Here is a 57,057-nt window from a genome sequence, read left to right as displayed (position 1 = left end):
CGCCTGATGGCGAGCCCTCCGTAGGGGTCGGTCAGCTGCCACCAGCGCCGTCCGTCCAGATCCTCTAACGGCAGGGCCTTCTCCAGCCGCTGCCCGAGGGCGTCGGCGGCACGGACGGCGGTGATGCGCTCGGCGGCGGCGTTGAAGCAGACGACGTGCCCGTGCTCATCGGCGATGACGAGGCCGTCGGGAAGATCGTCGGGATCGAACCCGAGCTCGGCCCAGGACGTGGAGGGCCGCCGCACCTCCCGTGCCCCCGGCGCGCTGCTCGTGCCGACACTCATCCCCGTACCCCACCTCTCCCAACGGCTGAGGGGCCCCCGAGCTGGTCACCCTACTAGCTCTCGGTGACGCTGCGGCACCCTCCGGAGGCGCGCTGTGCACGGGCCGACGCATAGAGACATACGGCGGCGGCGGTGGCGAGGTTCAGGCTCTCGGCCTTCCCGTGGATCGGGACGCGCACGACGGCGTCGGCCAGCGCGCGGGTCTCCTCCGGGAGCCCCCACGCCTCGTTGCCGAACACCCAGGCGGTGGGCCCGCCCATGGTGCCCTTGTCGAGCTCGTCGTCGAGATCGTCGGTCCCGGCACCGTCGGCGGCGAGAATCCGCACCCCGGCGTCCTGGAGTCCGGCGACGGCCCGCTCGACGGTCACGCCGACGGCGACGGGAAGGTGGAACAGGGAGCCGACGGAGGCCCGTACGGCCTTGGGGTTGTAGAGGTCGACGGAGGCGTCGGTGAGGACGACTGCCTCGGCACCGGCGGCGTCGGCACACCGCAGCACGGTCCCGGCGTTCCCCGGGTCACGCACATGCGCGAGCACCGCGACCAGCTTGGGCCGGGCGGCGAGGATCTCCTCGAAGGGGGTGTCGATGAACCGGCAGATCCCGACGAGCCCCTGGGGCGTGACGGTGGTGGAGATGTCGGCGATGACCTCCTCGGAGGCGAGGTGTACTCGGGCGCCGGCGGAGCGGGCCTCACCGATGATGTCGGCGTACCGCTCCGCGGCGTCCAGCGTGGCGAACAGCTCCACCAGGGTGCCCGGGTGCCCGGCCGCCTCCCGCACCGCCTGCGGCCCCTCTGCCAGGAACAGCCGCTCCTTGCCCCGGAAGTTCCGCTTGGCGAGCCGCCGGGCGGCGGAGACGCGAGGGGAACGGGGGGAGATCAGCTCGGGGCTGACGGGGGGCATGGGCTTCACCTTGGAGTTCCGGGATTCACGAACAACAGGACCCGCAGACCTCCTCGGCCTGCGGGTCCCTTCAGTCACGTCGGCTCAGCGCCGTCGTTGCGTCACGCCGCCTTGGGGGCGTTGACGTCGCTCGGCAGCGCCTTCTGCGCGACCTCGACCAGCGCCGCGAAGGCGCCCGCGTCGTTGACGGCCAGCTCGGCGAGGATCTTGCGGTCGACCTCGACGTTGGCGGCCTTCAGGCCCTGGATGAAGCGGTTGTACGTGATGCCGTTGGCGCGGGCAGCGGCGTTGATGCGCTGGATCCACAGCTGACGGAAGTCACCCTTGCGCTTCTTGCGGTCGTTGTAGTTGTAGACCAGCGAATGGGTGACCTGCTCCTTGGCCTTGCGGTACAGGCGCGAACGCTGACCGCGGTAGCCGGAGGCCTGCTCGAGGATCGCCCGGCGCTTCTTGTGGGCGTTCACTGCCCGCTTGACGCGTGCCACTTTTTAACTCCTTGTAGCGGGGCCGTGGTTGGACTCACACGGCCCGGATTCGATTGGGTCCCGGTCCAGACGTTCGGCGCTCAGCCTGAGCGCCGCGTACGTCACTTGCCGAGAAGCTTCTTGATCTTCTTGGCGTCGCCCGGGGCCATCTCGGCGTTGCCGGTGAGGCGACGCGTCAGACGGGACGACTTGTGCTCGAGCAGGTGGCGCTTGCCGGCGCGCTCACGGAGCACCTTGCCGGAGCCGGTGACCTTGAAGCGCTTGCTGGCACCGCTGTGCGACTTGTTCTTCGGCATAGCGCCGTTCTCTCCTCGTAGGTGGCGCTCCGGTGCCCGGTCGTGAAACCGGGCACGGTGGAGCGTCGCTCGTATGTCGTTTACGTCCTGGGGACCGGTGGTCCCCCGGGATCACGCCTCGGCGGAAGCCTCGGCAGGTGCCTCGGTCTCCACGGCGTCCTCGGACTCCGGGGCGTCCTCGGCGGACTCCGCAGCATTCTGCGACTTGCCGGGGTTGGCCTTCGCATCGGCCTTGCGGGCTTCCTGCGCCTGGCGGGCCTCGGCCATCGCCTCGGTCTTCTTCTTGTGCGGACCGAGAACCATGATCATGTTTCGGCCGTCCTGCTTCGGGTTCGACTCCACGAACCCGAGGTCCTCGACGTCCGTCGCGAGACGCTGCAGCAGTCGGTAGCCCAGCTCGGGCCGGGACTGCTCGCGACCACGGAACATGATCGTGATCTTGACCTTGTCGCCCTGCTTGAGGAACCGAACGACGTGACCCTTCTTGGTGTCATAGTCGTGCGGGTCGATCTTCGGCCGGAGCTTCATCTCCTTGATGACCGTGTGCGCCTGGTTCTTGCGCGCCTCACGGGCCTTCATGGCCGACTCGTACTTGAACTTCCCGTAGTCCATGAGCTTGCACACGGGCGGACGGGCGTTCGCCGCGACCTCGACCAGGTCCAGGTCGTACTCCTGCGCAAGCTCCAGTGCCTTGGCCAGCGGGACAATGCCCACCTGCTCGCCACTGGGACCGACAAGTCGCACCTCGGGAACGCGAATCCGGTCGTTGATGCGGGGCTCGGCGCTGATGGATCCTCCTCGGTTAGCACCACACGGCGGTCTGGCGGACAGCCGCGTTATGTCTCTTTTCGATAGACCTAACCGCGCCGAAGCACAAAAAATGCCCCGGACGATCACAGGCGGGGCTCCAAGCACTACCGGAGCACCGCCGCGATGATCGCGGGGCGCGCTCTCGGGCGACTCCATCGTCCGTACGGAACGATGGTGGCCGCCTGACCGGGGTGACCCGCCGTCCCGGGGGACGGTCAGGTGGGAGATCGGAGCCTCCACTTGTGGGCTGAGCACATACATGTCCAGCCGGTCGTCACACAAGGTTAGCAGTAAGCCGGGGGTGGTGCGAACCGGCATGCACCGGGCCCTATCGTGAGGGACATGAGTGACACCCCTCCTGAGTCCCCCGGTTCCCCCCACTTCGACGAGATGACCCGCGACATCGCCGAGGTCCCCGCCGTCGAGGTGATCGTGACGGTCGCCGTCAACCTGATGAGCGCGGCCGCCGTGAAGCTCGGTCTGACCGAGGAGGGCGACAAGTACAAGGACCTGGACGAGGCCCGCAAGCTGGTGCACGCCCTCGCCGGTCTGCTGGACGCGAGCGCGACCGAGATCAGCTCCTTCCACGCGGCCCCGCTGCGCGACGGCCTGAAGTCGCTCCAGCTGGCCTTCCGCGAGGCGTCGGTCGTCCCGGACGAGCCGGGCCAGGGACCGGGCGAGAAGTACACCGGCCCGATCTACGGCTGATTCGTCACCCGCGTACGTACAGGGGCTCGCCCGGAGGCGTCGTCCCGGCCGGCAGCACTGCCAGGTCGAGACCGCGCACCAGGCGGGCCCTCAGCGTCTCATCGGCGGCGAGCCGCTCGGCGACGGCACGGGCGGCCTCGGCGGGTGCGGCGGAGGTGTCCAGTACGAGGGCGAGGGTGCCATCGGCCTGTCCGGGCCCGAGGTGGGCGCTGAGCACGGCCGGCTCAGCGGCCACCGCTGCACGCACCGCCTCCCGGACCGCCGGATCGGCCAGCGGATCGGTCGTCGTACGCCCCTCGGCCAGCGCCAGCAGCGCCCGCCCCGTCAGCTGGTACGGCACCGGACCGGCCATGTCCAGCAGGACGGTGTCCGCCTTCTCGTGCGCCGCGGCCTGCAGCGCCTGGTGCAGCGGTACGGCGACGGGGCGGGCCGCCGGGTCCCAGCGGGCGAGGGCGTCGGTGGAGGTGAAGGCGGGCAGCGCGGTGCGGTTGCCTGCCTTCAGGGTGGGGACGGCCATGTCGCTGGTCTTCTCGTGGCGCAGCCCGTTCTCGTCCTCCTCGACCTCGCCGAGCACGGCCACGACGGGGACCAGCAGCCGGGCGTCCTTGAGTGCCTGGAGGACCGGGCCCTCGGCGGAGCGGTCCTCGGCCCAGGCCGCGAGCGCCGCGGTCAGCCGGGGGTCGGCGGTGCCGTCGTCGTCGGAGAAGGGGGAGTCGGGAATGTTCTTGTTCGCCACGGTCACCGACCCTATCGGGGGGATGCTGCTGCGCCTGTGCGGCCCCGGAAACCCGGTCTTCACACGTTCAGCGCTTTCTCAGGAATCCCTGACACAGATCTAACCCGCGTCTAACGAACGGCACAGTCGGCGGCCCGAGCATCCGGACATGGAGTCTCCCAGAGCCACCCGCCGCACCTCCTTGTACGCCGCTCTCGCCGCCGCGGTCGTCGTGCTGGGCGGGACGGCGGCGGGATCCGTGTATGTGGAGGCGCGGGCGCACTCCGCTCCGGGGGCCGTATCGTCGGCCTCCGAGTCGCCGTCGGCTTCGGCGAGCGGGGAGGCATCGGTGGAAACGGTGGCGCAGCCGGTGGTGGACCACGACGAGCTGCTGGCCAAGGCCATGGCCGGAGTGACCGTCGAAGACGGCGCCGCGGTGTCGGTGGCGGTGCTGGACCTGGAGTCGGGTGAGAGTGCCACGTACGGGGACGGCGCGTTCGACACGGCGAGCATCGTGAAGGTCGACATCCTGGCCGCGCTGCTGCTGCGGGCGCAGGACGAGGGGCGGCAGCTCACGGCGACGGAGAAGTCGTACGCGACCGCGATGATCGAGAACAGCGACAACGCCTCCGCGTCGGCGCTGTGGCGGACGATCGGCGGGGCGGAGGGGCTGGACGCCGCGAACGAGCGGTTCGGGCTCACCGGGACCGAGGGCGGCAACGGGATGCTGTGGGGGCTGACGCAGACCACGGCCGCCGATCAACTCCGGCTGCTGCGGCAGGTGTTCGGGGCGGACTCGGAGCTGAGTGAGGCTTCGCGGGGGTATCTGCGCGGGCTGATGGGGCGGATCGCCGAGGGGCAGCGGTGGGGGGTGTCGGCGGCCGGGGACGGCGAGGGGTGGGCGCTGAAGAACGGCTGGTTGCCGCGTACGGCGACGGGATTGTGGGACATCAACAGCATCGGGCGGGTGACGGTCGACGGGAGGGACCTGCTGCTGGCCGTACTGTCGGACGGCAACTCCACCCAGGCCAAGGGGATTTCGCTGGTGGAGACCGCAGCCGTGGCGGCGGTGTCGGTGTTCGGCGAGGAGGACGCCACCGCTGACGCTTCGGTGTCCGTCACGGCGTCGTCGTAGCCGCGAGCCGCCCGCTAGAAGCCGAAGCGGCCTCGGCGGCCCCGCCACACCACGACCGCCGACACCAGCAGCAGGACGCCGGCGCCGCCCGCGAGCCAGGCGGTCCAGCCCGACGAGTCGCCCTGCGCCGCGGCGGCGTCGGGGCCCGAGCCGAAGTACTCCTCGCCGTATGCCGCCGCCTTCAGGTCCGTCGGCTTCATGCCGGAGGCCTTCTTGATGGCCGCGGCCGGGTCGATGAAGCCGTAGCCGCGGGAGTCGTCGCGGCCGTCGGCGGGGGCGTTGCGGGCCGTGTCCTCCAGGAGCTTCTTGATCTGGGCCGGGGTCAGGCCCGGGTGGGCGGCCTTGACCAGGGCCACCGCGCCGGAGACGAAGGCGGCGGCGGCGCTGGTGCCCCAGCCCTCGTAGTACTTGTGGTCGGGGTCGGCGATGACGACCTTGTCGCCGGGGGCGGCGACCGTGGCGTACCAGCGGCGGGTGGAGAAGGAGGCGCGGGTGCCGTAGCGGTCGACGGCGGTCGCGGCGATGACACCCGGGTAGGCGGCCGGGTAGGAGATGTGGTCGCCCTTCTCGCCGCCGTTGCCCGCCGAGGCGACGACGACGGATCCCTTCTTCAGGGCGTACTGCACGGCCTCGTCCTCGCCGGCCTCGGGGTGCGCGGACTTGGAGTCGTCGCCGAGGGAGAGGTTGATGACGTCGGCGCCGTGGTCGGCGGCCCAGCGGATGCCTTCGGCGAGGGCGTTGCCGCGGGTGCTGCGGGCCTTGGCGCGGGCGGGGTCGCCGTCCTCCAGGATGACGCGGACGGGGAGGATCTTCGCCTCGGGGGCGATGCCCATGACGCCGTCGCCGCGTCCCACGCCGTGTCCGTGACCGGCGATTATCCCGGCCATCGCGGTGCCGTGCCGGGCCCAGGCGCGGTCGCCGCGCTCGGCTCCGAAGCCGACCATGTCCTTGCCTTCGAGGACGTTGCCCGCGAGGTCGGGGTGGTCGGACTCGACGCCGGTGTCGAGGACGGCGACGGTGACGCCCTTGCCCTTGGTGGTCTGCCACGCCTCCTGGGTGTGCATGGCCTCCAGGGCCCACTGCTGGGCACGGATGGAGTCGGCGTGCGCGGTGGTGGGTGGCAGGAGGGCGAGACAGGCACCGAGGAGGACGGCGAGGGGGGCGGTGCGGCGGGGCAGAGAGGTCTTCATGACGACTGCTCCCTGGACGGGCCGACGTTCTTGCGCAGGGCGCGTTCGATGCGGTCGGCGAGGCCCTGTGCCTCATGGCCGAGGCCGGACTGGGCGACGGCCGTGGTGGCGCCGGGGTCCATGGCCTCCTCGGCGGGCTGGGGGTCGTCGACCGTACGGTGGTCGGCCCAGCCGGAGACGGCGAAGACGACGACCGGGGCGTCGGTGAGCACGGAGATGGTCCAGGAGGCGCGCTGCTCGTCGCCGAACGCGGCCGCCTGGGTGCCCTTGGCCGCGTACGGACGCGGCATGAGGTCCGTACGGCGGTCGAGGCCCTCCTTGCCGAACCGGGCGTCGAGCGAGCGCATAGCGGTGGCGTCGGCCTTGGTGAAGAGCAGGCCGACGGTGGTGACGTGGCTCTGGGTGGCGTCGATGTAGGTGGCGCGCAGGACTCGCTCGCAGCCGACGGGGGCGAGGGCCTTGCGCAGGAGCGGGTCGAAGGCGCCCGCGCAGCCGCTGTCGGGTGCGACGGCGATCCGTGTCCAGGTGCGGTCGGCCCCGCCGGGACCGGCGCCCCTCCCGCTCACGGTGGGCGGGAAAAGCTGGTCGACGGGAACGCTGTGCCACAGGGTGCCGGCTGCCGCGAAGGTGTCCTGCGCACTGTCGCCACCGGGCTCGCCGACCAGCCAACTCCCGGTCACGGCACCGCCGATCAGCCCGATCCCGAGCACGACACAGGCGGCGGCCACGGCGATCCGGGGCCGCAACCGCATCCCGAGGGGACGCGGCCGCGCCTGCTCGTCGTACCCCTCGGGCTCCCCGAACGACACGACGGGCCGCCCGGACCCCGGCGCCACCGGGGCGCTCCAGGAGAGGGACGGGTCCGGCGAGAACGCGGGGTCGGACGCTCCATGCCCGTTTCCGGCCGAGGGCGCCGGCATGGGACGCATCGGGGGGAGAGGCGCGGAGCGGACGTGGTGGGTGGGGTCGCCGGGGGCGGCGGTAGCGGGTTGGGCGGGCGCGGCGTCGCGGATCGGGCGGAGGCGGAACGTCGTCTCCGCGGCCGTCTCGGCGGGGGCGCCGGTGCGGCGGGGTGCCGAGGGGCGGTCGGCAGGACGCGCCGGTGTGGCGGCGGGTGCGGTCCGGCCGGTGGGCTCGGGGCGTGGCTGCCCCGTGGGCTCGGGGCGTCGCGTGCCGTTGGTTTCAGGGTCCGGTCGGCCTCCCGTGCCCTGCGGGCCCGGGGCGATGTCCGTACGGCCTGCCATGGGTGGTGTGTCCGGGAAGCGGGCCGAGGCTCGGGGTGGGGGTGGGGAGTCGGGGCCGCCGGTTGCGGGAGACGGGATGCGCACGCTCGGTTGGGGTTCGGTGTCGGAGGGGGGTGGGGGCGTCGTCGAGGGGCGGGCGGTCGGCGGGACGCCCGCCGTGGTGCCGTGTCCGTTCGACGACGGGTCGGTGGAGGCCGGGCGCATGCCGACACCGCCTGGCACCGAACCCTCCGTTCGCCCGCTCTCACCCGTCGTCTCGTCGCGTCCGTCGCCGGTGTGCGGCGGCTCCGCGGGTCTGGGTGGTGTCGTGGGGCGGGGCGGGACGGTGGGCGGAGGGGGCGTGGTGGGGCGTGGGGGGATGGGGGCGCGCCGCGCTTCCGTGCTCATGCACCCCCCGTTTCCTTGTCCCCGGGCCCGTCCTCGTACGCGGGCCGCCGTCCCGTCCTCCGTCTGCGCCCCGCCCGGCGCGGACTCCTCCGATCAGGCACGCATACCCGCACCGAGGGAGCGTCATCCCGGCGCGCGCGTGCGACCGGGGACGTCCTCCCATGCGTGCGCGTCACTCTACGGGTTGAACCTGCGGGAACGGGAACCAGTCCAGGACCTCGCACACATCTGCCCGGAACGTCCCCCTACCCTGCGGTAATCCCGTCTGGCAGGCTGCGTTCATGACTGCGCGCGCCGCTGACCGGGCCCGTTACGACCGGGCCACCGCCCATCTCGAAGCCCCTCTCGCGATCGTGGATCTGAACGCCTTCGACGCCAACGCGGACGATCTCGTCCGGCGGGCCGGAGGGAAGCCGATCCGGGTCGCCAGCAAGTCCGTACGCTGCCGGGCCCTGCTGGAGCGGGTCCTCGCGAGGGACGGCTTCGCGGGCATCATGTCCTTCACGCTCGCCGAGTCGCTGTGGCTGGCGCGCTCCGGGTTCGAAGATGTGCTGCTCGCCTATCCGTCGGCCGACCGCGCCGGGTTCGCGGAGCTGACCGGTGACCCCAAGCTCGCCTCCGCCGTCACCGTGATGATCGACGACCCGGCGCAGCTGCGGCTGATCGACGGGGCGCGGGGCGGTGGCCGGGAAGTGGTCCGGGTCTGCCTGGAGTTGGACACCTCGCTGAAGCTGCTCGGGGGACGGGTACGGGTCGGCGCCCGGCGTTCGCCACTGCACTCCCCCGCCCAGGTCGCCGACCTGGCACGGACCGTCGCCCGGCGGCCGGGGTTCCGGCTCGTCGGGATCATGGCGTACGAGGGGCATATCGCCGGGGTCGGTGACTCGGTGGCGGGACGCCCCCTGCGGTCGCGTGCCGTACGGCTGATGCAGGCCACCGCCCGCCGGGAGCTCGCCGAGCGGCGGGCCGAGGTGGTGCGGGCGGTGCGGGCCGTGGTGCCGGAGCTGGAGTTCGTCAACGGCGGCGGGACCGGCAGTGTGCAGTTCACGGCCGCCGAGGACGCGGTGACCGAGATCGGGGCCGGGTCGGGGCTGTATGTACCGCGACTGTTCGACAACTACACGTCCTTCAGCGGGCGTCCGGCGGCCCTGTTCGCCCAGCCGGTGGTGCGCCGCCCGGGCGTCGGGGCGGTGACCGTCCTCGGCGGCGGCTATCCGGCGTCGGGCGCGCCGGGGCCCGACCGGCTGCCGGTGCCGTATCTGCCGGAGGGGTTGCGGTACGACCCGCAGGAGGGGCCCGGCGAGGTGCAGACGCCGCTGTTGGGCTCCCCCGCCGACGATCTGCTGATCGGCGACAAGGTGTGGTTCCGGCACGCGAAGGCCGGTGAGCTGTGCGAGCGGTTCGAGGCGCTGCATCTCGTCGAGGGCGACGCGGTGACGGCGACGGTGCCGACGTATCGCGGCGAGGGCCATACGTTCCTGTAGCCGGAGCGGCTCAGCGGGTGGACCGGATGCCCTGGGTGAAGCGGTCCATGTCGGCCAGCGGCGGCCCGTCCTCGCCGGCGTCGAAGACATAGCGGACGACGACCGGCGACTCGGTGCCGCCGCCGGCCGGGAAGACGAGCGACTGGACGTAGCCGCCCGGTCCCTCGGCCGTCGTGACCTGCCAGCGCACGAAGTATCCGGCGCGGCCCGCCACCGAGACCGGGCCGGATCCGAGGACCTTGTGGGAGTCGATGCCACCGAAGGGGCGCCGGCCGACGAGGTCGCGGTCGTAGGCGTCGCCCGCCGCGTCCTGGATGTCCGACTTGGCGATGGCCTCGGGGGTCGTCCCGTCGTCCTCGGTGGCCGTGTGCGAGAGGACCTTGCCGTGCCGGCAGGAGCCGAAGTCGGCGGGGCATTCGTAGGTGCCGTCGGTGGTCATGAGGATGTCGGCCTCGGTGAAGGTCTGCGGCCTGACCCAGCCGTCGAGCAGCGGCAGGGTGATGCCGTTGAGCTGGTCGGTCACGACGGCGTCGTCGTCGACGGAGGGCTCGGGCGTCGTCTCCGAAGGGGTGGGGGTGTCGGAGGCCGACTCGCGGTCCACCGGCTCCGTGGCGGCGAGCGTGGGCGCGGTGTCCGGCTCCTCGCCCCCGTCGTCGTTGCCGAGGACGATCACGCCGGTGACGATCGCCGTGAGCAGGACGGCCCCCGCGGCGATCAGGGCGACAACCTTGGTCGCCCGCCCGGAACCACCGCCCGCGGACGGTGGCCCGGGCGTCAACTGCACGGTCGCCGGGGACCCGTGGGCCTGAGGACCGGGCGCGGGCGGAGCCGTGTCCTCGGGTGCACGCCGGTGCTCGGTCCAGGCCGTGCCGTCCCACCAGCGTTCCAGGTGCGGGCCGGACGGGTCGCGGTACCAGCCGGGCGAGGGCGTCATGCTCATTCCGGAAACTGTAGAGCGGCCTACAGCGGCGTGACGTACGCCCCCGAGATTCCGCCGTCGACCAGGAAGTCGGTGGCGTTCACGAAGGAGGAGTCGTCGCTGGCCAGGAACGCGACCGCACTGGCGATCTCCTCGGCCTCGGCGAAGCGACCGACCGGGATGTGCACGAGCCGGCGTGCGGCCCGCTCCGGGTCCTTGGCGAACAGCTCCTGGAGCAGCGGGGTGTTGACCGGTCCCGGGCACAGGGCGTTGACCCGGATGCCGTCGCGGGCGAACTGCACGCCCAGCTCGCGGGACATGGCGAGCACGCCGCCCTTGGAGGCCGTGTACGAGATCTGACTCGTGGCGGCGCCCATCCTCGCCACGAACGACGCCGTGTTGATGATGGAGCCCTTGCCCTGCTGCCGCATGTAGGGGATGGCGGCCTTGCAGCACAGGTAGACGGAGGTGAGGTTGACCTCCTGGACGCGCTTCCAGGCCTCCAGGCCGGTCTCCAGGATGGAGTCGTCGTCGGGCGGTGAGATGCCGGCGTTGTTGAAGGCGATGTCTACGCTGCCGTAGGTGTCGAACGCCGTCTTGAACAGCGCCTCGACCTGCTCGGCGTCGGTGACGTCGACCTTCACGAAGATCCCGCCCACCTCCTCGGCGGCCGCCTTGCCGCGCTGCTCGTCGACGTCGCCGCAGACGACGTGGGCGCCCTCCGAGGCGAGCCGGCGGGCGGTGGCGAGACCGATGCCGCTGCCGGCGCCGGTGATGACGGCCGTACGACCGACGAGTCGACGGCACATGTTCTCTGCGCTCACTGTGCGGGGCCCTCCGTGCTGATGAAGACGTTCTTGGTTTCGGTGAAGGCGGTCAGGGCGTCCGGGCCCAGCTCACGTCCGATGCCGGACTGCTTGAAGCCGCCGAACGGGGTCCAGTAGCGGACGCTGGAGTGGGAGTTGACGGACAGGTTGCCAGCCCGTACGGCCTGGGAGAGGCGCAGGGCGCGGCCGACGTCGCGGGTCCAGATGGAGCCGGAGAGGCCGTAGTCGGTGCCGTTGGCCAGCCGGATCGCGTCGGCCTCGTCCTCGAAGGGGAGGACCACGGCGACGGGGCCGAAGACCTCCTCGACGGCCACGCGCGCGTGCGGGTCGACGCCGGTGAGGACGGTGGGCGGGAACCAGAAGCCGGGGCCCTCGGGAGCCTTGCCGCGGATGCCCGCCAGGTCGTCGCCGACGTACGAACGGACGCGTTCCAGCTGGGACCTGGAGATCAGCGGGCCCATGTCGGTGGTCTCGTCGGCCGGGTCGCCGACCGTGACCGCCTCGATCGCGGGGGCCAGCAGTTCCAGGAACCGGTCGTAGGCGGAGCGCTGGACGAGGATGCGGGTGCGGGCGCAGCAGTCCTGGCCGGAGTTGTCGAGGAAGGACATGGGAGCCGCTGCGGCGGCGGCCTCGATATCCGCGTCGGCGAAGACGATGTTGGGGCTCTTGCCGCCGAGTTCGAGGGTGACGCGCTTGAGGAGCGCCGAGCCCTTCGCCAACACCTGTTTGCCCACGGCGGTTGACCCGGTGAAGACGACCTTCGCGACGCCCGGGTGCTCGACCAGCGCGTTGCCCGCGACGGGTCCGTGGCCGGGGAGCACCTGGAACAGGCCCTCCGGAAGGCCGGCCTCCAACGCCAGCTCCGCCAGTCGCAGAGCCGTCAGCGGGGTCGTCTCGGCGGGCTTGAGGAGAACCGCGTTGCCGGCCGCGAGCGCGGGGGCGGTGCCCCAAGCGGCGATCGGCATCGGGAAGTTCCAGGGGGCGATGACCCCGACCACGCCGAGCGGTTCGAGGATGGTGACGTTCAGGCCGCCGGGGACCGGGATCTGGTGCCCGGTCAGCCGCTCCACTCCCCCGGCCGCGTAGTCGAGCAGATCGCGGACGTTGCCCGCCTCCCAGCGGGCGTTGCCGACGGTGTGCCCGGCCTCGCGGACCTCCAACTGGGCGAGTTCTTCGAGGTGTTCGTCGACGGCGACGGCGAACCGGCGCAGCAGGCGTGCGCGTTCGCCGGGTGCGAGCGCGGCCCACGCCGACTGGGCCTTCGTGGCGCGTACGACGGCGGCGTCCACGTCGGCCGCCGACGCGGCGGGCACGGTGGCGACGACCTCTTCGGTGGCCGGATTCAGTACCTGGAGCTGGTCGGACACTCAGGGCCTCACATGCGTTCGAAGGAGCGGCGCAGCTCCCAGTCGGTCACCGCGGCGTCGAAGGCCTCGAGCTCGACGCGCGCCATGTTGCGGTAGTGGGCGACGACCTCGTCGCCGAAGGCGGCCTTGGCGATGGGGCTGGTCTCCCAGAGTTCGGCGGCCTCGCGCAGGGTCGTCGGGACGTGCTCGAAGTCGGCGGCGTAGGCGTTGCCGGGGCAGGGCTCGGGCAGCTCCAGCTTCTGCTCGATGCCGTAGAGGCCGGCGGCCACCAGACCGGCCACCGCGAGGTGCGGGTTGACGTCGCCGCCGGGGAGCCGGTTCTCGAAGCGCATCGAGCGGCCGTGGCCGACGACGCGCAGGGCGCAGGTGCGGTTGTCGTAACCCCAGGCGACGGCGGTCGGGGCGAAGGAGCCTGGCTGGAACCGCTTGTAGGAGTTGATGTTGGGGGCGTAGAGGAGCGAGAAGTCACGCAGGGCGGCCAGCTGCCCGGCGAGGAAGTGCCGCATGACGTCGGACATGCCGCCTTCCCCCTCCCCCGCCATCGCGTTGTTGCCGGCGGCGTCCGCGAGGGAGAGGTGGATGTGACAGGAGTTGCCCTCGCGCTCGTTGTACTTGGCCATGAAGGTGATCGAGACGCCCTCCTGGGCGGCGATCTCCTTGGTGCCGGTCTTGTAGATGGCGTGCTGGTCGCAGGTGACCAGGGCGTCGTCGTACTTGAAGGCGATCTCGTGCTGACCGGGGTTGCACTCGCCCTTGGCGGACTCGACGGTGAGGCCGGCGCCCGCCATGTCGTTGCGGATACGGCGGAGAAGGGGCTCGATCCGGCCCGTCCCGAGCACCGAGTAGTCGATGTTGTACTGGTTCGCCGGGGTCAGCCCTCGGTAGTTGGCGTCCCACGCCTGCTCGTAGGTGTCCTTGAAGACGATGAACTCCAGCTCGGTGCCGACGTTCGCGGTGTACCCGTGCTCGGCGAGGCGCTCCAGCTGGCGGCGCAGGATCTGGCGCGGGGCGGCGACCACCGGGGAGCCGTCGTTCCAGGCGAGGTCGGCGATCAGCATGGCGGTGCCGTCGTTCCACGGGACGCGGCGCAGGGTGGCCAGGTCGGGGTGCATGGCGAAGTCGCCGTAGCCGCGGTCCCAGGAGGACATGGCGTAGCCCTCGACGGTGTTCATCTCGGTGTCGACGGCGAGGAGGTAGTTGCAGCCCTCGGTGCCGTGATGGAGGACCTCGTCGAGGAAGAAGCGGGCGGCGAACCGCTTGCCCTGGAGCCGCCCTTGCATATCGGGGAACGCCAGGACGACAGTGTCGATCTCACCGCCGGCGACGAGGGCGTGCAGCTCCTCGACGCTCAGCGGGGGTGTGCGGTCTGCCACGGGAGAGCCTCCATTCGGCTACTTCGGTCAGCCGGGAGCCATAAGGTATTGCGCAGGACCATTGATTGGGAAGGGGGTCCGACCATATGTCGCAGACGGGCACGGAGCAGGGGGCGCCCGAGGAGCATGGGACAGCGGGGACGGCGGGGGCGCCGGGGACATCTGGAATGCCGGGGACGCCTGGGATGCCTGGGCCGCCCGGTGCCGATGACGACCGGCTCACCTCGGTGCTGCGGCCGGTGCGGGCCGGCAACGGCTTCGAGGAGGCCCTGGAGCAGATCCTCCAGGTCGTCCGGCTCGGCCTGGTGCCGGGCGGCGAGCGGCTGCCCGCCGAGCGGGAGCTGGCCGACCGGCTGGGGATCAGCCGGGTGACGCTGCGCGAGGTGCTGAAGGTGCTCCAGGACCAGGGCCTGGTGGAGTCGCGGCGCGGCCGCTACGGCGGAACGTTCGTCCTGCCGCGCCCCGTCACCCCCGGCGAGGAGGAGCTGCGCCGCCGCCTGAAGGACGTCGACGTCGAGGACACGCTGCGCTTCCGTGAGGTCCTCGAGGTGGGCGCGGCCGGGCTGTGCGCGGCGCACGGCCTTGACGAGGAGCAGGCGGACCGGCTGCGCGAGGCGCTGGCCCGCACACACGACGCCCCGCTCGCCGAGTACCGCCGCCTGGACACGCTGCTGCATCTGACCCTCGCCGAGCTGTCCGGCTCCCCCTCCCTGACCGCCCAGTACGCGGCCGTACGCGCGACCGTGAACGACCTGCTCGACTGCATCCCGCTCCTGGTCCGCAACCTGGAGCACTCGCAGCGCCAGCACAGCGCGCTGGTGGAGGCCGTGATCGAGGGGAACGCGGAGTGCGCGCGGGAGATCATGCGCGAGCACTGCGGCGGTACGGCGGCGCTGCTGCGGGGCTTCCTCGGCTGAGCGGCGCCCGGTCCCCGGTGCGGGTGGATTTACCGGCGATTAACGCAAGGGTATTGCGTTCCAGCGACCGACCCGGCAAAGGTATGCATCCATTCCATTGAACCGGAGCCCGGTCGACCCACCCCACCGTGCCCGGAACCGCCCGGTGTCCACCGCACGTGGGGAGTTGGCCTTGTCCCTGGAATCCACGAACACACCACCCGCCGCCCCGGAGGCGGACGACTATCTTCAGCGCAGAGCCCTGCGCCGCGGCAGCGCCGGCTGGGTGCTGCTGACCGGACTCGGCGTCGCGTACGTCGTCTCCGGCGACTACTCCGGCTGGAACTTCGGTCTGGCCGAGGGCGGCTTCGGCGGCCTGGCGATCGCCATGGTCCTCATGGGCACCATGTACGCCTGCATGGTCTTCGCCCTGGCCGAGCTGTCCTCGATCCTGCCGACGGCGGGCGGCGGCTACGGCTTCGCCCGCCGCGCCCTCGGCCCGTGGGGCGGCTTCCTCACCGGTACGGCGATCCTCATCGAGTACGTCCTCGCGCCCGCCGCGATCGTCATCTTCATCGGCGACTACGTCGAGTCGCTGGGGCTCTTCGGCCTGGAGTCGGGCTGGCCGGTGTACCTGGTCTGCTTCGTCATCTTCCTCGGCATCCACCTGTGGGGCGTGGGCGAGGCGCTGCGCTTCAGCTTCGTGGTCACCGGCATCGCGGTCGTGGCCCTGATCGTGTTCGCGCTGGCGGCGCTGCCGGAGTTCTCCTTCGGTTCGCTGGACGACATCCCGGTCGACACGTCGGCGGCGGGCTCGAACTCCTGGCTGCCCTTCGGTCTGCTCGGCATCTGGGCGGCGTTCCCCTTCGGCATGTGGTTCTTCCTCGGCGTCGAAGGCGTACCGCTGGCGGCCGAGGAGACCAGGGACCCGGCGCGCACCCTGCCCAAGGCGATCCGCTGGTCGATGGCCGTCCTGGTCGTCCTGGCCGTGGTGACCTTCTTCGCGGCGGCGGGAGCGCGCGGCTCGGCGGCGGTGCAGGAGGCGGGCAACCCGCTGGTGGAGGCGCTCCAGCCGGACGGGAAGGCCACGACCCTGAGCCGGATCGTGAACTACGCGGGCCTCGCGGGCCTGGTGGCGTCGTTCTTCTCCCTGATCTACGCCGGCTCGCGCCAGCTGTTCGCCCTGTCCCGAGCGGGTTACCTGCCCCGCTTCCTCTCCCTCACCAGCAGCCGCAAGGCGCCGTACCTGGGCCTGCTGGTGCCCGGCACGATCGGCTTCGTACTGGCGGCGGCCTCCGGCAACGGCGCGCGGATGCTGAACATCGCCGTCTTCGGCGCGACCATCTCCTACGCCCTGATGTCCCTGTCGCACATCGTGCTGCGCCGCCGGGAGCCGGACCTCGATCGGCCGTACCGCACGCCGGGCGGGGTGCTGACCTCGTCGGTGGCGCTGGTGCTGGCGTGCGCGGCGCTGGTGGCCACGTTCCTGGTGGATGTGACAGCGGCGGTGATCGCGCTGGTGGTGTACGTCGTGGCGATCGCCTACTTCGGCCTCTACAGCCGTAAGCATCTGGTGGCCAAGGCTCCCGAGGAGGAGTTCGCGGCGCTGGCGGCGGCCGAGGCAGAGTTGGCACGGGACTGAACGTTTCGAGAGTGAGGGAGTCGCTGTGGCCAGGCCGCTGATCGGGGTCAGCACCTATCTGGAGTCCGGTGCGCGCTGGGGCGTGTGGGAGCTGGACGCGGCGCTGCTGCCGGCCGGCTATCCGCGGCTGGTGCAGCGGGCGGGCGGCCTGGCCGCGATGCTGCCGCCGGACGACCCGGCCCATGCCGCGGCGGCCGTCGCCCGGCTGGACGGGCTGGTCATCGCCGGCGGCCCCGACGTCGAGCCGGTCCGGTACGGCGCGGAGCGGGAGCCTCGTACGGGGCCTGCGGCGCGGGAGCGGGACGCGTGGGAGCTGGCGCTCATCGACGCGGCACTCGACGCGGGGGTGCCGTTGCTGGGGATCTGCCGGGGGATGCAGCTGCTGAACGTCGCCCTCGGGGGGACGCTCGTTCAGCACATCGACGGGCACGCGGAGGTCGTCGGGGTGTTCGGCAGCCATACCGTGAAGCCGGTGCCGGGGAGTCTGTACGCCGGTCTCGTCCCGGAGGAGTCGTCCGTGCCGACCTATCACCATCAGGCCGTGGACCGGTTGGGTGAGGGGCTCGTCGCGTCGGCGTACGCGGTGGACGGGACCGTGGAGGCGGTGGAACTGCCTTCGGCGGGGTGGGTGTTGGGGGTGCAGTGGCATCCGGAGATGGGGGAGGATTTGCGGGTTGTGCGGGGGTTGGTGCGGGCGGCTGGTGGCTGAGGCCGGGTTTCTCAGCTCGCGACGGCGGGTGAGGCTTTTCAGCCCGTCCGGCGTTTGAGGACGAGGCCCGTTCAGGGCCGATGCGGGGGTCCGGGGGCGGCAGCCCCCGGGGGACGGGAATGGGTAGGGGCGGCGGGGGCGAGAAAAACCAGCCTCACCCCCGCGTCAACGCCAACAGATCCCGCGCAGGCCCCACCGGCCGATGCCCCGTAGGCCACACCGCCCGCAGATCCCGCGCCAGCGACACGTCGGCCAGCGGCACGCTCACCAGCCGCCGCATCGACAGCTCCTCCCCCACCGCCAGCTCACTCAGCACCGCCGGCCCGGCCCCACCCACCGCCGCGGCCTTGACCGCGGTCGTCGAGGACAGCTCGATCAGCGGCCGCGCCAGACCCCCCAGCGCCGAATCCAGCACCTGCCGAGTCCCGGACCCCTCCTCCCGCAGGATCAGCGGCGTGGCCGCCAGCTCCGCCCCCGACAGCGCCCGCCGCCGACGCGCCCACACATGCCCCGGCGCCGTCACCACGATCAGGTTGTCGTGGGCGATGACCACGGAGTCCAGCCCCGTAGGCACCGACACCCCCTCCACGAACCCGAGATCCGCCTCGTCGGCCAGCAACCGCTCCGCCACCGCCGCCGAGTTCCCGGCCAGCAACGACACCGCCGTATCCGGCCGCTGCGCCCGCAGGGCAAGCAGCCAACCCGGCAGCAGATACTCCGCGATCGTCATGCTCGCCGCCACCCGCAGCCGCGAGTCCCGCCGGTCCCGCAGCGCCTGCGCCCCCGCGTCGAACGCCTCCGCCGCCTCCACGATCCGCCGCGCCCAGTCCGTCACCAGCGCCCCGGCGTCCGTCAGCCGCGAACCCCGTGGTGAGCGATCGACCAGCGCCACCCCCAACTGCCGCTCCATCGACCGGATCCGGCTGCTCGCCGCGGGCTGGGTGATCCCCAGCTCACGCGCCGCCCCGCCGAGACTGCCGAGCCGCGCCACCGCGAGCAGCAGTTCCAGCGCGCCGAGCTCCGGGACGCGGTGTGACAAGGACCCCGCGCGAAACTGCCCCTCCGCCACCTCTGTCATAAGTTCAGTTTATGTCGCCATAGAGGCAAACTCCCTGGTGGGAGGGAATCCGCGAAGCGACGCTGGACACATGGTCACCGCAGCCCGTCACCTCGGGCCAACCCGCCGCCTGGGCGTCCGTCACCTCGGACCCAACTGGTACGCCGCCGTCATGGGCACAGCCGCCGTGGCCACCGCCGGCGCCGGACTGCCGCTCCACCTCCCCGGTCTGCGCACCGTCTGCGCCGCCGTGTGGGCCCTGTCCCTCGCCCTGCTCGTCACGCTGCTCGGCGCCCGCGCCGCGCACTGGTCGCACCACCGCGACCAGGCCCGCGCCCACCTCCTCGACCCGGCCATGGCGCCCTTCTACGGCTGTCTGTCCATGGCCCTGCTGGCCGTCGGCGGCGGTGCCCTCGTCGTCGGCAGGGACTGGATCGGGACCTCGGCGGCGGTCGCTCTGGACGCCGTGCTGTTCGCCGCGGGGACGGCCATCGGGCTGGCGGCCGCCGTCGCCGTCCCGTACCTCATGGCCGTACGCCATCGCGTCGAGCCGTCCGAGGCCACGCCCGTCTGGCTGCTGCCGCTGGTCGCGCCCATGGTGTCCGCGGCGCTAGGGCCGCTGCTCGTGCCGCATCTGCCGGCGGGGCAGGCCCGGGAGACGCTGCTGCTGGCCTGTGTCGCGATGTTCGGGCTGAGTCTGCTCGCGACGCTGCTGATGCTGCCCCTGGTGTTCGCCCGGCTGATCACGGGCGGGCCGCTGCCCCTCGTCCTCACCCCGTCGCTGTTTCTCGTGCTGGGGCCGCTCGGCCAGTCCACCACCGCGGTCGGCGTCTTCGCGGACGTCGCGCCGGGCGTGGTCCCGGCGCCGTACAGCGAGGGCTTCGGGATGCTGGCCGTGCTGTACGGCGTCCCCGTCATGGGTTTCGCGCTGCTGTGGTTCGGGCTCGCCACCGCCCATGTCCTGCGGGCCCGCCGGCACGGCATGGGGTTCGCGATGACCTGGTGGGCGTTCACCTTTCCCGTCGGCACCTGTGTCACCGGTGCCACGGCGCTGGCCCGGCACACCGGGCTCGTCGTCTACGAAGGGCTCGCCGTCGGGCTGTACGTCGTCCTCGTCGCGGCCTGGGGTGTCGCCGCCGTACACACCACCCGGGGGCTGTTCAGCGGTGCGCTGCTCGCAGGGCCGCCGTCAGTACCCGTGGTGCCTCGGCAAGTGACGGGCCGTACCACGTCAGGTGCCGCCCGCTGACCAGCGCGCAGGGCAGTCCGGGGAAGGCTTCCGGGCCGTCGTCGGCGGTGAAGCGGTACGGCTCGTCGGGGAGGACGACGAGGTCGGGGGCCGCCTCCCGCAGGTCGTCCAGGGGTATACGGGGGTAGCGGTCCTCGTGCGTGGTGTAGACGTGGTCCACGCCCAGGCGGGCCAGCACGTCGCCCGCGAAGGTGTCGCGGCCCAGCACCATCCACGGGCGGCGCCAGATCGGCACGACGGCTGTCGTACGGCGGTCCGGGGCCGGCGACGACCAGGCGTCCTCCGCCTCGTCCAGCCAGCGCGGGCGTGCGGTCACCCCGCAGGCCTCCAGGACACGCGCGAGTTCACCGAAGGCCTGCGGCACGTCCCGCACCTCCGTCACCAGGACGTCGACGCCGGCCGCGCGCAGGGCGGCGAGGTCGGGCTCGCGGTTCTCCTCCTCGTTGGCGATCACCAGGTCGGGGGCGAGGGCGAGGACGCGGTCCACCTTCGGGTTCTTGGTGCCGCCCACGCGCGTGACGTCCAGGTCGGCCGGGTGGCTGCACCAGTCCGTCGCGCCGACCAGCACACCGAGGTCCGCGACGGCCTCGGTCAACGACGGCACCAGGGAGACGACGCGCATCAGCGCCCAGGCCGGTTCCGGACCGCCTCGATGTGCTCCGCGACCGCGACGACGACCACGCGCGTGTCCGGCACGGTCGCCCGCCAGCGGTGCCGCACCCCGCCGGTGAGGTACAGGGAGTCCCCGCGGCCCAGGCGATAGGCGCGGCCCTCCGCCTCGATCTCCACGGCGCCGTCGGCGACGTACATCAACTGGTCGTTGCGGTACTGGAATTCACGGCCGGCGTCATGGTCGCCGGTGAACTCCGAGGCGTGCATCTGGTGATGACCGCGCACCAGCGAACGCACCCGCGGTTCGGGTCCCAACTCGTTCCCTTCGGCGCGCACCACGTCGACGCTGCATGCCGGGTCGGCGGCGGCGAGAAGCTCCACGGCGGTCGTGCGCAAGGCGTCGGCGACCTTCTCCAGGGAGCTTCGGCTGGGGCGCGCCCGGTCGTTCTCGACCTGGCTCAGGAAGGGCACCGACAGGCCGCTGCGCTCGGCCACGACGGCGAGGGTGAGGTCCAGCGCACGGCGTCGCCGCCGCACGGCCGCACCCACCCGAAGGGGCTGTTCTTTGTGGTCGCCCATCGCTCCGGCTCCCTCCTTCGCTCGTCGGTCCACTGTCCTCGCGCCCGTCGTCCGGCGCACACCTTCTGTTGAGTTCTCTGCACCCTACGCATGTTCGGCAAACCGTTTCATGCGCCCGTCACATCGACGACACCTTGGGGGAAGTGCGACCCACGGGTTCGCGCCAGCGGATCGGCACCCCGCACCCGCAGGGCGCCCCCATGGCGCCCCTGACTGCCGCTCAGTACGCGAGAGCCGCTGTTCTGTTCAATGCTCGGGCGCTCCCCGGTGTTCCCGGCTTCGCTCCTGCGGGCGGGCCTGGTCAGAGTGGTGGCGGGAGCGGGAAGTCGGTGCCGGTCGGGGGGAGTTCGCATGAGGCGGCTCGGGCGGTGGGATAGCGCTGCGTGGTTGGCCGGATCCTTTTCGTAGGCATGCCGGGTGACTATGCGGACATGCCGCGAGGGGCGGGCCATGCCGTACGGAGGGGAAAAACGTACGGCGTGACCCGCCCCTCGGGCGGCGGTCCGGGTCCGTCAGGTCACCCGGCCGCCTGGTTCTTGAGGTCCGACGCGTCGATCGGGGCCCACTTGTCCAGCAGACCGGGGTTCTGCTTCAGCCAGGTGCGGACGGCGTCCTGCTCCTTGCCCTTGCCGGCCTTGGTGATCTGCGACTCCAGGCCGGTGAGCTGCTTCTCGGTCATGGAGAAGTTCTTCAGCCACTGGCCGACCTCGGGGTTGTCGCCGGCGAAGCCCTTGCGGGCGAGGGTGTGCACGCCGTCGCCCTTGCCCCAGGCGCCCTTGGGGTCCTTGAGCTTCTTCAGGTCGTAGTCGCTGTACGCCCAGTGCGGCGACCAGAGCGTGACGACGATGGGCTCCTTCTTGGCGTACGCGCGCTTGAGCTCGGCGAGCATCGCGGGCGTCGAGCCGTCGACGACGTCGTAGGAGCCCTCCAGGCCGTACTCCTTGAGGACCTTGTCCTTGAGCATGCCCATCATCCCGGCGCTCGGCTCGATGCCGACGATCTTGCCCTTGAACTTGGAGGCGTTGCTCTTGAGGTCCTCCAGGGAGTCCACGCCCTTGACGTACGAGGGGACGGAGAGCTCCAGGGAGGTCGGGCCGTACCAGGAGCCGAGGTCCTCCAGCTGCTTGCCGTACTTCTCCCAGTACTCGGCGTGTGTGGTGGGCAGCCAGGAGTCCGTCTCGAAGTCGATCTGGCCGGTGGCGAGGCCCGTATAGAGGGGGCCCGCGGCGTACTGGCTGGTGGTGACCTTGAAGCCGCGCTGCTCCAGCAGTTCCTTCCAGAGGAAGGTGGAGGCGATGCCCTCGTCCCACGGGATGTAGCCGAGCTTGATCTCCTTGCCCTTGCCGACGTCCGTGGCGGAGGCCGCGGCGGTACCGGAGGTGGGGCCGAAGACGCCCATGCCGCCCGCCACGAGGGCCAGGGCGGCCACGCCGGCGACGGCGACGACCGGGCGGGGCCGGTGGCTCCAGACCTTGACGCCGCCGGCGGCACGGGCCTTGGCGGCGGCACGGCGGCCGAGCGGGGAGATCTGCGCGCCGAGCGCGCCGGTGATGCGGTCCAGGTAGATGGCGAGGACGACGATGCCGACGCCCGCCTCGAAGCCGAAGCCGATGTCGAGCTGGCCGATGGCCTCGTTGACCGCGCCGCCGAGGCCGCCGGTGCCGACCATGCCAGCGATGACGACCATGGACAGGCTCAGCATGATCACCTGGTTGATGCCGGCCATGATCGTGGGCAGCGCGAGCGGCAGCTGGACGCGCAGCAGGGTGTCGCGTGGTGTGGTGCCGAACGCCTCGGCGGCCTCGACCAGCTCCGCGTCGACCTGGCGGATGCCCAGCTCGGTCATACGGACACCCGGGGCGAGCGCGAAGATCAGGGTGGCGATGACGCCGGCGGCGGTGCCCAGGCCGAAGAAGAGGATGGCCGGGATGAGCAGCACCATCGACGGCATCGTCTGAAGCAGGTCCAGGACGGGCCGTACGGCCGCGCTGACCGTCTTGGAGCGGGCCGCCCAGATGCCCAGCGGGACCGAGATCACCAGGGCGATGACCGTGGCGACCAGGACGAGGGCCAGCGTCGACATGGCGCGGTCCCACAGGTCGAGGGAGTCGATCAGCGCGAAGCCGCCGAAGGCGAGAACGCCCGGGACCAGGCCGCGCAGCCACCAGGCGAGCACGGCGAGGATGCCGCCGAGGAGCAGGGGCTCGGGTGCCGTCAGGACGGCGTTGACGCCGTCGTACATGCCCTCGACGACCGCCTTGATCGCGTCGAAGAGCCAGCCCATGTGGGCGACGAGCCAGTCCACACCGGAGTCGACCCAGTCACCGAGACGCAGCCTAGGCACGGGCGGTCACCTTCCCCTCGGGGTTGTCGCAGGGCGAGGGATCGGCGCTCTCGTCGCCGAGGAAACCGACGAGCCGCTGCCTCGGCACGACTCCGATGACCTTGTTGTCGTCGTCCACGACGGTGACGCGGTGCGACAGTCGGGCGCTGATCGCGCACAGTTCCACGAAGGTCGTCTCGGTGGTCGCGGTCTCGCAGGTGCACAGGGGGGCGTCGGCGGTGACCGAGGTGTCCATGAGGGAGCCCGCGGTCAGTACGCGGGAGCGGTCGACGTCCTGGATGAAGGAGGCGACGTAGTCGTCGGCGGGGCGCAGGAGGATGTCCTCGGCGGTGCCGGTCTGGACGATACGGCCGTCGCGCATGACGGCGATGCGGTCGCCGAGCCGCATGGCCTCGTTGAGGTCATGGGTGATGAAGACGATGGTCTTCTTCAGGGTCTTCTGGAGCTGGAGCAGCTGGTCCTGCATGTCACGGCGGATCAGCGGGTCGAGCGCGCTGAAGGACTCGTCCATCAGGAGCAGGTCGGCGTCGGTGGCGAGGGCGCGGGCGAGGCCCACGCGCTGCTGCATGCCACCGGACAGCTCGTCGGGCCAGGACTTCTCCCAGCCGCCCAGACCGCACAGCTCGAGTGCCTCGGCGGCGCGCTTCTCGCGCTCGGCGCGGGGCACTCCCTGGACGGCGAGACCGTAGGCGGCGTTCTCCAGGACGCTGCGGTGCGGGAAGAGCGCGAAGTGCTGGAAGACCATGCTGATCTTCTTCGCGCGGACCTCGCGCAGCTCGCGGTCGCCGATCGCGGTCAGGTCCTGGCCGTCGAAGCGGACGTGACCGGCGGTCGGCTCCAGGAGCCCGTTGAGCATGCGCAGCAGGGTGGACTTGCCCGATCCGGACAGGCCCATGACGACGAAGATCTGGCCGGGTTCCACGGTGAAGGAGGCGTCGATCACGGCGGCGGTGGTGCCGTCGGCGCGCAGCTCCTCCCGGTCGGCTCCCTTGCGGAGCCGCTCGACGGCGTCGTTCGGTCGTCTGCCGAACACCTTGTACAGATGGTCGGCCTCAAGCCTGGATGACACGGGTACCTCTTGTCTCGACGGCAAACGAAGGGAGCGACTGGCGCAACAGTTGCGCAGGGGGCGTCGCTCCGGGTGCGCGCCTGCCCTGGTTCCCCGCACACAAACGCACAAGTGGTCCAGGCCACAGCGGTGGTCGTGGACGGCAACGCGCCGCTGACCGAGGGGCCACTGTCAGTGCCGTACGGCATGATGCGTGGCGTGACCGGACGACTGATGCTCCTCGACACCGCCTCGCTCTATTTCCGCGCCTATTTCGGCGTCCCGGACTCCGTGAAGGCCCCGGACGGCACCCCGGTGAACGCCGTGCGCGGGCTCCTCGACTTCATCGACCGCCTGGTCAAGGACCACCGCCCGGACGCGCTGGTGGCCTGCATGGACGCCGACTGGCGGCCCGAGTGGCGGGTCGAGCTGATCCCCTCCTACAAGGCGCACCGGGTCGCCGAGGAGCACGAGGTGGGACCGGACGAGGAGGAGGTGCCGGACACGCTGTCGCCGCAGGTACCGGTCATCGAGGCCGTCCTGGACGCGCTCGGCATCGCGCGCGTGGGCGTCGCGGGGTACGAGGCGGACGACGTGATCGGCACGTTCACGGCGCGCGCGAAGGGCCCGGTCGACATCGTCACCGGCGACCGCGACCTGTACCAGCTGGTGGACGACGAGCGCGGGGTGCGGGTGCTGTACCCCCTCAAGGGCGTCGGCACCCTCCAGCTCACCGACGAGGCGTGGCTGCGTGAGAAGTACGGCGTCGACGGCGGCGGGTACGCGGATCTGGCGCTGCTGCGCGGCGACCCGAGCGACGGCCTGCCGGGCGTGCCGGGGATCGGGGAGAAGACGGCGGCGAAGCTGCTGGCGGAGTTCGGCGACCTGGCCGGGATCATGGCGGCGGTCGACGACCCGAAGGCGAAGCTGACGCCCTCGCAGCGCAAGCGGCTGGACGAGTCCCGCCCGTATGTCGCCGTCGCGCCGAAGGTCGTCCGGGTCGCGCTGGACGTCCCGCTGTCCGACGTCGACACCACACTGCCGCGCGCTCCCCGGGACGCGGCGGGGCTGGACGAGCTGGCGGCGCGCTGGGGGTTGGGCGGGTCGCTTCAGCGGCTGCTGGTGACGCTGGGGGCGTGAGATCGCCGGGGGCGTGAGGGGCGTCACGATCGCGCGCATGGGGCTTGTGACGCGGGGAATTCGTTCCGTGTACGCACGACATGCCCCTTTCTCATGAACGTTCATAGCGGCATTCGCCGGACGGAGGTGCTAACTTAGGTAAACCTAAGCTTGGAACGAGGGAGGCCAGTGATGGCGCTACGCCCTGCCCGCAAGCCGCGGAAGCCCCACTCCGCGCAGGTCGTCCGTACCGAACGGCTGACCCCGCACATGCAGCGTGTGGTGCTGGGCGGTGACGGGCTCGCCGAGTTCGCGGCGGACACCTGCACGGACCATTACGTGAAGATGCTGTTCTCGCCCGCCGGGGTGAGCTACCCCGAGCCGTTCGACCTGGAGCGCATCCGCGAGGAACTGCCGCGTGAGCAGTGGCCGGTGACGCGGACTTACACCGTGCGGGCCTGGGATCCCGAACACCGTGAGCTGACACTGGACTTCGTGCTGCACGGCGACGAGGGCCTGGCCGGACCGTGGGCGATGCGCGCCCAGCCCGGCGAGACCGTGCGCTTCATGGGCCCCGGCGGCGCCTACGCCCCCGACCCGGACGCCGACTGGCATCTGCTGGTCGGCGACGAGAGCGCCCTGCCCGCCATCGCCCGCTCCCTGGAGTCACTGCCCGACGGCGCCACGGCCTACGCCTTCGTGGAGATCGCGGGCCCCGAGGAAGAGCAGAAGATCGACTCCGATGTGGAGGTGATCTGGCTGCACCGCGGTTCCCGCCGGGTCGGCGAGGCACTGCTCGAGGCGGTTCAGACTCTGGAGTTCCCCGAGGGCCGGGTGCACGCCTTCGTGCACGGCGAGGCGCACTTCGTGAAGGAACTACGTCATCTGCTGCGCGTCGAGCGCGGCGTGGCTCGAGAGGACCTGTCCATCTCCGGCTACTGGCGCCTCGGCCACGACGAGGACGGCTGGCAGGCCTCCAAGCGGGACTGGAACGCACGGATCGAGGCGGAGCAGGAGGGGGCGGCGCCGGCGGCGTAGTCCCTGTGGCTCGGGAAGGGGCGGCACCTCATGGGTGCCGCCTCTTTCTCATGCCTCGCCCCGGGTGAGGGCGTAACTCCAGTCATGCATCCGCGATGGACCATGGTCGGAGGAACCGGACCGACGCTCCCCTCTGTCAGTGGGACCGCCGGCCCGGCCTCGGATCACCGGGCGCGCTCAAGGCCCGTCGACATCACATGACATCAGCGGGACGAGACAACCTATTCGGACCACACTCACCAAGATCAGCCGCTAAGTTGACACACACCGGTGCAGGGGCCGACTCAGGAATGGGTGATGGTCGGCGTGAAGCTCCAGTCAGGCCGCAGTCCGCTGGTGGTGATGGCTTCCGGCATGTACTTGGCGACGTCGCTGTAGCGGGCGGCGCCTCGGTGGTAGTCGTAGTTCGCGCGGACAAGGTCCCGGTAACCGTCGATCACATCGCTGGCGTGGGCGAGCACGGTGGGGGTGTAGTCGGCGGCGGCGCGGATCTGGGCGGGGGCCGCATCGCAGGCGGCGAGGAATTGGCGGAGGAGGCTATTGGTAATGGCAGCGACGATGTCCACGGCCTCCTGGGTGGAACAGCCGCGGTGAGTGCGCGCGACAAGAACGGCGTTGTGGAGATAGCCGACCGACTCCTCCTTCTCCACGGAGTAGATGTCGTTGTAGAGACCGGTCCATTCACATGCAAGGTTGCGGGCCTGTTCCATCGCGGGCAGGTCGCGCACCCCCTTGGGCAGTTCGACGTCCCTGACGTACTCCTGCAGGTGGGCGAAAATGAACTCGCAGACTCCGTTGCGGCGGTGGGGCAGGTATTCGTCGATGGTCATGACGCGGCCCGCCCGGCTCGCGCGGGCTTCTGGCAGGAAGGTGTTCAGCCAGCGCACCACGGATTCCCCCAGAACGTTGCGCCAGGCCCTTGTGCGACCTTGGGAGAGGTCGTCGAGGATCTCTTTGAGAGCCCGTCCTTCGTTGGTGACGGGGGTGTTCAGGTTGCGGCAGACGGCGACGAGTTCGTCCAGCAAGTACGTGACGGACTCGATGTGTCCCTCACTGATGCTGTCGTCGAGGTTGTCGTCGAGGATGAAGGCCCAGATCATGAACCGGTTCGGTACCCGCAGATGGGCTTCGTCCGCGCCGGGCAAGTAGATCGCGGTGGCCCACTGCGGTCGAGTACGGGCCAGATGCCGACGCATTGCTTCACCGCGCACAAGCTGATGGGCGGCGGCCCATGCCCACATGTCGGGCTCGACCGCGTCCATCGCGGGTGAGAGACCACTGGACGCGATGGGCATGTCGAATTCGGGTATGCGGAATGGGGACATGACTTCCTCCTGAGGCACGGGGATGCTCGGATGCGGGAGCGTCGGTGCATGAGCGGCCTGGTACATGGCGGAACATCGCACCCTCCTTCTTGACCCCCCGCACGACCTACGTGTTGTGCACGATCTCGCGGCGTTGGTGGTCAGGGGACCCGCACGGTCAAGCGCCTACTCGCAGAAGCCTCGGGCCCGTTGGTGCTGCGAGCTGGACACACTTGCCGGGTGCGCTCATGACGTCCTCCGGGTAGTGGTGTTCGCGTTCGCCAGTCGGCATGGGCCGGACACGGTCTGCGCACCGCGACAGGACCGAGCAGCTTGCTCGGTTCCGCCTGCGAGGGGGAGCGCACGGACGGGCCGTAGACATGCCGCAGCAAGGTGAACCGTCGAAACCGGCCCACACGGCTCGGACCTTCGCCAGGAAACTCGCTGAATTCGGCCGCCAGTTGGCCATGCCTGTCGGCGGGAAGTGCCTGCAACGTCGCTGGAACGCGCAACGCCGACAACGACTGTCCCGCAGTTGTACTCGCCCACAGGTATCACCCCACGCACCCGGCCTACAGGAGGCTCATACCGCTCCTAGACCGCTTGTACGATCCGGACGAGTTCTATAACTGTGCCAGCCATAAGCCCACGGGGGAAGGCGCCCCCTTCCGCACACTGATGCGTACACGACCAGGACGTGCGCCCCTGAAGGAGATCGCAGCACTCCTGCGGCGGCTGATGCGGGGGCTGGCTCCTGGATCACCTCACGTACAACCGGGGACATCCGCGGAATCCCGACGCTGGGTGTACAAGGAGCGCGCAAGTCCCTTCCGGAGCGCCGCCTCGCCCTTTCGCTGTCAGCGCCCCGGCGTAGGCTTGATCGTGATGAGACGCCGTAGTCCGCCCCCGCCCTCTCCCCTGCCGCAGCGCGAAGGGGTGGATCCGGTACGAGTGCGGTTGCCGGCCGGGGAAGCATGGGCGACCGTGCGGGATCATCTCGTGGCGCGGCTCGCTGCCGGGGCCGAGGTGATCGACGCAATGCTCGACGCGGGGGAGATCGTGGACGTGGCCGGACGTCCGGTGCCGCGGGACATGGCGTACACCCCCGGGATGTACCTGTGGTTCCAGCGGAAGTTGCCTGATGAAGAGCGGGTACCGTTCACGGTCGACGTCGTCTACCAGGACGAACACGTGGTGGTGGCCGACAAGCCGCACTTTCTGGCCACCACCCCGCGCGGTAGTCATGTAGCCGAGACGGCCCTGGCACGGCTGCGGAGGCAGCTCGACGTCCCGACCCTGGGCGCCGCCCACCGTCTGGACCGGCTGACGGCGGGCCTGGTGCTGTTCACCGTGCGGCCGGAGGAACGCGGCGCCTACCAGTCACTCTTCCGCGACAAGCGGGTGACGAAGGAATACGAGGCCGTCGCCCTGTACGACCCCGCACTGGACCTGCCGCGCACCATGCGCAGCCGGATCGTCAAGGAGCGTGGGGTGATGGCAGCCCGCGAGGTCGAGGGCGAGCCCAACGCCGTCAGCCGGGTCGAGTTGCTGGAGCACCTAGAGGGGCGTGCCCGGTACCGGCTCGTACCGCATACCGGGCAGACGCACCAGCTTCGCGTCCATATGAGCGCGTTGGGGATGCCGATCCTCGGCGATCCCCTCTATCCGGTGGTGACCGACCCCGTGGCCTCCGGCGACTTCCGACATCCGCTCCAACTGCTGGCGCGGGTGCTGGAGTTCACCGATCCCATCACGGGGTGCGAGCACCGCTTCGTCAGTCGGCGTGTGCTGGGGGCCTGGGCGTCGTACGACGAGTGGGCCGGGTAGCACCCGTGCCGGCGCGGATCAGTCGCCGCGCCACCAGCGCAGCAGGCGCCGGAACAGGCCCGGTCGGGAAGCCGGTTCCGGCGTCCGGGTCGGGGCCGCGGCCGGAGTGGCCGGCTCCGGAGTCGCTGTCTGCGGTTGCGGCGAACCGACCTGGCCGTTGCTGGGACGCTGCGGCGGCCGTGGGTGCGCGGGTCCCGCCATGGCGTCCTGCTGAGGCTTGGGCGCAAACTTCACCGGCAGCTCCACCAGGTGCCGGTTGAAGATGGACGCCTGCCAGCGCAGTTCGTCCTCCTCGCAGGCGAGTTGGAGATCCGGGAGGCGGCTCAGCAAGGCGTCGACGCCCACATCGGCGATGGCGCGGCCGATGTCCTGGCCCGGACACTCGTGGGGACCGCCACTGAAGGCCAGGTGGGAACGGTTGCCCTTCATGTTGGCCTTGAGGTCGGGACGGACCCGCGGGTCGACGTTGCCCGGCGCGATGCCCAGGATGAGGCCGTCACCCTTACGGATGCGCTGGGCACCCAGCTCGGTGTCCTGCTTGGCGTAGTAGCACAGGACGCTGCTGAGCGGCGGCTCGTCCCACAGGGACTGCTCGACCGCCTGGGGCACCGTCATCTGACCGCCGCTGAGCTGGGCTCGGAACCGCGGGTCGGTGAGCACCACACGCAGAACGTTGGCGAGGAGGTTGGCGGTGGCCTCGTATGCGGCCATCAGGACGACGCGCAGGTGCTGGCCGACCTCGTCGTCAGTGAGCCCGGCCGGGTGGTCGACGAGGCGACTGGCGAAGTCGTCCTTGGATTCGGCCCGGCGGGCCGCGGTGAGCCGCATCAGGACGTCCATGACGTACGCGTTGCTGGCGATTGCGGTCTCGGTGCCCTTGGGCAAGTCGCGGGCGGCCTGCACGAGTCGGTCGTTGTACTCGTCGGGCATACCGAGGATCTCGCACATGACCACCATCGGCAGGTGCTCGGCGAACTGGCTGACCAGATCGGCTCTGCCTGTCTCGCAGAACTTGTTGACGAGGTGCTGGGTCGCGCGGTTGATGTAGCGGCGGACGCCCCGGTGGTCGATGGCTTCCATGGCATCGGTGACCGCCCCACGCAACCGCACATGCTCGTCGCCCTCGGCATGGCAGCAAATGGGTTGCCATGCGATGTGCGGCATGAGCGGGTTGTCGGGCTTCAGGGTGCCGTCCTGCACCGCGGTCCACAACCGACTGTCACGGCAGAACTGCGAGGGCGTGCGCAACATCTGCATGTTCTCGGTGTGGCCGAGCACCACCCAGACCGGCACGTCATCGTGCAACAGGGCGGGAGCCACGGGGCCGTGCTCGGCACGGAGTTCCTCGTACACGGCTCCCAGGTCCTCTGCCTCCTTGCCGTGCAGTCGGCGCAGCCCGTCGGGGCCAATGCCGTGTGCGGGGCAGCCAGGCGGTGGGGTGGCCGTGGGCTCGTCCGTACCGATCGGGGAGAGAGGTTCAGGCGTCACGGTGGTCGCTCCGAAGCTGAAGTGATTCCGGCTGTACAAGAGGTAACGGGATGCCCCGGTTCAGGCGATTCGATCGAAGCCGAGAACCGGGCAGAGGTCGTGCAGACGGGGCGGGCGCCGTCTGCGCACATGTTCAGGACACGTGCGGTGCGACCGGTCTGCAGATCATGCGGGCGCCTTCGCCATGGCCAGCGCGTGCAGGAACTGCAGCAACGTCATCAATACGTCCCGGCTGGAGGCCCGGCGACGTACGTCGCACTCGATGATGGGGATCTCCTCGGGCAGATCGAGTGCCGTCCGGAGTTCGTCGACGGGGTAACGGGGCGCGTCCGGGAAGGTGTTGACGGCCACCACGAACGGCACACCGCGCTCCTCCAGCCGCCCCATGACGTCGAAGCTGACCTCGAGGCGGCGCGTGTCGATCAGCACGACCGCGCCGAGCGCGCCGTCGAACAGGCCGTTCCACAGGAACCAGAAGCGCTCCTGTCCGGGCGTACCGAAGAGATACAGCACCAGTTGCTCGGTGATGCTGATGCGGCCGAAGTCCATCGCGACGGTGGTGGCCGTCTTGGTGTCCGAGCCGAAGTTGTCGTCGACGCCGATACCGGCCTGCGTCATGGTCTCTTCGGTGGTCAGCGGCCTGATCTCGCTGACCGAGCCAACCATGGTCGTCTTTCCGACGCCGAAGCCGCCCACGATCACGATCTTCACGGCGGCCTCGGCCGTGTGCGGCAGCTGGTCCTCGGTCCGCGGACCGGGAACGGTGTCAGAGCCTTTGAAGTCCATGCATCACCGCTTCGAGGATTGAACGGTCGGCGACGGTCTGGCGCACGATCGGGTTGCGTGCCGTCACCAGTCCGGCCGTCAGCATGTCGGTGAGCAGGACCGTCATCATGCTGAACGGCAGGTTGAGGTAGGCCGACAGCTCGGCCACGGACAGAGGGGCGGTACAGAGCCGGAGCAGCGCCGACTGCTCGGGCGTCGGTGACGGCGGGGGGTCGGCGCGCGCCACGATTAAGGTCACGAGGTCGAGGTCGCCGTCGCGCTCGCCGCCGTCCGGTCCGGCCACCACGAAGAGCCGCTCCGGGTTCTTCTGCTTCCCCGTCTGGGGCGGCGGTGGTGCCGGTTTCTCCTTGGGACGTCGCCGCTGGCGTTTCGGAGGAGTCATACGGTCTGCCCATTGCGCCGGGGCGGACTGGTGAGATGGGCACCGATCCGGGCGACGAGGTCGGACATCCGGTTGCTCATCCGACCCGGCTCGGCGAACGTGTCGGAGAGCACGGCGAGATAGGCGTTGGCGCCGGCGGCCATCAGATAGAAGTAGCCGCCATTGATCTCGATGAGGACCATCTTCATCTTGCCGTCGCTGTTGGGGATCTCCGTGGCGACAGCGCTCGCCAGGCTCTGCAGACCGGCGCACGCCGCAGCGACGCGGTCGGCGGTGTCCGGGTCACCGCCGTAGCGGGCGATGCGCAGACCGTCGGCGGAGAGCACCACGATCATCTCGATGCCGGGTACGCCGTCGTGGAGCTCCTTGAGCATCCAGTCGAAGTTGGCGCGCTGCTGGATCACTTGATGTCCCCCTCGTCATCGGCCTCGGGGCGGGCCGGTTGAGTTCGCGGCTGGAGTGTGTAGGGGTCGGGCTTGTCCTTGAGTCCGTTCCAGAACGCCTCGACCCATGCTCCGGGGGCGGGCTCGTCGTCCTTCTCCGGCTCGGGCTCCGGCTCGGGCCTGCGCGTCGACCAGACGGTGGGCCTGCCCTCCCGCTCTGCCTGCTCGATGGCCGCCTGCTCGGCGATGCGCTTGCTGAGCGGGGTCTTCACCCGGCTGCGGCGCTGCGGCAGCCCGCCCGCGGTCCACTCGGTGACCACGGGGACGTCGTCCTCCATGGAGACCGTGGTGGGGATCTTCGGGCTGGTGGGGCGACGCTTCTTGGGGGCACGCTTGGGGCCTTCGAGGGCGTCGGCGTCGGCCTTGGGCGCCGCCGCGGCGCCGACGCCGTGGGCGAGTCCGGGCGCGGGGTCGGTGGTCATCATCTCGCGCGGCACCACGAGAACGGCGCGGACGCCGCCGTACGCCGAGGTTCGCAACGCGACCTGCATGTTGAACGCCGTGCAGAGACGGCCCACGACGGCCAGGCCCAGGCGTGGGGCCTCTCCGAGGTCCTGGAGGTCGGTGCCCTGCTTGGCGCGCTCCAGCATGCCCTCGACCCGGGCGCGGGCCTCCTCGCTGAGGCTGACGCCGGAGTCCTCGATCTCGATCGCGATTCCGGTCTGCACCTCGGTGGCGGTGACGTGCACCTTGGTCTGCGGCGGGGAGTAGCGCGTGGCGTTGTCGAGGAGTTCGGCCGCGGCGTGGATGATCGGCTCGACGGAGATTCCGGCGATGTTGACGTGGACGATGGAGTCCAGGCTGATGCGGCGGTACTCCAGGATCCTGGACATGGCGCCGCGCAGCACGCTGTACAGCGGGACGGGTTCGGGCCACTGGCGGCCGGGCCGGCCGCCGCCGAGCACGGAGATGGAGTCGGCGAGGCGGCCGATCAGCATGGTGCCGTGGTCGATGCGCAGCAGGTCGTCGAAGACCTCGGGGTTGCGGCCGTGGTCCTCCTCCATCTCCCGCAGTTCCACGGCCTGTTGGTGGACGATCGACTGGACACGGCGGGCGATGTTGACGAAGGAGCGCTGGGAGGAGTCGCGGAGGGCTTCCTCGTGGTCGACGATGGCGAGCATCGACTCCACCAACGCGAGCTGTGCCCGGGAGAGATGGGCGTAGGACGGATCGATGTCGGCGAGGTCTCGCATCACCTCATACGCTGAACTGCCGCATTGCAGCCGGTGGATCGCGGCCGGTGTGATCTCCGTGGCGAGCCGGGACATCTCCTCGTCATGGGCGGCGATACGGCGCTCCATGTACGCGGTGTGACGGGCGTGGTCGGCCCGCAGGTCTCTCAGGAGGCGGCCTCGACGCACCGCTTCGGCCGCGGAGGCCATCACCAGCAGAACGGCCACGGCACCGCATACGCCGACGGCCGTCCGGGCCGGCTCCGCCACCACGGCGACGGCGGCTCCGGTCGCCGCGGCCATCACTATGGCCGGCAGCAACAGTACGCGCGCGTACGGGAGTTCACGGCGACTCGGCGGGGATTGAACGCTCACCATGTGGGCCCTCTGAAACGAATCGGTTGGGTGTAGGGGGAGCTTGCAGCGGGGTACGTCATGGGTATGTCGGAATCTTCTGCATGTTTGGGAACAAGCGCACGAATACACCTCAACTCGGTGCGCTGCGGGCGAGCTTAGTCCGACCGGATCATCGCTGTGTCATATTCAGCAAGCACCTGAAATGGGGTGCGAGACAGGAGTACGCTCGGCCCCATTTATACGCTCAGATTACGTTCGAATACACTGCGTCACGGCGCACGCACGTGCGAAAGTCACTCACCGTGACGGGTGAAGATCGGGTTCCGAGCCCGGACCTAGGCAAAAAAGAAGGGCAAGGAGCCACCTGCTCCTCGCCACTCTCAACGTATAGCGCACCGGGGGGCTTGCGGCAAGGCCCCCGTTGTACCGCACAATCACCGGCCTAGGCCGAGGACCTGCGGAAACGGGAGTCGTAGAAGTGCGTGTGCAGTTGAGTGACAGTAGGAGCCAAGCCGAAACCAGCGTGTTCGACCTGCCCGAACGCCTCTCCCCCAAAGCCGAACCGACTCTGATCGCCGGCGACGAGAGGCACTTCGCGGCCATCGCCGACTGCCTGGAGAAGACGATCACCGAGCTGTCCGACCGTCTCGCCGCCGCGCGCAGGGCGCCGGGGGGCCTGGGCCGGGAGGCGATGGACCGGGACAGCGAGATCCACCGGCTCACCGCCCGGCTGCGCACCCTGCGCCGCTTCGGCCTCGACCTGTGCCTCGGGCATGGTCGGCGCAGATGGCACCGAGCCCGTGTACGTCGGACGGCTCGGCCTGACCGACGACACGGGCCGCCGACTGCTCATCGACTGGCGCTCCCCCGCGGCCGAGCCGTTCTTCGGCGCCACCCACGCCAATCCGATGGGCCTGGCCAGCCGCCGCAGGTACCGCTGGACCGGCGGACGGATCAGCGACTACTGGGACGAGGTGTTCACCCAGGACGGCTTCGCCGGGCATGCCGCGCTCGACGACCAGTCCGCGTTCATCGCCGGCCTGGGCGGCAACCGCTCACCTCGGATGCGGGACGTGCTCGCCACCATCCAGGCCGACCAGGACGCCGTCATCCGCGCGGGATCCCGGGGCGCACTCGTCGTCGACGGCGGACCCGGCACGGGCAAGACAGTCGTGGCCCTGCACCGCTCCGCCTATCTGCTCCACTCCGACCCCCGCGTCGACCACCGCCGGGGCGGCGTGCTGTTCGTCGGCCCGCACCGGCCGTATCTGGCGTACGTCTCCGATGTCCTGCCCAGCCTCGGCGAGGAGGGCGTGCAGACCTGCGTGCTCGCGGACCTGGTTCCGGAGGGTGCCACGGCGAAGGCCGAGGCCGATCCGGAGGTGGCCCGTCTGAAGTCGTCCGCGGACCTGGTCGGGGCGATCGAGAAGGCCGTCCGGTTCTACGAGGAGCCGCCCGCGAAGGGTATGACGGTCACGACTCCCTGGTCCGACGTCCGGTTGAGCGGCGTCGACTGGGCCGTGGCGTTCGAGGCGGCCGAACCCGGTACGCCGCACAACGAGGCCCGCGACCAGGTCTGGGAGGAGCTGCTCACGATCCTGGTCGACAGGCACGAGGAGGACGCCTCGGGCGACGACGGCGAGGTCCCGGCCGAGCTGGTCCGCAGGTCGCTCACCCGGAACAGGGAACTGCTGACGGCCTTCAACCGTGCGTGGCCGCTCCTCGATGCCACGGACCTGGTCTCGGACCTGTGGTCGGTGCCCGCGTATCTGCGGATGTGCGCGCCCTGGCTCGGCCGCGAGGAGGTCCAGCGGTTGCAGCGGGCGGACGCGCAGGCCTGGACGGTGTCCGACCTGCCGCTCCTGGACGCGGCCCGGCACCGGCTCGGGGACCCGGACGCGGCCCGGCGCAGACACCGGCAGGAGGGGATCCTCGCCGCGCAGCGCGAGCGGATGACGCAGGTCGTCGACAACCTGATCGAGGCCACCGCCGACTCCGGCGCCGACACCGACGAGGGCGAAGGGCTGGTGATCATGCTGCGGGGCCAGGACGCCCAGGTCAGCCTGGTCGACGAGTCCGAACTGCCGACCGGAGACCTCGACCGGCTCGCCGGCCCGTTCGCGCACATCGTGGTGGACGAGGCGCAGGAACTGACCGACGCCGAGTGGCAGATGCTGCTGCTGCGCTGCCCGTCCCGGAGCTTCACCATCGTGGGCGACCGCGCCCAGGCCCGGCACGGCTTCACCGAGTCCTGGCGCGAACGCCTCGAACGGGTCGGCCTCGACCGGATCGACCTGGCCTCCCTGAACATCAACTACCGCACACCGGAAGAGATCATGGCGGAGGCCGAGCCGGTGATCCGCGCCGCGCTGCCGGACGCCAATGTGCCGACGTCCATCCGCAGCGGAGGGGTGCCGGTCGTGCACGGTTCCGTTTCGGACCTTGCCTCGATCCTGGACACCTGGCTCGCCGAGCATGCGGAGGGAGTCGCCTGCGTCATCGGCGACCCCACGTTCCGCCCGACGGACCGGGTGCGGTCACTGACGCCGGAGCTGTCGAAGGGCCTGGAGTTCGACCTGGTCGTCCTGGTGAACCCGGAGGAGTTCGGCCAGGGCATCGAGGGAGCGGTGGACCGTTATGTGGCGATGACCAGGGCGACCCAGCAACTGGTCATCCTTGCGTGACCGACCTCCACCGGTCGCCGAACGCCTCACCCCACCGAAGAGTAGGCGACAACCCCCCGCAGCAGCCCTTCCACAGCCTTACGCGCATTCTTGGTCACGGTGGAGCCCTCCACCGGAGAAGCCGCAGCGATCTGCCCGAGCACGTCGATCACCTGCTTGCACCACCGCACAAAGTCCCCGGCCGGCATCTCAGCCTCCCGGAGCACCTCGTCCAGCCCCTTGCCACTGGCCCACATGTACGCCGCCCAGGCGAAGCCCAGATCGGGTTCGCGCTGCCCGACGCCCTCGGACTGGGTGATCCGGAAGTCCTCCTCCAGCGCGTCCAACCGGCCCCAGATCCGCACCATCTCCCCGAGCGCGGCCTTGGCCTTGCCCGAGGGCAGCTTCGGCGCCATGGCGTCGTCCCCGACCCGTGCCTCGTACACCAACGCCGAGACACAGGCCGCCAGTTCGGCGGGGCCGAGGCCCTCCCACACCCGCTCGCGCAGGCATTCACTGGCCAGCAGGTCCAGTTCGCCGTAGAGCCTGGCGAGCCGCTTGCCGTGCTCGGTGACCTCGTCGCCGCGCAGATAGTCCAGCTCGGTCAGCAGCGCGACGATGCGGTCGAAGGTGCGCGCGATCGTGTTCGTGCGGCCTTCGATACGGCGCTCCAGCTGCGAGGTGTCACGCATCAGCCGGTGATAGCGCTCGGCCCAACGGGCGTGGTCCTCACGGTCGTCGCAGCCGTGGCAGGGGTGGGCGCGGATCGCCTTGCGCAACCGGGCGATCTCACGGTCGTCGGTCGCCTGCGAGCCGCGCTTGCGGTGCCGGTCGGGCACGATGTGCCCGGCCTTGGAGCGCAGCGCGGACGCCAGGTCCCGACGGGACTGCGGGGAGCGCGGGTTGAAGGACTTCGGGATCCGCATCCGCTCCAACGCCTCGACGGGCACCGGGAAGTCCATCGACGCCAGCCGCTTGACCTGCCGCTCCGAGGTCAGCACCAGCGGGCGCGGCCCGTCGTGGTGCTCGAAGCCGCGGTGGCCGTTGGACCGGCCGGCGGGCAGCCCGGGGTCAAGGACCAGGGCCAGACCGGCGTACTTGCCCGTCGGGACATGGATGACATCGCCGGGCTTGAGCTTCTCCAGCGCGACGGCGGCCTCCGCGCGGCGCTGTGCGACGCCCTGCTTGGCCAACTCGTTCTCGCGGTCCTTCAGTTCGCGGCGCAGGCCCGCGTACTCCTCGAAGTTCCCGAGGTGACAGGTCATGGACTCCTTGTAGCCGGACAGCCCTTCCTCGTTGCGCTGTACCTGGCGCGAGATCCCGACGACCGACTTGTCGGCCTGGAACTGTGCGAAGGACGTCTCCAGCAGTTCGCGCGAGCGGTGCCGGCCGAACTGCTCGACGAGGTTGACCGCCATGTTGTACGACGGCTTGAAGCTGGAGCGCAGCGGATAGGTGCGGGTGCCCGCGAGCCCGGCCAGGTGCTCGGGGCTGATCCCGCGCTGCCACAGCACGACGGCATGGCCCTCGACGTCGATGCCGCGACGGCCCGCCCGGCCCGTCAGCTGGGTGTACTCGCCCGGTGTGATGTCGGCGTGCTGCTCGCCGTTCCACTTGACGAGCTTCTCCAGCACCACCGAGCGCGCCGGCATGTTGATCCCGAGGGCGAGGGTCTCGGTCGCGAACACGGCTTTGACCAGGCCGCGTACGAAGAGTTCCTCCACGACCTCCTTGAAGGTCGGCAGCATGCCCGCGTGGTGAGCGGCTATGCCGCGCTCCAGGCCTTCCAGCCACTCGTAATAGCCGAGGACGTGCAGGTCCTCGGTCGGGATGGACGCGGTGCGCTCCTCGACCAGGGCACGAACCTTTTCCCGTGCCTCGTCGTCGTTCAGCCTGAGGCCCGCGTACAGGCACTGCTGGACCGCGGCCTCGCAGGCGGCGCGGCTGAAGATGAAGGTGATGGCGGGCAACAGCCCCTCGGCGTCGAGGCGTTCGATGACTTCGGGCCGCCCCGGCGTCCACACCCGGGAGCGCTGTCTGCGCTCCCGCTCCCGGTCGGCCTCGCGCATGGCACGGCCACGTCTGCGGTCCTGGAACGAAGGCCGCTGGGCCTCCATGCGGGCCAGCCGCATCAGGTCGGGGTTGACGGCCTTCTTGCTGCCCTCGCCCTCCTCGAACAGGTCGTACATCCGCCGCCCGGCGAGCACATGCTGGAACAGGGGCACGGGCCGGTGCTCGGAGACGATCACCTCGGTGTCGCCGCGGACGGTGTCGAGCCAGTCGCCGAACTCCTCGGCGTTGGACACGGTCGCCGACAGCGAGACGAGGGTGACCGACTCGGGGAGGTGGATGATCACCTCTTCCCATACGGCGCCACGGAAGCGGTCGGAGAGGTAGTGCACCTCGTCCATGACCACATAGCCGAGGCCGAGGAGGGTCTGCGATCCGGCGTACAGCATGTTCCGCAGCACCTCGGTGGTCATCACGACCACCGCGGCGTCCGGGTTGACGCTGTTGTCGCCGGTGAGCAGACCGACCATGCCGTTGCCGTAACGGCGGCACAGGTCGGCGTACTTCTGGTTCGACAGCGCCTTGATGGGTGTCGTGTAGAAGCACTTCTTGCCCTGCATCAGGGCGAGGTGGACGGCGAACTCGCCGACGATCGTCTTGCCGGAGCCGGTGGGCGCGGCCACCAGTACGCCCTTCCCCGTCTCGAGCGCCTGGCACGCCTCGATCTGGAAGGGGTCGAGGCCGAAGTCGTACATCTCGCGGAATGAGGCGAGCGCGGTGGCCTGCTCGGCAGCGCGCCTGCGTGCTGCCGCGTACCGCTCGGCCGGTGAGAGGTCCTCTGTCATCGTGCTTTCGAGCGTACCGGGCCCCACTGACAACAGGACGATCATTATCCGGATCGGCACCGGCAGACCCGGGATCCGCGCAGCTCACGACCACGAGACGCGAGCGGCCGGGTGCGCCCCGTGGGCGTCCCGGCCGCGTTGTCGCGAGATCCGTCTCTCAGATCACGTCAGGTCACGTCGTCGTATCCGTTGACCCGCTCCGTGCTGGCCTGCTCGGGCAGCGCCCGGGGTGCCGGGACCGTCTCGACGTCGCCGATGTCCTCGGGGGTGAGGTCCAGGTCGGAGGCCTCGTCGTCGGCGGGGCCCATGGCCTCGCGGCGTCCCCTGCGCTTGTCGTTGACCAGGGAGAAGAGCACCGCCACGAAGTACAGCACCCAGATCGGTCCGGCGAGCGCCAGCATGCTCAGCGGGTCCGTGCTCGGCGTCGCGACGGCCGCGAACACGGTGATGCCCATGATCATCGCCCGCCACCAGCCGAGCATCCGCTTGCCGGTGATCGCACCGACCAGGTTCAGCATCACCAGCAGCAGTGGCAGTTCGAAGGAGAGACCGAAGACGATCACCATGCGGGTGACGAGCTGGAGGAGATCGTCGAGCGGGAGCAGGTTGTCGATGCTTCCGCTCGGGGTGAAGTCGATGAGCACCTTCGCGGTGGTGGGCAGCACCGAGTACGCGAAGTAGGCGCCGCCGATGAAGAGCGGGGCGCCGGTGAAGACGAAGGCGTAGGCGTACTTCTTCTCGTGCCGGTGCAGACCCGGGGCGACGAAGGCCCACAGCTGGTACAGCCAGATCGGCGAGGCCAGCACGATGCCTGCTGTCAGCGAGACCTGGAGGGCCAGCGTGAAGGGCGCGAGCAGACCGTTGATCGTGATCCGGGCGCACTTCTCGGAGGCCTCGGACGAATTGGCCAGTTGCTCGAAGGTCTGGTCGCAGCCGATCGAGTCCAGGATCGGCTTGGTCAAGAAGTTGATGATGTCGTTGTAGAAGAAAGCGGCGGCGACCGTGATGATCACGATGGCCAGCAGCGCCTTCGCGAGCCGGTTGCGGAGCTCACGAAGGTGTTCCGCGAGGGGCATCCGCCCCTCGGGATCCTTCTCCTCTTTGCGGGCAGACTTCAGCAACCCACGTTCCCATCTCGTGCGGCGGGCCGGAGGTCACCGGCCCTGCGTCAGCGCTTGGTGGTGTCCGTCGGCTCGGTGACCGGGCGCGAGCTGGTCACGTCGCCGGGGGCGGACTGGATGATGCGCTGAGCCGGGGGCTGCTGGTCGTCGCCGGCGGTGGTGTTCGGCGGGTCGGCCGGGGCGGCGGACTTGTCGTCCTTCATCGCCTTGGCCTCGCTCTTCAGGATCCGGGCGGACTTGCCGAGCGAGCGCGCCATGTCCGGAAGCTTCTTCGCGCCGAACAGCAGGATGATGACGACGAGGATGAGAATGATCTCGGGGGCTCCGAGCCTTCCGAACATAAGTCTTTACCTTCTCACCGAGGCGACTGGGGTGGGGTGCTGTCCGATCGGTCGGACATGTGTCCGAACGCTCGTGTTGACAGCGATCGTAACGCTCAGGGGTAAACGTGAGGCAATCCCCGTGCGTACTCCCTGTCCGCGGTCCGGGCCTCGTTCTCCGTCCCGCGACCAGCAGCGTACCCGGCCCGCCTGCCAAGGTGACAGGGCGAAGTGGCCCAAAACGCATGCGGCCCGGGACTCACACCCAATCCTTGGCGCGACTACAGGGAGTCCACAGCCCGCGCCGCGCTCATACTGGCCCGCTCCAGGTCCTCCACCGCCCTGCTGATGCGGCGCGCGGAGTCCGTGACCTGCCGGCCGAGACGCTGCGCCTCCAGGAAGACCCGCACGGCGAGCACACCGAGGACGGCGAGACCCACGAAACCCACAGCTACCGCGAACATCGGCCAGAACATGAGGGCGAGCCTAGACCGTCCTACAGCGTGGAGTGCAGCCGCAGGGTGCTGACCCCGCCGCCCGTGAGCAGCTCGACGATCCGCTCACCGGCCGGCTTGCGCACGGAGACCCCGCACTCGGGGCAGGTGAACGAGTAGAACGTCGTCCGGCTGGACGCGCCGATCGCGAGCCGCAGGGCGCTCGCGGCGAGCTCGAAACGGCCCCGGCAGTCCGGGCAGCCCGCCTTGAACACCACCGGAGCCACGCTTCTCATCCCGGCGAACGCCGACGCCACCGTCATCCCCCGCACCCCGGACGTAGCCGACTCGCTCAAAGCCCTCGCTCCTGCCTGTCGTCCTGCCGCTCCTGAACCGCACCCGCCCCGTGGGACTCCCGCACCTCGACCCCGTCGTACGCGGCCAGGGCGTCGCGGGCCGCATGCCGGGCGCTGTCGGCCAGCTCCGGCGGCGACACGATCCGGCCGTCACGGCCCAGCCGCAGGGCCAGCCGCCGCAGCGACGCGGGGTCGGGTGTGCGCAAAGTGATACGCAGCCCGCCGTCCGCCAGCTCATCCGCGCTGTCATGGGGGTAGTACTCGGCGACCCAGCGCCCGCCAGGACCGACCTCGACGACGACCTCCGGGTCCTCCGCGGCGGGCTGCACCAGCCCCTCGGACAGATCCCGCAGCTCCACCTCGGGCGGCGCGGACGGCTCGTCGAGGATCTTGATCTCGGCGACCCGGTCGAGCCGGAAGGTGCGCCGCGCCTCGGAACGCCGGCACCAGGCCTCGACATAGGTGTGACCGACGCTGACCAGGCGGATGGGGTCGATCTCGCGCTCGGTGAGCTCGTCACGGGCCGGGGAGTAGTAGCGGATCCACAGCCGGCGCCGCTCGGAGATCGCCCGGTCGACGTCGGCGAAGACACCGCCCTCGGACTCGAAGGTGACCGAGAGGCGGGCGCTGGCACCGGCCGCCTCGCCCGACGCGGCCTCCACCTTGGCCGTCGCCCGCAGCAGCGCCTGCCGGTCGCTCTCCCGCAGCCCGGGCAGCGTGGACACGGCACGCGCCGCCACCAGCAGCGCCGTCGCCTCGTCGGCGGCGATACGCAGCGGCTCGGCGACGTCGTCGGGGTTGTGCCACCAGATGCGCTCGCCGTCGGTGTCGATGTCGAGGAGATCGCCGCCGCGGAAGCTGGTGCCGCACATGGGCAGCACATCCAGGTCGGAGACCAGCTCGTCCTCGGAGATCCCGAAGGCACGCGCCACGTCCTCGACGCGCGCGCCGGGACGCTCCCTCAGATACGTCACCAGCGAGAGCATCCGCCGGGTCTGGTCGATGGCGCTCGCGGGCCTGACCGGTTTGCCTGCCACTGTCTCGCTCCGCTCCCCCTCAGCCCTTGGCCACGGCACGCAGCCGGTCCACCACATCGGCCCGCAACTCGGCGGGCTCCAGCACCACCACGTCCGGCCCGAACTCCACCAGCCAGGCATCCAGCCCATGGCCGTACGGAATCGCCAACTCGTCCCAGCCTTCGCCGAGTTCCCGAACCGCCGTGGCCTTCGCCCGAAGGGGGTACCCGGCGTCCGTGCGCAGCCGGATCAGCGCGGAGCGGGTGGCGGTCTCCCCCGCCCAGCTCGCCACGGTCTCCCGCACGGTGACCACATCGGGGACCTCGGCGGTGAAACGGCCACTGCGGCTGCGCACCTTGCCGGTGATCCGGGACAGCCGGAACACCCGCTCCGCACCGCGGTCCCGGTCCCAGCCCGCCAGATACCAGTGCCCGCGCCAGCACTCCAGCGCCCAGGGCTCCACATGACGCTGCTCGGGGCGCGCGGCGGTGGCCTTGCGGTAGTCGAAGACGACCGGACGGCGATCCCGGCAGGCCAGCATCAGCGGCTCGAACGCCGCCTCGTGCACAGGGATACGGGGCTCCAGCGCACCATGCGCCTCATACGGATCGACATCCTCAGGCAGCCCCGCGGCACGCAGCTTCTGCATCGCCCCGCTGGCCGCGCCCGCCAGCCGGGCCTGCTGCCACACCTTGGCCGCCAGCCCCAGCGCGGCGGCCTCCTCGGCGTCGAGGGTGATCGGCGGGAGGCGGTTGCTGTCACGGCGGGCCAGATAGCCGACCTCGCCGTCGAGGTTCTCCACGGTCTCGATGACCAGACCGAGCTCGCGCAGATCGTCCTTGTCGCGCTCGAACATCCGGTTGAAGGAGTCGTCGGAGCCGGCCTCGAGATAGGCCTCGATGGACTCACGCAGCTCGCGCTTGCTCAGCGGCCGCCGCGTCCCGAGCAGACACAGCGCCAGGTTCATGAGCCGCTCGGCCTTGGCAATGGCCATCGACGCCCTTCGCCTTCCCTATGGTGCTTACGGACGATGACCGTACCGCCCCGCAGTGGCGTGGCAAAAGCCGAGGGCCCATGCCCGCACAGGCATGGGCCCCAGGTAGTCGGGTCCGGTCGCGAGCCGATCAGTCGTTCACCGATCGGCCGCGAGGATCAGACACCGAGCAGGTCGACCACGAAGATCAGGGTCTCGCCGGGCTTGATCGCCGGCGTCGGGCTCTGGTTGCCGTAGGCGAGGTGCGCCGGAATGGTCAGCTGACGGCGGCCGCCGACCTTCATGCCCTGCACGCCCTGGTCCCAGCCCTTGATGACCCGGCCGCCGCCGAGCGGGAAACGGAACGGCGTACCGCGGTTCCAGCTGGCGTCGAACTCCTCACCGGTGCTGAAGGACACGCCCACGTAGTGCACGGTGACGGTCTGACCCGCCTGCGCGACCGCGCCGTCGCCCTCCCAGATGTCCTTGATCTCGAGGTCCGCCGGGGGCTCGCCGCCCGGGAAGTCGATCTCGGGCTTGTCGATGCTCACTTCATCACTCCTTGTTGCGTGACCTGAGACGCGGAAGCCTCTCAGAGACACCTCGGTCAGACGACTCCGAGGATATCCACCACGAAGACCAGTGTGTTCTTGGCCAGCTCACTGCTGGGGTTCGCGCCGTAACCGAGCGAGGGCGGAATCACCAGCAGCACCCGGTCACCCACGTTCTTGCCGACGAGGCCCTTGTCCCAGCCCTGCACCACGGAACCGGTGCCGATCTGGAAGGCGGTCGCGCCACCGTGGTCCCAGGAGGAGTCGAACTTCTTGCCGTCCTCCCACTTCACCCCGGTGTACTGGGCGATCAGGCCCTGTCCGGCCTCGACCTTCTTGCCGTCACCCTTGATCAGCACCTGCTGCTCGAGGCCCTTGGGGGCCTTCGCGCCCTTGGGGATGGTGATCGTCGCCGCCTTCTGCGACGGAGCCTTCACCTCGGGCATGCCCTCCGCCGAGGCCGCCTGCTCACCCTTGGCCTCGGCCTTGGCGTCGACACTCGCGGCACCGGACACATCGAGCACCCAGATCAGCACATCCTTCTTGGCGATGCCGGAGGAGGTGTTGAGACCCTCCCCGATCAGATCACCCGCGGTGCCCTGCACCAGGATCCGGCTGCCCGGCTTCTTCCCCTTGACGGCATCGAGGACCTTCGGGGGCAGCTGCTGGCTCTGCTTGCCGATCTGCTCCACGGACTGCGGCCGGGGCGTGCCGGAGCCGGTCGACTGGGTCTGCCAGGTGCCACCGAGCTCCTTGGAGTCGCCCCACTTCTCGACCGTCCAGTCCAGCCGGACGAAGTCGGAGGCCTTGATCGCGGTCCCGTCACCCTCCGAGACCGTCTCGACCACGGTCTTCGAGGACGGCTCGCCGTCCTTGGGGGTGGAGATCTCGGGCTTCTCCCCGGCCTTTCCATCGACCTCGGCGACCGCTCCCGACTGCGCCCCGTCGCTGTCACCGTCCGAACCGCACGCGGCGGAGAACAACAGGGCGGGCACGGCCAGCAGCGCCGCGACGCGGCGTTTCGTCTTGTAGTTCATCAGTCCCACTGGGCTAGGGGGTGGTGGGCAATGGCCGCCACTTTACGACGTACGCCCTTCCGAAACCGGCCACCGCACGACACGCCGCCGACCGGAACGGTGACAAGTCTCACGGCAGAACCACAGGAAAACGCCCGGTGCCCGGAGGTATCCACACCTCCGGGCACCGGGCGTCCAGACGATCCGGTCACATACCGGCGATCAGCTTCTCCACCCGGTCGTCCACCGAACGGAACGGGTCCTTGCACAACACCGTGCGCTGCGCCTGGTCATTGAGCTTCAGATGCACCCAGTCCACGGTGAAGTCCCGGCGCTGCTCCTGGGCCCTGCGGATGAAGTCACCGCGCAGCCGGGCCCGAGTCGTCTGCGGCGGAACGGACTTGCCCTCGAAGATCTTCAAGTCGTTGCAGATACGCGCCGCTTGACCCTTCTTCTCCAGCAGGTAGTACAGACCACGACGCCGATGGATGTCGTGGTACGCGAGGTCTATCTGCGCGACCCGCGGATGCGACATGGTCATGTTGTGCTTGGCCCGGTACCGCTCGATGAGCTTGTACTTCATCACCCAGTCGATCTCGGTGCCGATCCGGTCGAGGTCCTCGGCCTCGATCGCGTCCAGCGTGCGGCCCCACAGCTCCAGGACCTGCTCGACCGTGCCCGTACGGATACCGCGGCGCTCACAGAAGTCCACGGCCTTCTCGTAGTACTCGCGCTGCACCTCAAGCGCCGAGGCCTCCCGGCCACTGGCCAGACGCACCTTGCGCCGGCCCGTGATGTCATGACTGACCTCACGGATCGCCCGGATCGGGTTCTCCAGGGTCAGATCCCGCATCACCGTGCCCGCCTCGATCATGCGCAGCACCAGATCGGTCGCGCCGACCTTCAGCAGCATCGTCGTCTCGGACATGTTCGAGTCGCCCACGATGACATGCAGACGCCGGTAGCGCTCCGCGTCCGCGTGCGGCTCGTCGCGCGTGTTGATGATCGGCCGCGAACGTGTCGTCGCCGACGACACGCCCTCCCAGATGTGCTCCGCCCGCTGACTGACGCAGTACACCGCGCCACGCGGGGTCTGCAGCACCTTGCCGGCACCACAGAGAAGCTGCCTGGTGACCAGGAACGGAATGAGAATGTCCGCGAGCCGGGAGAACTCCCCATGCCGCGCCACGAGATAGTTCTCGTGGCAACCGTAGGAGTTGCCCGCCGAGTCGGTGTTGTTCTTGAAGAGGTAGACGTCGCCCGCGATTCCCTCCTCGTGCAGGCGTCGTTCGGCGTCCACCAGGAGTCCTTCGAGAATGCGCTCGCCGGCCTTGTCGTGGGTGACCAGTTCGGTCACGTTGTCACATTCGGGTGTCGCGTATTCCGGATGCGATCCCACGTCGAGATAAAGCCGGGCGCCGTTTCGCAGAAAGACATTGCTGCTACGGCCCCATGACACGACACGGCGGAAGAGGTACCGCGCCACCTCGTCAGGCGACAGGCGGCGCTGTCCCCTGAACGTGCACGTGACGCCGTACTCGTTCTCCAGCCCGAAAATGCGGCGGTCCATGACTGAACATTACGCCCGATCCCCTGAGCTGAAACGGGGTTCGACAGCACGGTTTGGATCATTTTCCGATGAAGCCGCAACCACCGCACCCCTGCCGGGAGCTGCGAGGACCCGCCCCGTGGCCATCAGGACCAGCAACGACACCGCCCCCGCGCCACCCGGCACGGCGAACCCCCAGAAGGCCCCGCCCGCCTCGACGACCGGCCCCGCCAGCCCCGTTCCCACCGACGCACCCACCGTGAACGTCGTCACAAGCCAGGAGAACGCCTCGGTGACCGTCCCCCGCGGCGCATGCCGGTCCACCAGCACGAACGCACACGCGATACACGGCGCCAGGAACACCCCCGCGAGCACCGCCAGCAGCGTCATCGCGAACGCACCCGGCATCAGCATCAGCGGCAGATAACACACCGCCAGAAGCGCCACCAGCCACCGCAGTCGCCGCGCCGGCTCACCACCCCACTGCCGCGCCCCGTACACCGTGCCACCGACCAGCGCACCTAGCCCCAGGCCAGCCATCAGCCAGCCGTACACCACATCACCGCCGTGATCGTCCGCGTACGACACCGCCGCCACCGCGATCGACCCCATCGCCACCCCCACGAACAGGAACGACGCCAGCAGCGCCAGCAGCCCCGCCGAACGCAGCGCCCCCAGCCAGTGCGCCTCACGCGGCGCCGAACGCCACGCGCGCGAAGGCGGCGACACCACCACCGACAACGCCCCCAGCACCCCGATCACATTCAGCACCAGCAGCGCCGCCTGCGCCGACCACAACGACGCGCACAGCGTCAGCAGCAACGGACCCACGGTGAACATGACTTCCTGCGCCACCGCGTCCATCGCATACGCCGTATGGACCTGGCCCTCCTTGTGCAGCACCGACCCCCACAGCGCCCGCAGACCACCCTCCAGCGGCGGCGTGAACAGACCGGAGGCCGCCACCGCCGCATAGGCGAGCGACAGCGGATCGATACCGACGAACGCGAACACCGCCATCGCCAGCGCCGACGCCACCGCGGCCGGCAACTGCACCCTCGGCTGCCCGTACAGGTCCACCAGACGCCCCAGCAACGGCTGACCAACCGCATTGGCGACCCCGTACACCGCCGCCAGGCCACCGGCCAGGCTGTACGAACCGCCCTCCGCCCGCACGAACAGCACGATCGCCAGCGCCGCCACCGCGTTCGGCAACCGCCCCACCAGCGTGCCGACCAGCAGCCGGGCGGCATGCCTCGCCCTGAGGATCTCCACGTACGCACCGGTCATCGGCCGCGCCGCCCTCCACAAGTTTTACGTATAACTTCCTTCGTCATACGTACCATGTGCGCTGTTCACACGTCCAGACGAAAGAGCAGGCCAACGGTGGCACACGGCAGCACCCGCCCCACCAGCCGGGACGTCGCCCAGGCCGCAGGCGTCTCCCAGGCCGCGGTCTCCCTCGTCCTCGGAGACAAATGGCGCGGCCGCGTCGCCGAAACCACAGCCGAACGCGTACGCCAGGCAGCCCGCGAACTCGGCTACCGACCCAACCTCGCCGCCCGAAACCTGCGCCTCGGCCACACCCGCACCGTACTCCTCGTGGTCCCCGCCCTCACCACCGAATTCTTCGCCGGCGTCTACACCGGCGCCGCCCGCATCGCCGCCCAGCACGGCTTCGGCGTCGTCCTCTACCCCTCCCCCGAAGGCATCGGCCCCGCCCGCGACCCCTTCGCCTCCGCCCAGGCCGCCCTCGACGGCGTCATCGCCTCCTCCATGGCCGCCGACGCCCTCACCGCCATCCACGGCGACCAACTCCCCCTCGTCATGCTCGACAGCGACCCCGAAGGCAGCCTCGGCGCCGCCACCGTCAACCTCGACATCACCGACGGCGTCCGCCAGGTCACCGAACACCTGCTCGGCCTAGGCCACCGCCGCTTCCTCCACCTCGCCGCCGACATCGCCTCATGGACCTTCGAAGTACGCGCACGCGAGCTCGCCACCCGCATCGGCCAAGTACCCGGCACCTCACTGCTCACCGTCCGCGCACCCATCACCATCGAAGACGCCCGCGACGCCGCGGCCACCGCCCTCGCCGCCAAAGGCCCCCGCCCCACCGCGATCATCTGCGACGACGACAAACTCGCCGCCGGCGCCTACAAAGCCGTACGCCGCCTCGGCCTGCGCATCCCCGACGACATCTCCGTCACCGGCCTCGACGACCTCGCCCTCGCCACCGCCATCGACCCCGAACTCACCACCGTACGACTCGACGCCGAACAGTTCGGCGAACGCGGCATGCAAGCCCTCCTGGCCGTCCTGGAAGGCCGCGAACCCACCGCCGGCGACATTCCCGTCCAACTGGTCGTACGAGGCTCCACAGCCCCACCCAGCACGCCCTGAGCCCCCCGAAACGCCCTGTGCCCCGACCGAACACTCGGCCAGGGCACAGAACGGGCGAACAAGATCGAAAAACCCGGGGACTACTCCTCAGAAGCGCCGGACTCCTCCGAGCCCTCCCCGTCATCAGCGCTCTCCGCCTCCGTCGCCGCACCACCGGCCTCCAACAACCGATCGAGCTGACGACCCACGACACGCTTGAACTTCCGCGACTGCGGACGCGTACGATCCAGCACCGCGACCTCCAGCCGCTCAGCCGGAATCTCCCGCTGCGTACCGTTCGACTCACGCGACAGCGCCTGCACAGCCAACTTCAACGCCTCGGCAAGACTCATACCGTCCTGATGACGCTGATCCAGATAATTACTGATCAGTTCCGCATTGCCACCCACAGCGACCGAACCGTGCTCATCCACGATCGACCCGTCATGCGGCAACCGATAGATCTGATCACCCTCAGGCGTCTCACCCACCTCAGCGACCACCAACTCCACCTCATACGGCTTCTCAGCCGCCGAAGAGAAGATCGTGCCCAACGTCTGCGCGTAGACGTTCGCCAGACCCCGCGCGGTCACATCATCCCGGTCGTAGGTGTAACCCCGCAGATCCGCGTACCGCACACCACCGATCCGGAGATTCTCGTACTCGTTGTACTTACCGGCCGCCGCGAAGCCGATCCGGTCATAGATCTCACTGAACTTGTGCAGCGCACGGGACGGGTTCTCGCCGACGAACACGATGCCGTCGGCATACTGCAGCACCACCAGGCTGCGACCACGGGCAATCCCCTTACGGGCATACTCCGCCCGATCGGCCATCGCCTGCTGCGGGGAGACATAGAACGGCGTCGACACCGGTTATCCGTCCCTTTCTGTCGAAATCACAGGATCACCTAGAAAAGACCGAACCCGCCACCTACAGCAGCGCGGCCCGCGGACCGTCAGGCTGCTCCAGACGCCGCTCCAGAATCGAACGAGCGATCTCGGAAGACTCGTCATCGCCCAACCGACGGAAACCGTCCTCGGTGATCACCGTGACGATCGGATAGATCCGGCGGGCGACATCGGGACCACCGGTCGCCGAATCGTCGTCAGCCGCGTCGTAGAGGGCCTGCACCACCAGAGTCGTCGCCTCGGCCTCGGTGAGATCACCACGGAAGAGCTTCTTCATCGCCCCACGCGCGAAGATCGACCCCGAACCGGTCGCAGCGAACCCCTGCTCCTCAGAACGACCACCGGTCACGTCGTAGGAGAAGATCCGCCCCTTGTCCCGGTCCACGTCATACCCGGCGAACAACGGCACCACAGCCAGCCCCTGCATCGCCATGCCCAGATTCGACCGGATCATCGTCGACAGCCGATTCGCCTTACCCTCCAGCGACAGCTGCGCACCCTCGACCTTCTCGAAGTGCTCCAGCTCCAACTGGAACAGCTTCACCATCTCCACGGCGAGACCGGCGGTGCCGGCGATACCGACCGCCGAGTACTCATCAGCCGGGAACACCTTCTCGATATCGCGCTGCGCGATCACATTCCCCATGGTGGCCCGCCGGTCACCAGCGAGGACGACACCCCCGGGGAACGTCACCGCCACGATGGTCGTCCCATGCGGCGCCTCGATCACGCCCTGCGTGGGCGGCAGTTGACGCTTACCGGGCAGCAGCTCCGGCTGATGGTCGGAGAGAAAGTCCATGAACGAGGACGACCCAGGCGTCAGGAAGGCAGCTGGTAGACGCCCGGTGCTACGAGTGTTGGCTTCCACGCGATTCCTTCCAAGTAAGCGGCGGCCCGGCGGACGGCGTCGGGATCGTCGCCCAACTTGCCGATGGCCGAATTGCAGTTGAAGCACAGTACGCCACGGACCCTACCCGTCTTATGGCAGTGATCCACATGCACGGCCGGAGCCTTCAGACAGATCACGCACAGCCCCATCTGAGAGGCGACCATCTCGTCCCGCTCGGCTTCGGTGAGGCCGTATTGGCGCTTCAGATGACGCTCACGCCCCGCATTGGCTCGACACGCCTTGCAGCGAGTCGACAGCCCGTCAGAGGCCGACGCGTTGCGATGCCACTGACTCCACGGCTTGACCTCATCGCACCCCAGGCAGTGCTTGTGCCCCTCGGGTACGTCCACACGACGAACCTTCTTGCCCTGAGCTTCCCGGCGACGCCGGTAGGCCCCTGCCCCGCATTCGCGGCAACGGTCCTGGAGCCTGTCGAGCTTGGACCTGTTGGCCGCGAATGCGCTGGTGGGGAGTGTCCGCTTGCATGCCGAGCATCGCTTCCCGACACTCGATTCGGACATTTGCTATTATTCCCCACCCTTTTGGACAAATGACCTCACGAAATCCTCGGCGTTCTCTTCGAGCACATCATCGATTTCGTCCAGGACGGAGTCCACGTCGTCGCTCAGCTTCTCCTGTCGCTCCTTGAGGTCCTCAGAAGCCTGCGTCTCCGCCGCCTGCTCCTCGACCTCCTCAGTAGAGCGCGTGGCCTTCTGCTGTCCGCCGCCGGTGTCCTTGGTTGCCATATCCCTCACCCCGCTCAGTTCGCCCGACATGGTCGACAGGTCGGCTTTCCTGCCGATCGGTGATGATCAGACCCTACAAGCCGGGTCTGACATCGGCCCCGCAGTTTCTCCAACGTACGGGGGCCACCTCGATGATTCCCGGACGCCGGGTTTTCCACCCTGTTCGGCCGGTGCCTTCCGGGTACCCAGTCAGCCGCCCGAGAGGACCCTGACCAGGTCTTCCGCGGTGCGGCAGCGGTCCAGGAGCTCCTTGACGTGATTTCGCGTTCCGCGAAGCGGTTCGAGGGTTGGAACGCGTTGGAGGGAGTCGCGGCCGGGCAGGTCGAAGATGACCGAGTCCCAGGAGGCCGCGGCTACGTCGTCGGCGTATTGCTCCAGGCAGCGGCCGCGGAAGTAGGCCCGGGTGTCCTCCGGCGGCTTCACCTGCGCCCGCTGCACGGTTTCCTCGTCCAGGAGGCGCTTGATGCGGCCGCGGGCGACGAGGCGGTTGTAGAGGCCCTTCTCGGGGCGTACGTCGGCGTACTGGAGGTCGAGGAGGTGGAGCTTGGCGGCGTCCCAGTCGAGGCCGTCGCGGCGGCGGTAGCCCTCCATGAGTTCTCGTTTGGCGACCCAGTCGAGTTCGCCTGCGAGGCTCATGGGGTCGCTTTCGAGGCGGTTGAGGGTGTCCTCCCACCTGCTCAGGACGTCCTTGGTCTGGTCGTCGGCGTCCGCGCCGAAGCGTTCCTCGACGTATTTGCGGGACAGCTCGTAGTACTCCATCTGGAGCTGTACCGCGGTCAGTGTGCGGCCGCTGCGGAGTGTGATCAGGCGCTTGAGGGTCGGGTCGTGGGAGACCTGGTGGAGGGTGCGTACGGGCTGGTCGACGGCGAGGTCGACGGCGATGAAGCCGTCCTCGATCATGGAGAGGACCAGGGCCGTGGTGCCCAGTTTGAGGTAGGTCGAGATCTCGGAGAGGTTCGCGTCGCCGATGATCACGTGGAGGCGGCGGTATTTCTCGGCGTCCGCGTGCGGCTCGTCGCGGGTGTTGATGATGGGCCGCTTGAGCGTTGTCTCGAGTCCTACCTCGACCTCGAAGTAGTCGGCTCGCTGGCTGAGCTGGAAGCCGTGTTCGTGGCCGTCCTGGCCGATGCCGACGCGGCCGGCGCCGGTGACGACCTGGCGGGAGACGAAGAAGGGCGTGAGGTGGCGCACGATGTCCGAGAAGGGGGTTTCCCGCTTCATCAGGTAGTTCTCGTGTGTGCCGTAGGAGGCGCCCTTGTTGTCGGTGTTGTTCTTGTAGAGGTGGATGGGCTGGGCGCCGGGGAGCTGGGCGGCGCGTTCGGCGGCTTCGGCCATGATGCGTTCGCCGGCCTTGTCCCAGAGGACGGCGTCGCGGGGGTTGGTTACCTCGGGGGCGCTGTATTCGGGGTGGGCATGGTCGACGTAGAGCCGTGCGCCGTTGGTGAGGATGACGTTCGCGAGGCCGATGTCCTCGTCGGTGAGCTGGCTGGCGTCGGCGGCCTCGCGGGCGAGGTCGAAGCCTCGCGCGTCGCGCAGCGGGTTCTCCTCCTCGAAGTCCCAGCGGGCCCGGCGGGCCCGGTGCATCGCCGCCGCGTAGGCGTTGACGATCTGGGATGAGGTGAGCATGGCATTGGCGTTGGGGTGGCCGGGGACGGAGATCCCGTACTCCGTCTCGATGCCCATTACTCGCCGTACGGTCATGCGGCCCTCCTTGCCCGGCGGCACCCTCGGTCGTGGGCGTCGCACAAGTACCGCTGGCGCTCGGTTGCGTGTGCGGTGCCCGTCCCCGCACTGCGCGACTTGGCGGTACGGAAGAGCCTAGAGCGCCTTTGCCCTGGTGGGGAGATCATTTGCGTCATTGCCTTGCACGCCTCGTGTTCCGGTCGTGGCCGGAAAAACAGTGGGCTGCGGGTACCCGGTGAGGGCACCCGCAGCCGCCCTGTTTTTTACAGGTACTGACCGGTGTTGGCCACCGTGTCGATGGAGCGTCCGGTGTCCGCGCCCTGCTTTCCGGTGATGAGGGTGCGGATGTAGACGATCCGCTCGCCCTTCTTGCCGGAGATCCGGGCCCAGTCGTCCGGGTTGGTGGTGTTGGGCAGGTCCTCGTTCTCCTTGAACTCGTCCACACAGGCCTGGAGGAGGTGGGAGACGCGGAGGCCCTTCTGGTTGTGTTCGAGGAAGTCCTTGATCGCCATTTTCTTGGCGCGGCCGACGATGTTTTCGATCATGGCGCCGGAGTTGAAGTCCTTGAAGTAGAGGACTTCCTTGTCGCCGTTGGCGTAGGTCACTTCCAGGAAGCGGTTTTCCTCGGATTCGGCGTACATCTGCTCGACGGCGGTCTGGATCATGCTCTGGACCGTGGTCGCCTTGCTTCCGCCGTGTTCTCCGAGGTCTTCGGAGTGCAGGGGGAGGCGTTCTGTGAGGTACTTGCCGAAGATGTCCTTGGCGGCCTCGGCGTCGGGACGTTCGATCTTGATCTTCACGTCCAGGCGGCCGGGGCGCAGGATGGCGGGGTCGATCATGTCCTCGCGGTTGGAGGCGCCGATCACGACCACGTTCTGGAGGCCTTCGACGCCGTCGATCTCAGCGAGCAGCTGGGGGACGATGGTGTTTTCCACGTCTGAGCTGACGCCGGAGCCGCGGGTGCGGAACAGGGATTCCATCTCGTCGAAGAAGACGATGACGGGTGTGCCTTCCGAAGCCTTCTCACGGGCACGCTGGAAGACGAGGCGGATCTGCCGCTCGGTCTCGCCGACGTACTTGTTGAGGAGTTCGGGGCCCTTGATGTTGAGGAAGAAGCTCTTGCCCGCGGCCACGCCGGTGACTTCGGCGACCTTCTTCGCCAGTGAGTTGGCGACGGCCTTGGCGATGAGTGTCTTGCCGCATCCGGGCGGACCGTAGAGCAGGACGCCCTTGGGCGGGCGCAGTTCGTGCTCCTTGAACAGGTCGGGGTAGAGGTACGGGAGCTCGACCGCGTCGCGGATGGCTTCGATCTGGCCGCCGAGGCCGCCGATCTGCTCGTAGCCGATGTCGGGTACTTCTTCGAGGACGAGTTCTTCGACCTCGCTCTTGGGAACGATCTCGTAGACGTAGCCGGAGCGGGGTTCGAGGAGCAGGGCGTCGCCGGGGCGGATGTTCACGCCGCGCAGTGGTTCGGCGAGCCGTACGACTCGTTCTTCGTCGGTGTGGCCGAGGACGAGGGCGCGCTCGCCGTCCTCGAGGATCTCCTTGAGGGTGACGATGTCGCCGACGCTCTCGAATTCCATGGCCTCGACCACGTTGAGGGCTTCGTTGAGCATCACTTCCTGGCCGCGCCTGAGGTCGTCGAGTTCGACGCTCGGGCTGACGTTCACGCGGAGTTTGCGGCCTCCGGTGAAGATGTCGGCGGTGCCGTCCTCGTTGGCTTGCAGGAAGACACCGAAGCCGGCCGGTGGCTGTGCGAGCCGGTCGACTTCTTCCTTGAGGGCCACGATCTGGTCGCGGGCCTCACGGAGCGTGTTCGCGAGTCGCTCGTTCTGTGCGGATACGCCGGCCAGGTTCGTCTGCAGTTCGACGATCCGCTCTTCGAGAATCCTCGTGTGTCGCGGAGAGTCGGCGAGCTTGCGTCGCAGGACGGCGATCTCCTGCTCAAGGTAGGCGATCTGCCCGGCCGGGTCCTCGGACCCTCGTCCCGGGCGGATGCCGCGGTTCATGTCGTCGTCGTGGGCTGCCACGGTCCTCACCTCCTCCAAGGGGAGCTGGACGCTTCCAGACCCTACCTGGGTGGGTGTCGATTGAAACCCCTAGATCACAAAGACGGTCGGGGTGTGTCCGATCTTCACCCTTGCGCTCTCCCTCACGCCAGGGGAATACCCACCGCACATGATTGGAACCCAGGCGAAGGTAGGGTCGAGGCGTTCAACACCCGTCAGAGCTGGCCGGATTCCCGTTCGGCTCGGGGTAGGAAGCGGTAGGGGAGATGAGTGTGGAGCGGGCGGCCGGGGTCGAGGGTGGGGCGCTGGAGGTCTGGATCGATCAGGATCTCTGTACCGGCGATGGGATCTGTGCCCAGTATGCGCCTGAGGTGTTCGAGCTGGACATTGATGGTCTGGCCTATGTGAAGGGCTCGGAGGAGGAGCTTTTGCAGGCCAGGGGGGCTACAACGCCGGTGCCGTTGCCGCTTCTCACGGATGTGGTGGATTCGGCGCGGGAGTGCCCGGGTGAGTGCATCCATGTGCGTCGGGTTTCGGACAAGGTCGAGGTGTTCGGTCCGGACGCCGAGTGACCTTGCGTTCACGGGGTGTTACGACTGTCTGATTTCTCACAGCGGTCGGTGTCGGGGGTCAGACGCTGCGGGCATCGGAGGGTGTCGTGCGGACGAACGTGCCGTTCTTCCACTGCCACTTCGGGCTTTCCTTCACGTCGGGGCAGCATCGCGGTACGTCGTTCGACGAGTAGCCGAGGAGTTCGGCGTCGATGGTTCCGTCGCTGACGGTGATGTCACTGACGGTGATGCTGTCCTTGGGGTCGACGAGGGTCGCGACGAGGCGGGGTGTGGCGTTGTCCTTGGCGTGGGTGAGGACGTAGACGCCGTCGGGCGGGGTGCCCATCGGGGAGTCGCAGTGCACGACGGCGACGGTTTCGGGGCTGCCGTCGCCGTCGAGGTCTCCGCTGGTCTTTTTCACCACGATCGCTTTGACCGGGCCGCATTCGAGGGGGAAGTCGACGTGTGCGGGGTCGGGGGGCGTGGTGGCCGCGGGGGTGTGCTGTGTTTCGGGGCCGGCTGCCTGGGCCGCTGTCGCCGGGTTGGGCTGGAGGATCGAGGAGAACGCCACGACACCGGCGACCGCTGTGGCGGTGGCGAGCCAGTGGATGGGGCGGGTGTGGGTGTGTGCCAGTTCCGGGACGGCGGATTGCTGCACTAGGAGCGTCTCCTGTGAGGGCTGTGCCGGTGGGGGTGGGTGGCCAGCATCGTGCCACACGTCACAGTGTGGGGGAACGCCGGGGGTGTGGAGTTCCGGTGCCGGATGTCGGCCCGATCGGTGGGGCGTCCGGGGTGTGTGCCGTTTGGATGTGTTGTTCGTCGGCGGCGTGTCAACGAAAAGGCGCTGTGGTGGG

52 protein-coding genes and 2 pseudogenes (1 of these 54 only partly in view) are annotated in these 57,057 nt (G+C 69.6%); 13 read left to right on the top strand and 41 right to left on the bottom strand.

From position 1 onward, the window contains the following. The 5 genes and pseudogenes from IE325_RS31825 to infC all read right to left on the bottom strand — a co-directional run. Positions 1–284, bottom strand: partial view of a sensor histidine kinase gene (locus IE325_RS31825; protein WP_190073571.1) — the start only. 841 nt of this gene lie to the left of the window's left edge; only the first 284 of its 1,125 coding nucleotides appear in the window; it begins with the start codon at positions 282–284; its stop codon lies beyond the left edge, outside the window. A 53-nt stretch (positions 285–337) separates the two neighbouring features. Further along, positions 338–1,186 carry a TrmH family RNA methyltransferase gene (locus tag IE325_RS31820; RefSeq protein ID WP_190073570.1) on the bottom strand — a complete coding sequence of 283 codons (849 nt, stop codon included), beginning with the start codon at positions 1,184–1,186 and terminating at the stop codon, positions 338–340. A 101-nt stretch (positions 1,187–1,287) separates the two neighbouring features. Continuing rightward, the gene (gene rplT / locus IE325_RS31815) at positions 1,288–1,671 is read right to left on the bottom strand and encodes a 50S ribosomal protein L20 (RefSeq protein ID WP_004002577.1); all 384 of its coding nucleotides are present in this window, start codon (positions 1,669–1,671) and stop codon (positions 1,288–1,290) included. Positions 1,672–1,772: 101 nt separating this feature from the next. Further along, positions 1,773–1,967, bottom strand: coding sequence for a 50S ribosomal protein L35 (gene rpmI / locus IE325_RS31810; RefSeq protein ID WP_007829094.1), 195 nt, complete (start codon positions 1,965–1,967; stop codon positions 1,773–1,775). A 111-nt stretch (positions 1,968–2,078) separates the two neighbouring features. Continuing rightward, a pseudogene (infC, locus tag IE325_RS31805) lies at positions 2,079–2,781 on the bottom strand (translation initiation factor IF-3). Positions 2,782–3,119: 338 nt separating this feature from the next. On the opposite strand from infC, the gene IE325_RS31800 reads away from it, so the two are divergent. Then, a complete protein-coding gene (locus IE325_RS31800) occupies positions 3,120–3,485 on the top strand; it encodes a DUF1844 domain-containing protein (protein ID WP_190073569.1) in 366 nt (121 codons plus the stop codon). A gap of 4 nt (positions 3,486–3,489) precedes the next feature. Here IE325_RS31800 and IE325_RS31795 read toward each other — a convergent pair whose 3' ends face one another. After that, positions 3,490–4,221, bottom strand: a complete 732-nt coding sequence (locus IE325_RS31795) for an SseB family protein (RefSeq protein ID WP_190073568.1) — start codon at positions 4,219–4,221, stop codon at positions 3,490–3,492. Positions 4,222–4,369: 148 nt separating this feature from the next. Between IE325_RS31795 and IE325_RS31790 the strand changes: the two genes are divergently transcribed. Beyond that, entirely contained in the window at positions 4,370–5,335 is a 966-nt protein-coding gene (locus IE325_RS31790; RefSeq protein WP_190073567.1) for a serine hydrolase, read from the top strand. A gap of 14 nt (positions 5,336–5,349) precedes the next feature. On the opposite strand, the gene mycP is transcribed toward IE325_RS31790, so the two are convergent. Together mycP and IE325_RS46300 are read right to left on the bottom strand one after the other, a co-directional pair. Then, the gene (mycP, locus tag IE325_RS31785; RefSeq protein WP_190073566.1) at positions 5,350–6,525 is read right to left on the bottom strand and encodes a type VII secretion-associated serine protease mycosin; all 1,176 of its coding nucleotides are present in this window, start codon (positions 6,523–6,525) and stop codon (positions 5,350–5,352) included. Then, positions 6,522–8,156: a hypothetical protein gene (locus tag IE325_RS46300; RefSeq protein WP_229912137.1), complete on the bottom strand. Its 1,635-nt coding sequence runs from the start codon at positions 8,154–8,156 to the stop codon at positions 6,522–6,524. Before IE325_RS46300 ends, mycP begins: the two co-directional genes overlap by 4 nt. 281 nt (positions 8,157–8,437) lie before the next feature. On the opposite strand from IE325_RS46300, the gene IE325_RS31775 reads away from it, so the two are divergent. After that, positions 8,438–9,640, top strand: coding sequence for an amino acid deaminase/aldolase (locus IE325_RS31775; protein WP_190073565.1), 1,203 nt, complete (start codon positions 8,438–8,440; stop codon positions 9,638–9,640). Between the two features lie 10 nt (positions 9,641–9,650). Here IE325_RS31775 and IE325_RS31770 read toward each other — a convergent pair whose 3' ends face one another. From IE325_RS31770 to IE325_RS31755, 4 genes are read right to left on the bottom strand one after another with little or no spacing between them, the layout of a single operon-like run. Further along, positions 9,651–10,574, bottom strand: coding sequence for a DUF2510 domain-containing protein (locus tag IE325_RS31770; RefSeq protein WP_190073602.1), 924 nt, complete (start codon positions 10,572–10,574; stop codon positions 9,651–9,653). Positions 10,575–10,600: 26 nt separating this feature from the next. After that, positions 10,601–11,368 (bottom strand): 3-oxoacyl-ACP reductase, encoded by a 768-nt coding sequence (locus IE325_RS31765; RefSeq protein ID WP_373315251.1) that lies wholly within the window; start codon positions 11,366–11,368, stop codon positions 10,601–10,603. A gap of 11 nt (positions 11,369–11,379) precedes the next feature. Beyond that, entirely contained in the window at positions 11,380–12,753 is a 1,374-nt protein-coding gene (locus IE325_RS31760) for an aldehyde dehydrogenase family protein (protein ID WP_190073563.1), read from the bottom strand. Positions 12,754–12,761: 8 nt separating this feature from the next. Next, positions 12,762–14,126: a glutamine synthetase family protein gene (locus IE325_RS31755; RefSeq protein ID WP_190073562.1), complete on the bottom strand. Its 1,365-nt coding sequence runs from the start codon at positions 14,124–14,126 to the stop codon at positions 12,762–12,764. 185 nt (positions 14,127–14,311) lie between these two features. On the opposite strand from IE325_RS31755, the gene IE325_RS31750 reads away from it, so the two are divergent. The 3 genes from IE325_RS31750 to IE325_RS31740 all read left to right on the top strand — a co-directional run bounded on the left by IE325_RS31750 (position 14,312) and on the right by IE325_RS31740 (position 17,373). Beyond that, entirely contained in the window at positions 14,312–15,043 is a 732-nt protein-coding gene (locus IE325_RS31750; RefSeq protein WP_190073561.1) for a FadR/GntR family transcriptional regulator, read from the top strand. Between the two features lie 172 nt (positions 15,044–15,215). After that, on the top strand, positions 15,216–16,664 hold the full coding sequence (gene eat / locus IE325_RS31745; RefSeq protein WP_190073560.1) for an ethanolamine permease: 1,449 nt from the start codon (positions 15,216–15,218) through the stop codon (positions 16,662–16,664). A 37-nt stretch (positions 16,665–16,701) separates the two neighbouring features. Continuing rightward, positions 16,702–17,373: a gamma-glutamyl-gamma-aminobutyrate hydrolase family protein gene (locus tag IE325_RS31740; protein WP_190073601.1), complete on the top strand. Its 672-nt coding sequence runs from the start codon at positions 16,702–16,704 to the stop codon at positions 17,371–17,373. A 154-nt stretch (positions 17,374–17,527) separates the two neighbouring features. Here the strand turns inward: IE325_RS31740 and IE325_RS31735 are convergent, their stop codons facing one another. Next, the gene (locus IE325_RS31735) at positions 17,528–18,451 is read right to left on the bottom strand and encodes a LysR family transcriptional regulator (protein WP_190073559.1); all 924 of its coding nucleotides are present in this window, start codon (positions 18,449–18,451) and stop codon (positions 17,528–17,530) included. Between the two features lie 70 nt (positions 18,452–18,521). On the opposite strand from IE325_RS31735, the gene IE325_RS31730 reads away from it, so the two are divergent. Then, entirely contained in the window at positions 18,522–19,679 is a 1,158-nt protein-coding gene (locus IE325_RS31730; RefSeq protein ID WP_190073558.1) for a TDT family transporter, read from the top strand. On the opposite strand, the gene IE325_RS31725 is transcribed toward IE325_RS31730, so the two are convergent. From IE325_RS31725 to IE325_RS31710, 4 genes are all read right to left on the bottom strand, one after another. Next, complete coding sequence (locus tag IE325_RS31725) at positions 19,591–20,301, bottom strand: helical backbone metal receptor (RefSeq protein WP_190073557.1); 711 nt, start codon at positions 20,299–20,301, stop codon at positions 19,591–19,593. The genes IE325_RS31730 and IE325_RS31725 overlap by 89 nt on opposite strands. Continuing rightward, positions 20,301–20,870 carry a helix-turn-helix domain-containing protein gene (locus tag IE325_RS31720; RefSeq protein ID WP_190073556.1) on the bottom strand — a complete coding sequence of 190 codons (570 nt, stop codon included), beginning with the start codon at positions 20,868–20,870 and terminating at the stop codon, positions 20,301–20,303. The genes IE325_RS31725 and IE325_RS31720 overlap by 1 nt, the downstream gene beginning before the upstream one ends. Before the next feature lie 517 nt (positions 20,871–21,387). Continuing rightward, positions 21,388–23,214 carry an ABC transporter permease/substrate binding protein gene (locus IE325_RS31715; protein WP_190073555.1) on the bottom strand — a complete coding sequence of 609 codons (1,827 nt, stop codon included), beginning with the start codon at positions 23,212–23,214 and terminating at the stop codon, positions 21,388–21,390. Further along, entirely contained in the window at positions 23,207–24,283 is a 1,077-nt protein-coding gene (locus tag IE325_RS31710) for a quaternary amine ABC transporter ATP-binding protein (RefSeq protein WP_190073554.1), read from the bottom strand. Before IE325_RS31710 ends, IE325_RS31715 begins: the two co-directional genes overlap by 8 nt. A gap of 186 nt (positions 24,284–24,469) precedes the next feature. Between IE325_RS31710 and IE325_RS31705 the strand changes: the two genes are divergently transcribed. Next, complete coding sequence (locus IE325_RS31705; RefSeq protein WP_190073600.1) at positions 24,470–25,402, top strand: 5'-3' exonuclease; 933 nt, start codon at positions 24,470–24,472, stop codon at positions 25,400–25,402. Positions 25,403–25,573: 171 nt separating this feature from the next. After that, complete coding sequence (locus IE325_RS31700; protein WP_190073553.1) at positions 25,574–26,419, top strand: siderophore-interacting protein; 846 nt, start codon at positions 25,574–25,576, stop codon at positions 26,417–26,419. A gap of 284 nt (positions 26,420–26,703) precedes the next feature. Here IE325_RS31700 and IE325_RS46715 read toward each other — a convergent pair whose 3' ends face one another. After that, positions 26,704–27,744, bottom strand: coding sequence for a terpene synthase family protein (locus IE325_RS46715; protein WP_190073552.1), 1,041 nt, complete (start codon positions 27,742–27,744; stop codon positions 26,704–26,706). A gap of 864 nt (positions 27,745–28,608) precedes the next feature. Here IE325_RS46715 and IE325_RS31690 point away from each other — a divergent pair. Further along, positions 28,609–29,550, top strand: a complete 942-nt coding sequence (locus IE325_RS31690) for an RluA family pseudouridine synthase (RefSeq protein WP_190073551.1) — start codon at positions 28,609–28,611, stop codon at positions 29,548–29,550. 18 nt (positions 29,551–29,568) lie between these two features. Here IE325_RS31690 and IE325_RS31685 read toward each other — a convergent pair whose 3' ends face one another. From IE325_RS31685 to IE325_RS31665, 5 genes are all read right to left on the bottom strand, one after another. Further along, entirely contained in the window at positions 29,569–31,038 is a 1,470-nt protein-coding gene (locus IE325_RS31685; RefSeq protein WP_190073550.1) for a cytochrome P450, read from the bottom strand. Positions 31,039–31,203: 165 nt separating this feature from the next. Further along, positions 31,204–31,824 carry a GTP-binding protein gene (locus IE325_RS31680; protein ID WP_190073549.1) on the bottom strand — a complete coding sequence of 207 codons (621 nt, stop codon included), beginning with the start codon at positions 31,822–31,824 and terminating at the stop codon, positions 31,204–31,206. Further along, the gene (locus IE325_RS31675; RefSeq protein ID WP_190073548.1) at positions 31,805–32,206 is read right to left on the bottom strand and encodes a DUF742 domain-containing protein; all 402 of its coding nucleotides are present in this window, start codon (positions 32,204–32,206) and stop codon (positions 31,805–31,807) included. The genes IE325_RS31680 and IE325_RS31675 overlap by 20 nt, the downstream gene beginning before the upstream one ends. Continuing rightward, positions 32,203–32,610 carry a roadblock/LC7 domain-containing protein gene (locus IE325_RS31670; protein ID WP_062722698.1) on the bottom strand — a complete coding sequence of 136 codons (408 nt, stop codon included), beginning with the start codon at positions 32,608–32,610 and terminating at the stop codon, positions 32,203–32,205. Before IE325_RS31670 ends, IE325_RS31675 begins: the two co-directional genes overlap by 4 nt. Continuing rightward, entirely contained in the window at positions 32,607–34,199 is a 1,593-nt protein-coding gene (locus IE325_RS31665) for a sensor histidine kinase (RefSeq protein WP_190073547.1), read from the bottom strand. Before IE325_RS31665 ends, IE325_RS31670 begins: the two co-directional genes overlap by 4 nt. 502 nt (positions 34,200–34,701) lie before the next feature. Here IE325_RS31665 and helR point away from each other — a divergent pair. Beyond that, a pseudogene (helR, locus tag IE325_RS31660) lies at positions 34,702–36,862 on the top strand (RNA polymerase recycling motor ATPase HelR). A 26-nt stretch (positions 36,863–36,888) separates the two neighbouring features. Here helR and IE325_RS31655 read toward each other — a convergent pair. The 11 genes from IE325_RS31655 to IE325_RS31605 form a co-directional block, all read right to left on the bottom strand. Next, positions 36,889–39,741 carry a DEAD/DEAH box helicase gene (locus tag IE325_RS31655; protein ID WP_190073599.1) on the bottom strand — a complete coding sequence of 951 codons (2,853 nt, stop codon included), beginning with the start codon at positions 39,739–39,741 and terminating at the stop codon, positions 36,889–36,891. A gap of 122 nt (positions 39,742–39,863) precedes the next feature. Next, positions 39,864–40,817, bottom strand: coding sequence for a twin-arginine translocase subunit TatC (tatC, locus tag IE325_RS31650; RefSeq protein WP_190073546.1), 954 nt, complete (start codon positions 40,815–40,817; stop codon positions 39,864–39,866). A gap of 47 nt (positions 40,818–40,864) precedes the next feature. Continuing rightward, positions 40,865–41,158 carry a Sec-independent protein translocase subunit TatA gene (gene tatA / locus IE325_RS31645; protein WP_190073545.1) on the bottom strand — a complete coding sequence of 98 codons (294 nt, stop codon included), beginning with the start codon at positions 41,156–41,158 and terminating at the stop codon, positions 40,865–40,867. Between the two features lie 260 nt (positions 41,159–41,418). Beyond that, positions 41,419–41,613 carry a hypothetical protein gene (locus tag IE325_RS31640; protein WP_190073544.1) on the bottom strand — a complete coding sequence of 65 codons (195 nt, stop codon included), beginning with the start codon at positions 41,611–41,613 and terminating at the stop codon, positions 41,419–41,421. Between the two features lie 20 nt (positions 41,614–41,633). Next, positions 41,634–41,927, bottom strand: a complete 294-nt coding sequence (locus IE325_RS31635; RefSeq protein WP_190073543.1) for a hypothetical protein — start codon at positions 41,925–41,927, stop codon at positions 41,634–41,636. After that, a complete protein-coding gene (locus IE325_RS31630) occupies positions 41,924–42,964 on the bottom strand; it encodes a helix-turn-helix transcriptional regulator (RefSeq protein WP_190073542.1) in 1,041 nt (346 codons plus the stop codon). Before IE325_RS31630 ends, IE325_RS31635 begins: the two co-directional genes overlap by 4 nt. Before the next feature lie 19 nt (positions 42,965–42,983). Then, on the bottom strand, positions 42,984–43,937 hold the full coding sequence (locus IE325_RS31625) for a helix-turn-helix transcriptional regulator (protein WP_190073541.1): 954 nt from the start codon (positions 43,935–43,937) through the stop codon (positions 42,984–42,986). Between the two features lie 158 nt (positions 43,938–44,095). Then, positions 44,096–44,467, bottom strand: coding sequence for an FKBP-type peptidyl-prolyl cis-trans isomerase (locus IE325_RS31620; RefSeq protein ID WP_190073540.1), 372 nt, complete (start codon positions 44,465–44,467; stop codon positions 44,096–44,098). 56 nt (positions 44,468–44,523) lie between these two features. Further along, positions 44,524–45,504 (bottom strand): FKBP-type peptidyl-prolyl cis-trans isomerase, encoded by a 981-nt coding sequence (locus IE325_RS31615; protein WP_190073539.1) that lies wholly within the window; start codon positions 45,502–45,504, stop codon positions 44,524–44,526. Positions 45,505–45,691: 187 nt separating this feature from the next. After that, positions 45,692–47,053: a Pup--protein ligase gene (gene pafA / locus IE325_RS31610; protein ID WP_028801611.1), complete on the bottom strand. Its 1,362-nt coding sequence runs from the start codon at positions 47,051–47,053 to the stop codon at positions 45,692–45,694. A gap of 9 nt (positions 47,054–47,062) precedes the next feature. Next, positions 47,063–48,322, bottom strand: coding sequence for an MFS transporter (locus IE325_RS31605; RefSeq protein WP_190073538.1), 1,260 nt, complete (start codon positions 48,320–48,322; stop codon positions 47,063–47,065). 96 nt (positions 48,323–48,418) lie between these two features. On the opposite strand from IE325_RS31605, the gene IE325_RS31600 reads away from it, so the two are divergent. Then, positions 48,419–49,435, top strand: coding sequence for a LacI family DNA-binding transcriptional regulator (locus IE325_RS31600; RefSeq protein ID WP_190073537.1), 1,017 nt, complete (start codon positions 48,419–48,421; stop codon positions 49,433–49,435). A gap of 80 nt (positions 49,436–49,515) precedes the next feature. Here the strand turns inward: IE325_RS31600 and prcA are convergent, their stop codons facing one another. The 6 genes from prcA to arc all read right to left on the bottom strand — a co-directional run bounded on the left by prcA (position 49,516) and on the right by arc (position 55,673). Beyond that, positions 49,516–50,286, bottom strand: a complete 771-nt coding sequence (gene prcA, locus IE325_RS31595; protein WP_190073536.1) for a proteasome subunit alpha — start codon at positions 50,284–50,286, stop codon at positions 49,516–49,518. 61 nt (positions 50,287–50,347) lie between these two features. After that, positions 50,348–51,193 carry a proteasome subunit beta gene (gene prcB / locus IE325_RS31590; RefSeq protein WP_190073535.1) on the bottom strand — a complete coding sequence of 282 codons (846 nt, stop codon included), beginning with the start codon at positions 51,191–51,193 and terminating at the stop codon, positions 50,348–50,350. After that, a complete protein-coding gene (locus IE325_RS31585; protein ID WP_190073534.1) occupies positions 51,145–51,735 on the bottom strand; it encodes an endonuclease VII domain-containing protein in 591 nt (196 codons plus the stop codon). The genes prcB and IE325_RS31585 overlap by 49 nt, the downstream gene beginning before the upstream one ends. A gap of 6 nt (positions 51,736–51,741) precedes the next feature. Further along, on the bottom strand, positions 51,742–51,960 hold the full coding sequence (locus IE325_RS31580; protein WP_030955201.1) for a ubiquitin-like protein Pup: 219 nt from the start codon (positions 51,958–51,960) through the stop codon (positions 51,742–51,744). A 189-nt stretch (positions 51,961–52,149) separates the two neighbouring features. Continuing rightward, a complete protein-coding gene (gene dop / locus IE325_RS31575) occupies positions 52,150–53,661 on the bottom strand; it encodes a depupylase/deamidase Dop (RefSeq protein ID WP_350896058.1) in 1,512 nt (503 codons plus the stop codon). Between the two features lie 245 nt (positions 53,662–53,906). Then, positions 53,907–55,673, bottom strand: coding sequence for a proteasome ATPase (gene arc, locus IE325_RS31570; protein ID WP_190073533.1), 1,767 nt, complete (start codon positions 55,671–55,673; stop codon positions 53,907–53,909). Positions 55,674–55,918: 245 nt separating this feature from the next. Here arc and IE325_RS31565 point away from each other — a divergent pair, with 245 nt between their 5' ends. Then, positions 55,919–56,224 (top strand): ferredoxin, encoded by a 306-nt coding sequence (locus IE325_RS31565; RefSeq protein ID WP_190073532.1) that lies wholly within the window; start codon positions 55,919–55,921, stop codon positions 56,222–56,224. 58 nt (positions 56,225–56,282) lie between these two features. Here the strand turns inward: IE325_RS31565 and IE325_RS31560 are convergent, their stop codons facing one another. Further along, entirely contained in the window at positions 56,283–56,861 is a 579-nt protein-coding gene (locus IE325_RS31560; protein WP_190073531.1) for a hypothetical protein, read from the bottom strand. Between the last annotated feature and the right edge of the window lie 196 nt (positions 56,862–57,057).

Origin of the sequence: Streptomyces lanatus (genome assembly GCF_014655715.1) — a bacterium.
GTDB classification, from domain to species: Bacteria; Actinomycetota; Actinomycetes; order Streptomycetales; family Streptomycetaceae; genus Streptomyces; species Streptomyces lanatus.
The sequence above is the reverse complement of the archived record's forward strand: the minus strand, read 5'-3'. Positions and strand labels throughout refer to the sequence as shown.

What these genes read in the sequence shown, in the direction of transcription:
- IE325_RS31700 (WP_190073553.1), top strand. Translation starts at nt 25,574, where the DNA reads ATGGCGCTACGCCCTGCCCGCAAGCCGCGGAAGCCCCACTCCGCGCAG.
- mycP (WP_190073566.1), bottom strand. Translation starts at nt 6,525, where the DNA reads ATGAAGACCTCTCTGCCCCGCCGCACCGCCCCCCTCGCCGTCCTCCTC.
- IE325_RS31580 (WP_030955201.1), bottom strand. Translation starts at nt 51,960, where the DNA reads ATGGCAACCAAGGACACCGGCGGCGGACAGCAGAAGGCCACGCGCTCT.
- IE325_RS31790 (WP_190073567.1), top strand. Translation starts at nt 4,370, where the DNA reads ATGGAGTCTCCCAGAGCCACCCGCCGCACCTCCTTGTACGCCGCTCTC.
- IE325_RS31665 (WP_190073547.1), bottom strand. Translation starts at nt 34,199, where the DNA reads ATGGTGAGCGTTCAATCCCCGCCGAGTCGCCGTGAACTCCCGTACGCG.
- pafA (WP_028801611.1), bottom strand. Translation starts at nt 47,053, where the DNA reads ATGGACCGCCGCATTTTCGGGCTGGAGAACGAGTACGGCGTCACGTGC.
- IE325_RS31680 (WP_190073549.1), bottom strand. Translation starts at nt 31,824, where the DNA reads ATGGACTTCAAAGGCTCTGACACCGTTCCCGGTCCGCGGACCGAGGAC.
- IE325_RS31585 (WP_190073534.1), bottom strand. Translation starts at nt 51,735, where the DNA reads ATGTCCGAATCGAGTGTCGGGAAGCGATGCTCGGCATGCAAGCGGACA.
- IE325_RS31615 (WP_190073539.1), bottom strand. Translation starts at nt 45,504, where the DNA reads ATGAACTACAAGACGAAACGCCGCGTCGCGGCGCTGCTGGCCGTGCCC.
- IE325_RS31820 (WP_190073570.1), bottom strand. Translation starts at nt 1,186, where the DNA reads ATGCCCCCCGTCAGCCCCGAGCTGATCTCCCCCCGTTCCCCTCGCGTC.
- IE325_RS31725 (WP_190073557.1), bottom strand. Translation starts at nt 20,301, where the DNA reads ATGCGCGTCGTCTCCCTGGTGCCGTCGTTGACCGAGGCCGTCGCGGAC.
- IE325_RS31770 (WP_190073602.1), bottom strand. Translation starts at nt 10,574, where the DNA reads ATGACGCCCTCGCCCGGCTGGTACCGCGACCCGTCCGGCCCGCACCTG.
- IE325_RS31625 (WP_190073541.1), bottom strand. Translation starts at nt 43,937, where the DNA reads ATGGCCATTGCCAAGGCCGAGCGGCTCATGAACCTGGCGCTGTGTCTG.
- IE325_RS31720 (WP_190073556.1), bottom strand. Translation starts at nt 20,870, where the DNA reads ATGGGCGACCACAAAGAACAGCCCCTTCGGGTGGGTGCGGCCGTGCGG.
- IE325_RS31640 (WP_190073544.1), bottom strand. Translation starts at nt 41,613, where the DNA reads ATGTTCTGGCCGATGTTCGCGGTAGCTGTGGGTTTCGTGGGTCTCGCC.
- IE325_RS31730 (WP_190073558.1), top strand. Translation starts at nt 18,522, where the DNA reads ATGGTCACCGCAGCCCGTCACCTCGGGCCAACCCGCCGCCTGGGCGTC.
- IE325_RS31705 (WP_190073600.1), top strand. Translation starts at nt 24,470, where the DNA reads ATGATGCGTGGCGTGACCGGACGACTGATGCTCCTCGACACCGCCTCG.
- IE325_RS46300 (WP_229912137.1), bottom strand. Translation starts at nt 8,156, where the DNA reads ATGAGCACGGAAGCGCGGCGCGCCCCCATCCCCCCACGCCCCACCACG.
- IE325_RS31675 (WP_190073548.1), bottom strand. Translation starts at nt 32,206, where the DNA reads ATGACTCCTCCGAAACGCCAGCGGCGACGTCCCAAGGAGAAACCGGCA.
- IE325_RS31750 (WP_190073561.1), top strand. Translation starts at nt 14,312, where the DNA reads ATGCCTGGGCCGCCCGGTGCCGATGACGACCGGCTCACCTCGGTGCTG.
- IE325_RS31800 (WP_190073569.1), top strand. Translation starts at nt 3,120, where the DNA reads ATGAGTGACACCCCTCCTGAGTCCCCCGGTTCCCCCCACTTCGACGAG.
- IE325_RS31765 (WP_373315251.1), bottom strand. Translation starts at nt 11,368, where the DNA reads ATGTGCCGTCGACTCGTCGGTCGTACGGCCGTCATCACCGGCGCCGGC.
- IE325_RS31735 (WP_190073559.1), bottom strand. Translation starts at nt 18,451, where the DNA reads ATGACAGAGGTGGCGGAGGGGCAGTTTCGCGCGGGGTCCTTGTCACAC.
- dop (WP_350896058.1), bottom strand. Translation starts at nt 53,661, where the DNA reads ATGACCGTACGGCGAGTAATGGGCATCGAGACGGAGTACGGGATCTCC.
- IE325_RS31605 (WP_190073538.1), bottom strand. Translation starts at nt 48,322, where the DNA reads ATGACCGGTGCGTACGTGGAGATCCTCAGGGCGAGGCATGCCGCCCGG.
- IE325_RS31565 (WP_190073532.1), top strand. Translation starts at nt 55,919, where the DNA reads ATGAGTGTGGAGCGGGCGGCCGGGGTCGAGGGTGGGGCGCTGGAGGTC.
- rpmI (WP_007829094.1), bottom strand. Translation starts at nt 1,967, where the DNA reads ATGCCGAAGAACAAGTCGCACAGCGGTGCCAGCAAGCGCTTCAAGGTC.
- IE325_RS31775 (WP_190073565.1), top strand. Translation starts at nt 8,438, where the DNA reads ATGACTGCGCGCGCCGCTGACCGGGCCCGTTACGACCGGGCCACCGCC.
- IE325_RS31655 (WP_190073599.1), bottom strand. Translation starts at nt 39,741, where the DNA reads ATGATCGTCCTGTTGTCAGTGGGGCCCGGTACGCTCGAAAGCACGATG.
- tatA (WP_190073545.1), bottom strand. Translation starts at nt 41,158, where the DNA reads ATGTTCGGAAGGCTCGGAGCCCCCGAGATCATTCTCATCCTCGTCGTC.
- IE325_RS46715 (WP_190073552.1), bottom strand. Translation starts at nt 27,744, where the DNA reads ATGTCCCCATTCCGCATACCCGAATTCGACATGCCCATCGCGTCCAGT.
- IE325_RS31690 (WP_190073551.1), top strand. Translation starts at nt 28,609, where the DNA reads ATGAGACGCCGTAGTCCGCCCCCGCCCTCTCCCCTGCCGCAGCGCGAA.